Source organism: bacterium, from assembly GCA_024228115.1.
In the GTDB taxonomy this organism is placed as follows: domain Bacteria; phylum Myxococcota_A; class UBA9160; order UBA9160; family UBA6930.
This window is the reverse complement of the sequence record JAAETT010000234.1, coordinates 1-57671: the sequence shown is the minus strand read 5'-3', so window position 1 is coordinate 57671 and position 57671 is coordinate 1. Positions and strand designations below refer to the sequence as shown.

57 protein-coding genes (1 of these 57 running past the window's edge) are annotated in these 57671 nt (G+C 65.8%); 39 read left to right on the top strand and 18 right to left on the bottom strand.

Annotated features, from left to right (window positions below):
* A protein-coding gene (folE, locus tag GY937_10950; GenBank protein ID MCP5057230.1) for a GTP cyclohydrolase I FolE crosses the window boundary here: on the top strand, positions 1-282 show its end. The gene continues 306 nt to the left of window position 1, outside the view; 282 of the gene's 588 nt are visible here — the last part of the coding sequence; its start codon lies beyond the left edge, outside the window; it ends in the stop codon at positions 280-282.
* Between the two features lie 830 nt (positions 283-1112).
* Positions 1113-2663, top strand: a complete 1551-nt coding sequence (locus GY937_10945) for a sigma-70 family RNA polymerase sigma factor (GenBank protein MCP5057229.1) — start codon at positions 1113-1115, stop codon at positions 2661-2663.
* An 87-nt stretch (positions 2664-2750) separates the two neighbouring features.
* On the opposite strand, the gene GY937_10940 is transcribed toward GY937_10945, so the two are convergent.
* Positions 2751-4271, bottom strand: a complete 1521-nt coding sequence (locus tag GY937_10940; protein MCP5057228.1) for a hypothetical protein — start codon at positions 4269-4271, stop codon at positions 2751-2753.
* A 292-nt stretch (positions 4272-4563) separates the two neighbouring features.
* Between GY937_10940 and GY937_10935 the strand changes: the two genes are divergently transcribed.
* Genes GY937_10935 through rodA form a run of 5 tightly spaced genes read left to right on the top strand, consistent with a single transcriptional unit; the run spans position 4564 to position 10121 of the window.
* Positions 4564-5589 (top strand): rod shape-determining protein, encoded by a 1026-nt coding sequence (locus GY937_10935; protein MCP5057227.1) that lies wholly within the window; start codon positions 4564-4566, stop codon positions 5587-5589.
* Between the two features lie 22 nt (positions 5590-5611).
* A complete protein-coding gene (mreC, locus tag GY937_10930) occupies positions 5612-6589 on the top strand; it encodes a rod shape-determining protein MreC (GenBank protein ID MCP5057226.1) in 978 nt (325 codons plus the stop codon).
* Positions 6586-7116 carry a hypothetical protein gene (locus tag GY937_10925; protein MCP5057225.1) on the top strand — a complete coding sequence of 177 codons (531 nt, stop codon included), beginning with the start codon at positions 6586-6588 and terminating at the stop codon, positions 7114-7116. The genes mreC and GY937_10925 overlap by 4 nt, the downstream gene beginning before the upstream one ends.
* 13 nt (positions 7117-7129) lie before the next feature.
* Positions 7130-9025 (top strand): penicillin-binding protein 2, encoded by a 1896-nt coding sequence (mrdA, locus tag GY937_10920; protein ID MCP5057224.1) that lies wholly within the window; start codon positions 7130-7132, stop codon positions 9023-9025.
* Positions 9009-10121 carry a rod shape-determining protein RodA gene (rodA, locus tag GY937_10915; protein MCP5057223.1) on the top strand — a complete coding sequence of 371 codons (1113 nt, stop codon included), beginning with the start codon at positions 9009-9011 and terminating at the stop codon, positions 10119-10121. Before mrdA ends, rodA begins: the two co-directional genes overlap by 17 nt.
* 484 nt (positions 10122-10605) lie before the next feature.
* On the opposite strand, the gene trxA is transcribed toward rodA, so the two are convergent.
* The gene (trxA, locus tag GY937_10910; protein ID MCP5057222.1) at positions 10606-10935 is read right to left on the bottom strand and encodes a thioredoxin; all 330 of its coding nucleotides are present in this window, start codon (positions 10933-10935) and stop codon (positions 10606-10608) included.
* A gap of 254 nt (positions 10936-11189) precedes the next feature.
* Positions 11190-11405: a hypothetical protein gene (locus GY937_10905; protein ID MCP5057221.1), complete on the bottom strand. Its 216-nt coding sequence runs from the start codon at positions 11403-11405 to the stop codon at positions 11190-11192.
* Positions 11406-11660: 255 nt separating this feature from the next.
* On the opposite strand from GY937_10905, the gene GY937_10900 reads away from it, so the two are divergent.
* The 9 genes from GY937_10900 (at position 11661) to GY937_10860 (ending at position 19540) form a co-directional block, all read left to right on the top strand.
* Entirely contained in the window at positions 11661-12215 is a 555-nt protein-coding gene (locus GY937_10900; protein MCP5057220.1) for an SIS domain-containing protein, read from the top strand.
* Positions 12212-13189: a hypothetical protein gene (locus GY937_10895; GenBank protein MCP5057219.1), complete on the top strand. Its 978-nt coding sequence runs from the start codon at positions 12212-12214 to the stop codon at positions 13187-13189. Before GY937_10900 ends, GY937_10895 begins: the two co-directional genes overlap by 4 nt.
* Positions 13186-13731: an Appr-1-p processing protein gene (locus GY937_10890; GenBank protein MCP5057218.1), complete on the top strand. Its 546-nt coding sequence runs from the start codon at positions 13186-13188 to the stop codon at positions 13729-13731. The genes GY937_10895 and GY937_10890 overlap by 4 nt, the downstream gene beginning before the upstream one ends.
* A gap of 184 nt (positions 13732-13915) precedes the next feature.
* Positions 13916-14518, top strand: coding sequence for a cytochrome c biogenesis protein CcsA (gene ccsA, locus GY937_10885; GenBank protein MCP5057217.1), 603 nt, complete (start codon positions 13916-13918; stop codon positions 14516-14518).
* Positions 14515-15831, top strand: coding sequence for a glutamyl-tRNA reductase (locus tag GY937_10880; protein ID MCP5057216.1), 1317 nt, complete (start codon positions 14515-14517; stop codon positions 15829-15831). Before ccsA ends, GY937_10880 begins: the two co-directional genes overlap by 4 nt.
* A 34-nt stretch (positions 15832-15865) precedes the next feature.
* Complete coding sequence (gene hemC / locus GY937_10875; protein ID MCP5057215.1) at positions 15866-16798, top strand: hydroxymethylbilane synthase; 933 nt, start codon at positions 15866-15868, stop codon at positions 16796-16798.
* A complete protein-coding gene (gene cobA, locus GY937_10870; GenBank protein ID MCP5057214.1) occupies positions 16795-18393 on the top strand; it encodes a uroporphyrinogen-III C-methyltransferase in 1599 nt (532 codons plus the stop codon). Before hemC ends, cobA begins: the two co-directional genes overlap by 4 nt.
* Positions 18390-19364, top strand: coding sequence for a porphobilinogen synthase (gene hemB / locus GY937_10865; GenBank protein MCP5057213.1), 975 nt, complete (start codon positions 18390-18392; stop codon positions 19362-19364). The genes cobA and hemB overlap by 4 nt, the downstream gene beginning before the upstream one ends.
* Complete coding sequence (locus GY937_10860) at positions 19364-19540, top strand: DUF4177 domain-containing protein (GenBank protein ID MCP5057212.1); 177 nt, start codon at positions 19364-19366, stop codon at positions 19538-19540. The genes hemB and GY937_10860 overlap by 1 nt, the downstream gene beginning before the upstream one ends.
* A gap of 131 nt (positions 19541-19671) precedes the next feature.
* On the opposite strand, the gene GY937_10855 is transcribed toward GY937_10860, so the two are convergent.
* From GY937_10855 to GY937_10840, 4 genes are read right to left on the bottom strand one after another with little or no spacing between them, the layout of a single operon-like run.
* Entirely contained in the window at positions 19672-20634 is a 963-nt protein-coding gene (locus GY937_10855) for an LLM class flavin-dependent oxidoreductase (GenBank protein MCP5057211.1), read from the bottom strand.
* Positions 20631-21965 (bottom strand): ABC1 kinase family protein, encoded by a 1335-nt coding sequence (locus tag GY937_10850; GenBank protein MCP5057210.1) that lies wholly within the window; start codon positions 21963-21965, stop codon positions 20631-20633. Before GY937_10850 ends, GY937_10855 begins: the two co-directional genes overlap by 4 nt.
* 33 nt (positions 21966-21998) lie before the next feature.
* Positions 21999-23270 (bottom strand): hypothetical protein, encoded by a 1272-nt coding sequence (locus GY937_10845; GenBank protein ID MCP5057209.1) that lies wholly within the window; start codon positions 23268-23270, stop codon positions 21999-22001.
* Positions 23267-23668 (bottom strand): hypothetical protein, encoded by a 402-nt coding sequence (locus GY937_10840; GenBank protein ID MCP5057208.1) that lies wholly within the window; start codon positions 23666-23668, stop codon positions 23267-23269. Before GY937_10840 ends, GY937_10845 begins: the two co-directional genes overlap by 4 nt.
* A 52-nt stretch (positions 23669-23720) precedes the next feature.
* Between GY937_10840 and GY937_10835 the strand changes: the two genes are divergently transcribed.
* From GY937_10835 to acpP, 8 genes are all read left to right on the top strand, one after another.
* The gene (locus tag GY937_10835; protein ID MCP5057207.1) at positions 23721-24143 is read left to right on the top strand and encodes a CBS domain-containing protein; all 423 of its coding nucleotides are present in this window, start codon (positions 23721-23723) and stop codon (positions 24141-24143) included.
* A gap of 239 nt (positions 24144-24382) precedes the next feature.
* Entirely contained in the window at positions 24383-25204 is an 822-nt protein-coding gene (locus GY937_10830) for a universal stress protein (GenBank protein MCP5057206.1), read from the top strand.
* Between the two features lie 60 nt (positions 25205-25264).
* The gene (lpxD, locus tag GY937_10825) at positions 25265-26296 is read left to right on the top strand and encodes a UDP-3-O-(3-hydroxymyristoyl)glucosamine N-acyltransferase (GenBank protein ID MCP5057205.1); all 1032 of its coding nucleotides are present in this window, start codon (positions 25265-25267) and stop codon (positions 26294-26296) included.
* Complete coding sequence (locus GY937_10820) at positions 26293-27090, top strand: ribonuclease HII (GenBank protein ID MCP5057204.1); 798 nt, start codon at positions 26293-26295, stop codon at positions 27088-27090. The genes lpxD and GY937_10820 overlap by 4 nt, the downstream gene beginning before the upstream one ends.
* On the top strand, positions 27027-28079 hold the full coding sequence (locus GY937_10815) for a tRNA pseudouridine(13) synthase TruD (protein ID MCP5057203.1): 1053 nt from the start codon (positions 27027-27029) through the stop codon (positions 28077-28079). The genes GY937_10820 and GY937_10815 overlap by 64 nt, the downstream gene beginning before the upstream one ends.
* Positions 28080-28113: 34 nt before the next feature.
* The gene (gene cysK, locus GY937_10810) at positions 28114-29073 is read left to right on the top strand and encodes a cysteine synthase A (protein ID MCP5057202.1); all 960 of its coding nucleotides are present in this window, start codon (positions 28114-28116) and stop codon (positions 29071-29073) included.
* Positions 29054-29698: a TetR/AcrR family transcriptional regulator gene (locus GY937_10805; GenBank protein ID MCP5057201.1), complete on the top strand. Its 645-nt coding sequence runs from the start codon at positions 29054-29056 to the stop codon at positions 29696-29698. Before cysK ends, GY937_10805 begins: the two co-directional genes overlap by 20 nt.
* A 24-nt stretch (positions 29699-29722) precedes the next feature.
* Positions 29723-29953 (top strand): acyl carrier protein, encoded by a 231-nt coding sequence (gene acpP, locus GY937_10800; protein ID MCP5057200.1) that lies wholly within the window; start codon positions 29723-29725, stop codon positions 29951-29953.
* Here acpP and GY937_10795 read toward each other — a convergent pair.
* Positions 29950-30261, bottom strand: coding sequence for a hypothetical protein (locus GY937_10795; GenBank protein ID MCP5057199.1), 312 nt, complete (start codon positions 30259-30261; stop codon positions 29950-29952). The two genes, acpP and GY937_10795, sit on opposite strands and share 4 nt — an antisense overlap.
* A 38-nt stretch (positions 30262-30299) precedes the next feature.
* On the opposite strand from GY937_10795, the gene polA reads away from it, so the two are divergent.
* The 4 genes from polA to GY937_10775 all read left to right on the top strand — a co-directional run bounded on the left by polA (position 30300) and on the right by GY937_10775 (position 34602).
* On the top strand, positions 30300-32966 hold the full coding sequence (gene polA / locus GY937_10790) for a DNA polymerase I (protein MCP5057198.1): 2667 nt from the start codon (positions 30300-30302) through the stop codon (positions 32964-32966).
* A 70-nt stretch (positions 32967-33036) separates the two neighbouring features.
* The gene (locus GY937_10785; GenBank protein ID MCP5057197.1) at positions 33037-33666 is read left to right on the top strand and encodes a sigma-70 family RNA polymerase sigma factor; all 630 of its coding nucleotides are present in this window, start codon (positions 33037-33039) and stop codon (positions 33664-33666) included.
* Positions 33663-34154, top strand: a complete 492-nt coding sequence (locus GY937_10780; protein ID MCP5057196.1) for a hypothetical protein — start codon at positions 33663-33665, stop codon at positions 34152-34154. Before GY937_10785 ends, GY937_10780 begins: the two co-directional genes overlap by 4 nt.
* Entirely contained in the window at positions 34141-34602 is a 462-nt protein-coding gene (locus tag GY937_10775; protein MCP5057195.1) for a hypothetical protein, read from the top strand. Before GY937_10780 ends, GY937_10775 begins: the two co-directional genes overlap by 14 nt.
* 539 nt (positions 34603-35141) lie before the next feature.
* Here the strand turns inward: GY937_10775 and pdxH are convergent.
* Positions 35142-35804 (bottom strand): pyridoxamine 5'-phosphate oxidase, encoded by a 663-nt coding sequence (gene pdxH, locus GY937_10770; protein ID MCP5057194.1) that lies wholly within the window; start codon positions 35802-35804, stop codon positions 35142-35144.
* Between the two features lie 82 nt (positions 35805-35886).
* Here pdxH and GY937_10765 point away from each other — a divergent pair, with 82 nt between their 5' ends.
* From GY937_10765 to GY937_10750, 4 genes are all read left to right on the top strand, one after another.
* Positions 35887-36660, top strand: a complete 774-nt coding sequence (locus GY937_10765; GenBank protein MCP5057193.1) for a phytanoyl-CoA dioxygenase family protein — start codon at positions 35887-35889, stop codon at positions 36658-36660.
* 3 nt (positions 36661-36663) lie between these two features.
* Positions 36664-37899 carry an aspartate aminotransferase family protein gene (locus GY937_10760; protein ID MCP5057192.1) on the top strand — a complete coding sequence of 412 codons (1236 nt, stop codon included), beginning with the start codon at positions 36664-36666 and terminating at the stop codon, positions 37897-37899.
* 143 nt (positions 37900-38042) lie between these two features.
* Positions 38043-38636, top strand: coding sequence for a sigma-70 family RNA polymerase sigma factor (locus GY937_10755; protein MCP5057191.1), 594 nt, complete (start codon positions 38043-38045; stop codon positions 38634-38636).
* Positions 38633-40276 carry a hypothetical protein gene (locus GY937_10750; GenBank protein ID MCP5057190.1) on the top strand — a complete coding sequence of 548 codons (1644 nt, stop codon included), beginning with the start codon at positions 38633-38635 and terminating at the stop codon, positions 40274-40276. Before GY937_10755 ends, GY937_10750 begins: the two co-directional genes overlap by 4 nt.
* Here GY937_10750 and GY937_10745 read toward each other — a convergent pair.
* Complete coding sequence (locus GY937_10745) at positions 40270-40944, bottom strand: hypothetical protein (GenBank protein ID MCP5057189.1); 675 nt, start codon at positions 40942-40944, stop codon at positions 40270-40272. The two genes, GY937_10750 and GY937_10745, sit on opposite strands and share 7 nt — an antisense overlap.
* Before the next feature lie 203 nt (positions 40945-41147).
* On the opposite strand from GY937_10745, the gene GY937_10740 reads away from it, so the two are divergent.
* Together GY937_10740 and GY937_10735 are read left to right on the top strand one after the other, a co-directional pair.
* Positions 41148-41702 (top strand): sigma-70 family RNA polymerase sigma factor, encoded by a 555-nt coding sequence (locus GY937_10740; GenBank protein MCP5057188.1) that lies wholly within the window; start codon positions 41148-41150, stop codon positions 41700-41702.
* Positions 41699-42391 carry a DUF1109 domain-containing protein gene (locus GY937_10735; protein ID MCP5057187.1) on the top strand — a complete coding sequence of 231 codons (693 nt, stop codon included), beginning with the start codon at positions 41699-41701 and terminating at the stop codon, positions 42389-42391. Before GY937_10740 ends, GY937_10735 begins: the two co-directional genes overlap by 4 nt.
* Here the strand turns inward: GY937_10735 and GY937_10730 are convergent.
* The 5 genes from GY937_10730 to GY937_10710 all read right to left on the bottom strand — a co-directional run bounded on the left by GY937_10730 (position 42388) and on the right by GY937_10710 (position 46406).
* Positions 42388-42798 carry a hypothetical protein gene (locus tag GY937_10730; GenBank protein MCP5057186.1) on the bottom strand — a complete coding sequence of 137 codons (411 nt, stop codon included), beginning with the start codon at positions 42796-42798 and terminating at the stop codon, positions 42388-42390. The two genes, GY937_10735 and GY937_10730, sit on opposite strands and share 4 nt — an antisense overlap.
* A gap of 120 nt (positions 42799-42918) precedes the next feature.
* A complete protein-coding gene (locus GY937_10725) occupies positions 42919-43767 on the bottom strand; it encodes a DMT family transporter (protein ID MCP5057185.1) in 849 nt (282 codons plus the stop codon).
* Between the two features lie 88 nt (positions 43768-43855).
* Positions 43856-45367, bottom strand: coding sequence for a hypothetical protein (locus GY937_10720; GenBank protein MCP5057184.1), 1512 nt, complete (start codon positions 45365-45367; stop codon positions 43856-43858).
* On the bottom strand, positions 45274-45648 hold the full coding sequence (locus GY937_10715) for a DUF427 domain-containing protein (protein MCP5057183.1): 375 nt from the start codon (positions 45646-45648) through the stop codon (positions 45274-45276). Before GY937_10715 ends, GY937_10720 begins: the two co-directional genes overlap by 94 nt.
* A gap of 8 nt (positions 45649-45656) precedes the next feature.
* A complete protein-coding gene (locus tag GY937_10710) occupies positions 45657-46406 on the bottom strand; it encodes an SDR family oxidoreductase (GenBank protein ID MCP5057182.1) in 750 nt (249 codons plus the stop codon).
* A 239-nt stretch (positions 46407-46645) separates the two neighbouring features.
* Here GY937_10710 and GY937_10705 point away from each other — a divergent pair, with 239 nt between their 5' ends.
* Entirely contained in the window at positions 46646-47425 is a 780-nt protein-coding gene (locus tag GY937_10705; GenBank protein MCP5057181.1) for an alpha/beta hydrolase, read from the top strand.
* A gap of 22 nt (positions 47426-47447) precedes the next feature.
* Positions 47448-48860, top strand: coding sequence for a DUF1298 domain-containing protein (locus tag GY937_10700; GenBank protein MCP5057180.1), 1413 nt, complete (start codon positions 47448-47450; stop codon positions 48858-48860).
* 16 nt (positions 48861-48876) lie between these two features.
* Here the strand turns inward: GY937_10700 and GY937_10695 are convergent, their stop codons facing one another.
* The 3 genes from GY937_10695 to GY937_10685 form a co-directional block, all read right to left on the bottom strand.
* A complete protein-coding gene (locus GY937_10695; GenBank protein MCP5057179.1) occupies positions 48877-49923 on the bottom strand; it encodes a hypothetical protein in 1047 nt (348 codons plus the stop codon).
* 183 nt (positions 49924-50106) lie between these two features.
* The gene (locus GY937_10690) at positions 50107-51225 is read right to left on the bottom strand and encodes a hypothetical protein (protein ID MCP5057178.1); all 1119 of its coding nucleotides are present in this window, start codon (positions 51223-51225) and stop codon (positions 50107-50109) included.
* A 502-nt stretch (positions 51226-51727) separates the two neighbouring features.
* Entirely contained in the window at positions 51728-52342 is a 615-nt protein-coding gene (locus GY937_10685; protein MCP5057177.1) for a glutathione S-transferase family protein, read from the bottom strand.
* A gap of 72 nt (positions 52343-52414) precedes the next feature.
* Here GY937_10685 and GY937_10680 point away from each other — a divergent pair, with 72 nt between their 5' ends.
* The 3 genes from GY937_10680 (at position 52415) to GY937_10670 (ending at position 57536) form a co-directional block, all read left to right on the top strand.
* Positions 52415-54673: a DUF3604 domain-containing protein gene (locus GY937_10680; protein MCP5057176.1), complete on the top strand. Its 2259-nt coding sequence runs from the start codon at positions 52415-52417 to the stop codon at positions 54671-54673.
* A 29-nt stretch (positions 54674-54702) separates the two neighbouring features.
* Positions 54703-57024 carry a DUF3604 domain-containing protein gene (locus GY937_10675; GenBank protein ID MCP5057175.1) on the top strand — a complete coding sequence of 774 codons (2322 nt, stop codon included), beginning with the start codon at positions 54703-54705 and terminating at the stop codon, positions 57022-57024.
* Positions 57025-57095: 71 nt separating this feature from the next.
* Positions 57096-57536 (top strand): DoxX family protein, encoded by a 441-nt coding sequence (locus GY937_10670; GenBank protein MCP5057174.1) that lies wholly within the window; start codon positions 57096-57098, stop codon positions 57534-57536.
* Positions 57537-57671 lie beyond the last annotated feature (135 nt).

The window sequence follows — 57671 nt, the reverse complement described above, 5'->3', positions numbered from 1 at the left end:
GGGCTTTCCAAGATTCCTCGTGTGGTCGAGATGTTCGCGCGGCGCCTTCAGGTGCAGGAGCGCCTCACCATGGAGGTGGCGGAGACCCTCGAGAAGGTGCTCCAGCCAAGGGGTGTCGCGGTGGTCGCCGAGTCGATCCACCTCTGCATGATGATGCGTGGCGTGCAGCAGCAGAACACGTTCGCCATCACCAGTTCGTTGAAGGGCGTCTTCCAGACCGACCCGATGACCCGATCGGAGTTCATGGAACTGATTCGCCACCGCAAGGCGTCCTTCGCCTAGGCGCATCGGGTCGCATTCGAGAAGGGCTGCGGGCCTCGGGTCCGCGCCTGTTCGATGGTCAGGCGGGCCGCGCAGTCCTGCGATTCTGCGCAGTGCAGCCGGAAAAAGCACGAGTTCGGGGCGTGACGCGCAGAAAAAGACACATGACGCAGCGTTTCCCGACCGCTCGTTCGGGTCATCATGGCGCGTCGCGTCAGGAGGTGACTCGATCGTATCGAGGAAATGCTCTCAAGTAGCTGAGATTGCTAATGAATATTTTCTTTCCGAGAGCGTCATTTCATGCTTGGCAAACGGACTAAAGCGGAATATCCTGCAGTCCGAATGGATTAGGAATGACGGGCTCCGGCAACTCCAGCTGGAAACGGTCTTCCGAACTGCCTGATTTTTCTCACTAAATGACTCTGCTGCAACGCGTCGCGATGCAGCAGAGTGGCCAGCGTGAGGACGACTGGGACGAGCGTTGCACGAGTTTTTGTGTTGCGTCGCCTGGATCGAGCGTCACGTGGGCCTCCGAAGCGGAACGAACCCGCAACAGGTGAGAGGAAAACGGCAAGGCGGGACCACCTGTCAGCCGGGTACGGATCGGAGTTGCGAAGAGGGCGCCTCCCACCGGACCAGTGAAGCGCCCAAGAGACAGCGAGAGAACCCGAGAGCCAGCTGACTGGATCCGGGAAACCGAAGCCGGGCGCCACGCCGGCAACCAGACCAGGACAACGAAAATCGAGGCCTGCACGCGAGCAGGAGCTTCCGGAGAGCCCGGTAGCGAGAGCGCGGCGGGACTTTGAAATGCGGCGACCCTACTTCGTCGCTCCCAGACAAAGGGGTGAGGGATGACCAACGAAAACGACCTCTCCATTGAAGCGCAGCGCCGTGCAACCTGGCGGCGGATCGCGCCGGAAAACGAACTCGGTCAGGAGACCGATGCGCAGGCCGTGAAGAGCGCGAAGTCGATGACCCGCGTCGATCCGAAGCGGCTGAACACCCAGAAGGAAAGCCAGCGCTCGAGCGAGCGCGGTGCCCTCGTTTCCTACTTCAAGGACATCGCTGAGATCGCGACCCTGAAGAAGGAAGAGGAAGTGATCCTCGCCAAGGAGATCGAGGCTGCGACGCTCGCTTTTCGCGAGGGGATGGTCACGATTCCGTGGACCGCCAAGGAAGCGGTGCGGATCTGGCAGGGCCTGAAGGCCGAGAACCGCGCCACCGGCAAGATGTGCGAGTCCTTCGGCTCGGGCTCGCCCGAGGGTGTCGATCTCGGCGGCCGAATCGACCAGATCCTCGGCAAGATCGAGCTCGCGCTACGCAAGCGCGAGGCCGCAATCGAGGCCGAGAAGTCGGCTGAGGTGCTCAAGTTCGACCGGCGTGCCGCCGCGCGGCTCCTGAAGGAGGCCGATCTGTCCATGCAGCTGCTCGGGCGGATCCGCAAGGGCGTGCTCGAGCTGTACAAGGATGCGGCTCGCTGCAACCGCCGGATCGCTGCGCTGAGCTCGAACAAGCGGCCCCCCCAGAGCGAAGCCGGCAAGGCCAAGCGCAAGCAGGATCTCGTGCGCTGGAACGAGCGCGGTTCCGAGCTGGCCTACGAGGTCGGCATGGAGATCGGCGACTTCGTCGAACACATGGGGCGCGTTGAAGACGAGTGGGATCGGCTGTCGGATGTGAAGAGCGTCTTCGTGCAGCACAACCTGAAGCTCGTCGTGGCCATCGCGAAGGATTTCCGGAACATGGGGATCACCTTCCAGGATCTGATCCAGGAGGGGAACATCGGCCTCATCCGGGCCGTCGAGAAGTTCGAGTACCACCGCGGGCACAAGTTCTCGACATACGCCGTGTGGTGGATCCGCCAGGCACTGATCCGGGCCATCCAGAATCATTCTCGGACGATCCGGATCCCCAGCCATGTGCATGACACCTTGCTCAAGTACTACAGGGCGTATAACGCGCTCGAAAAGAAACTGGGCCGGGATCCGACGACCCGTGAGATCGCCAAGACGATGGACATCGAGGTGGAGCGTGCCGAGCAGCTCCAGCGAATGGTCCGCGAGCCGGTGAGCCTCGAGAAGGACGTGCCCGGCACGGACTCCAAGAAGGTCAAGGACATCGTTGCTGATCAGAACCCGATCTCGCCGGTGGCGGGGCTTGACCACGCGCGCCTCGAGCGGGCCAGCGATACGTCGATTGCCCAGCTCTGCGAGCGCGAGCGGAACATCCTGCGCTGGCGTTTCGGCCTGAAGGGCGAGCGCGAGCACACGCTCGAGGAGATCGGCGGCAAGCTGGGTCTTTCTCGCGAGCGCGTTCGCCAGCTCGAAGCCCGGGCACTGACGAAGCTTCGCAACTCGGATAGCCGCGACCGCCTGGAAGCGTTCGCATTCGAGGCGACGCTCTAGCCAGCGACCGACCGCCTTGCGGCCCTCCGGGCGTGGAATGCGCCGGGGGGCCGTTTTCGTTTGGGGGCGCCCGCTCTCCGCTTCTCGTCAGTCCAGCTGGGTGAGGTCGTAGACCAGCTCTCCAGCTTCCTGGAGCTCGTCGCGGACCCGGGCCAGCCACTCGGTCGTGGTCGCCTGGCGGCGTTCCCCGAGCAGGCGCTCACGCTCCGCGTTGGCGCCTGCTTCGAGCTGATCGTCGGTCGGGCCGGTCCGTTCCAGTAGCTGGATCAGTACGAAATTCCGGTCGCCGACTTCGTGGATGGTCGGGTCGGACGGGGACTCTGTGGTCAAGGCAAAGGCTGCACCCAACAGCTCCGGCTCCGCACCCACGCCCGGGACGAAGCCATCGGGTCGATGGCGCAAGGGATCGGGGCGGGTGATCACGATCTCTGATTCTCGCGCAGCATCGACCAGCGCTTCGCCGGCTCGCACCCGTTCGGCCAGGGTCTCGGCCTTTTCCCGTGCCGCTGCGGTCGAGGCGTCGGTGAGGGCAAGATCGCGCGCGATCTGTTCTCGCGCCTCTTCGAAGGGTGTGATCTGGGCCGCGCGCTTCTCCTCGAGCAGGATGATGTGCCTCCCGAAGCTGCTCTCGACCACATCCGAGACCTGGCCGGGCTCCAGGTTGAACGCAACGTCTTCGAATTCCTTCACCATGCGACCGCGGGAGAAGAATCCAAGATCTCCGCCGCGGGCCTGGCTGCCCGGGTCGTCGGAGAGTTCGGCAGCCACGTCGGCGAAGGCCTCACCGCCCTCGAGCCGCGCAAGGGCGGCTTCGAGCTTCTCGTCCGCCGCTGCCCCGGAAGCCTCATCTCCGTCCTCGGCCTTGCGGATCAGGATGTGGCGGGCGCGCACCTCCTCGGGCCGATCGAACTCGGAACGACGTTTTTCGTAGGCCTCCTGGAGTTGCTCCGCCTCGTTGTCGAGCAAGGCCTGGACGGCTTCCTCGGAGGCCTCGAGCCCTTCCGGCCTCTTGCTTCCGTCCAGGGTCACCATGGCAATCTTCACCTGCTCGCCCGTGTAGCGGAGCGATTCCCGCGCTTCGGCCTCGGAGACATCGACCGATTGCCAGAGCAGGCGCTGGAGCTTGCCCTGAAGGATCTCGCTCCGCAGGGCTTCTTGGAAGCGAAGCAAGCTGCCGAACTCACGCTCCGCATAGTTGCGCACGAGGTCCTGATTGAGCTTGCCCTCTTCGTCCAACACGCCGGGCAAGCTGTGGAGGTAGTTGCGTACCTCCCGATCGCTGACGACGAGGCCCATCTGCTCGGCTTCGAAGGCATACAGCCCGATCTGCAAGAGGCTGCTGGCGGCGGATTCGTCGAGGAAGGGCGCCGCGGCCTTCGGGTCATAGCCATCGCCCAGGGCCTCGCGGTATCTGGCTTCGATCCCGCGCTTCACCCGATCGACCTCTCGCAGGTCGAATGAGCGGGAGCCGACGCGCACGACGACGCCGTCCTCCTCGACCGGACCGCCGCTGCCCCCGCCGCCGAGGTACAACGTGAACACGACGGCAATCGCCCCGATCACCAGGATCATGAACCAGCGGGATCCCTCCCGGAGCGCACGGAGCATCTCTTCCCCTTGTGGCCCCGTTCCGGGACCGTCGAGTGTGAAGCCCGGCAAGGTACGAGGGGCTCCGCAGGGGGGCAATCCCAGGAGCCCGCTCGGGATTGTCCTTGCCGCCTTCCCCGGGGGCTGATAGGATGATTCATCGCCCCTCCCGGATAGGGAAAGGCGCTTTCAAACCGCGGACTTAGGCCGTGAGTTGTCGGTCTGGAAGCTCACGATCTGGACCCTGTTCCAAACCGGGTTCGAAATCTGAACACAGGCCGACCACAGGGAGAAGCTGGTGCCCTTCAAACGCATCCTGGGTTGGTTCTCGAGCGACTTGGCCATCGATCTCGGAACGGCCAACACCCTCGTCTACGCCAAGGGCAAAGGCATCGTGGTGTCCGAACCCAGTGTCGTGGCGGTGGTGAAGGATGGCCGCGGGCCGGACAAGGTCCGGGCCATCGGCGAGGAAGCGAAGAAGATGCTCGGGCGCACGCCGGGCAACATCGTCGCCATCCGTCCGATGAAAGACGGCGTCATCGCCGACTTCGACGTCACGGAGGCGATGCTGCGCCACTTCATCGAGCGTGTGCACAACCGCTCGTCGGCGCTGGTACGCCCGCGCATCGTGGTGGCGGTTCCTTCGGGCATTACATCGGTCGAGAAACGCGCCGTCCGCGAAGCGTCACTCGCTGCCGGAGCGCGCGAGGTCTATCTGATCGAGGAGCCCATGGCCGCCGCAATCGGTGCCGGGCTTCCCGTGACAGAACCGTCGGGCAACATGATCGTCGATATCGGTGGCGGCACGACGGAGGTCGCGGTGATTTCGCTCTCCGGAGTCGTGTATTCCAACTCGGCTCGCGTCGGCGGCGACAAGATGGACGAGTCCATCATCAACTACGTGAAGCGCAAGTACAACTTGCTAGTCGGTGAGCGGACCGCAGAACTGATTAAGATGAAGATCGGTACGGCCTACCCGACGGCGGATATCGACGTCATGGAAGTGAAGGGCCGGGACCTGGTCGCGGGAGTCCCGAAGACACTCGAGATCAAATCCGACGAGGTCCTCGAGGCGTTGCAAGAGCCGATTACAGCGGTGGTCGAGAGCGTGCGTGTTGCCCTCGAGCAGACGCCGCCGGAGCTCGCTGCAGATATCGTGGACAAAGGCATCGTGATGGTGGGGGGCGGTGCCTTGCTGCGAAACCTCGACGTGCTGCTACGGGAGGCCACGGGGCTCCCGGTGATGCTCGCCGAAGATCCGCTGACGGCCGTGGCGCTCGGGACAGGCCAGACGCTCGACGAGCTCAAGCTGCTGCGCGAGGTGACGATCCCGTCGTGATGCCCCCGCCCATGGGGAGGCCATGGGCGATTTTCTGCGCCGCATCCGCCTGCCCCTCCTCTTCGCGGGGCTGCTGCTCCTGACCCTCGTCCTGATGTTGCAGGATCGGGGAAGCCCCGCCCGGGGTACCGCCCCGGTGGGCCCTGAGAGCGACGGCTCGCCCTCGGCTGCGGCGCCGCCTCTGGAACCAACGGGCTCGGATCTTCCCAACTCGATCTTCGAGATCGCCGCGCCGGTGCAGAAGGCGCTGGCAAGCCCGGTGGATTGGCTGGGAGAGACCTGGGCGAACTACGTGGCCCTGGTCGATCTGCGCCTCGAGAATGACGAGTTGATGGGCCGCCTTGCGGAGCTCGAGGAAGAGAACCTCCAGTTTCGCGAAGCACTCGTTGCCAGCGGGCACCTCGACGGCATCGCCCGCATGCGGGAAGGCTTCGAGGTGCCGCTGCTTCCGGCTCAAGTCGTAGGCCAGGATGTGTCTTCCTGGTTTCACGCGATCCTCGTCGATCGCGGCCGCCGTGCGGATGTGCTCTCGGGCATGCCGATCGTTTCGGAGCACGGGCTCGTCGGGGTGGTGACGGCCACCTCGCTTCATGCCAGCCGGGCCATGTTGTTGCTCGATCGGCGCAGTGCCGCCGACGCGATCATTCAGCGCAGTCGCGCTCGAGGCATCGTGCGTGGCACCGGGAGCGGCGAGCTCGAGTTCGTCTTCATGGTTCGTGGTGACGATGTCTTGCCCGGTGACGTCGTGATCACGTCCGGCTTCGGCGGCGTGTATCCGAAGGGCGTCCGCGTCGGCCGCGTGACCGATGTGAGCACGGATCGCGCCGAACTCCTGCACAAGGCACGGGTCACGCCGGCCGTCGATTTCGGTCATCTGGAGCAGGTCTTCGTGATGCTGCGCCGCGCGCCCACGATGGATCTGCTGTTTGCTGGAGACGGGGATCTCGCCGACCCGGCCGGGGAAGAAGAGGCGGCCGCGAAGGACGCGGTGGCACCGTGAGGAATGCGGTGGCGCTGCTCCTGCTCGGGCTGCTGGCCCTGGTGGTCGAGAGCGCGTTGGCTGCCGGGATGCCCGTGCGGTTCGTCCCCCAGGCGTCTCTCCTCGCGGCAGTGGCGGCCGGGCTGGTGCTGCGTCCGGGTGAGGCCCTCGTGGTGGCTGCGGCGCTCGGGCTCGGCGCCGATGCGCTCTCAGGAACCCTGCTGGGGCAACAAGCGATGCTGCGCATCCTGGAGGTGGTTGCGACCCGTGGGATCGCTGCCCAGCTCGATCTTCGGCACGGCTTCCCCCTCGCCATCTTCGTCAGCGTCATGTCCCTGGTCGATGCGATCCTGCTCGTGCTGGGTAGTCAGTTCTTTCTGGGTCTCCACTTCCATGGGGCCGAAGTCGGGGGTGCTCTGGTACGGGCGGCCGTGACCGGGATTTGCGCCCCCTTCGTCGGCAGCCTGGCTCAGGGCCTCGTAGACCGATTGGACGAGAGTCAGGCCCGGCGGGAGATGCGGCTCGAGACAGGACGGTCTGGCCTGTGAACGGAGCTGCGTCTTGAGCACCCAACTGGCGGGGGGGCAGTTGCCGATCGAAGGAAGGCTGTACCTGGCGGCCGCCTTGATCCTTGGGGTCCTGTTCGTTTTCGTGGTCCGGCTCTTCCAGCTCCAGATCCTGGAGGGGGACGAGCTGCGCCGCCGGTCCGAGCAGAACTCGGTTCGCCAGGTTCGTTTGGAGGCACCGCGGGGAGAAGTGCTCGACAGGGAAGGCAGGGTGCTTGCCAGTACGCGTCCGGCCTATCGGCTGGAGGTCACGCCTAACGATCTTTCTGCTCGTGAACGGACATTCGCCGCTCTCGGGCAGTTGCTCGGAGCGGCCCCTGCGGAGTTGGACGAAAAGGCGGGCTCGAGCAGGGGGAGCCGGCGTTTCCGTCCTCGCGTGCTGGCGGATGATCTGGATTTCGAGATGCTCGCGCGGGTCGAGTCCCATCGGTTCGCGATGCCGGGCGTTCACACCCACGTCGAACCCCGGCGCCACTATCTCTCCGGCACCCTGGCCGCTCATCTCCTGGGGACGATCGGAGAGATCCGCGCCGATCAGCTCGAACGTGAGGCCTTCCAGGACTACCGTTCCGGCGATGTGATCGGGCAGACCGGCTTGGAGGCGCGCTTCGAGGCCCATCTCCGCGGTCGGGAAGGCGGCCGGAATGTCGTCGTAGACGTCGCTGGCCGAGAGGTGGGGGATCCGCTCCTGGAGGTGCCGGCGGTGCCCGGAGGCCGGGTGGTGTTGAGCCTGGATCGGGATCTGCAACTCGCCGCCGAGGAAGGCTTCGAAGAGGCTCCCGAGGGCGAACTCGCACGGATTGGTGCCGCCGTGGCCCTCGATGTGAACACGGGTGACGTGCTCGCGATGGTGTCGCGGCCCGCCTTCGACCCGAACTCCTTTGCCGGCGGCATCGACACGGCCACCTGGAAGGGGCTCACATCCGATGATTGGGATCCTCTTCAGAACCGCGCACTCCAGAATCACTATCCTCCGGGTTCGACGCACAAGGCCATCGTTGCGGCCGCCTTGTTGCAGGAAGGTGTGATCGGTCCGCGTACGACGGCCTACTGTCCCGGGTTCTTTCGTTTCGGTGGCCGCGTCTACCGCTGTTGGAAGCGCGCCGGGCACGGCACGGTGGATCTCATGGATGCGCTACGCGAATCCTGCGATGTGTTCTTCTACACCTACGGTGAGAAGCTCGGCATCGACCGGCTTGCCAACTACGCGAAGGCGTTTGGAATCGGCCGCACACCGGGCCTCGGCCTGGGATCCGAGGCGCCCGGGTTGGTACCGAGCAGTGCGTGGAAGCGGCGGCGTTTCGGGAAGCCCTGGTATCCGGGCGAGACCGTGTCGGCGAGCATCGGTCAGGGCTTCAATCTCTACACGCCGTTGCAGCTCGCCGTCGCTTATGCCGCTCTCGCCAATGGTGGCAAGGTGATGAAGCCACGGCTGGTCTTGCGGCTCGAGACCCAGGATGGAATCACCGTGAAGAGCTTCCCGACGGAGCAGGCTGGCGAAGTGCCCGTCACGCCGGCCCGGCTCGCCCTGGTTCGTCGCGGTCTACGCGCTGTCGTGGAGGAGCCCCATGGAACCGGTGCACGTGCGCGTGTCCCCGGTGTCGAGGTGGCGGGCAAGACGGGGACGGCACAGGTCGTTCGTCTCGATCAGGTGGAAGGCCTGAAGGAGAACGAGATCCCGATTCGGCAGCGTGATCACGGCTGGTTCGGTGCCTTCGCTCCGGCGGACGATCCGGAGATCGCCGTGGCCGTCTTCGTCGAGCATGGCCTTCACGGCAGCACGGCCGCGGCACCCATCGCTCAGCGCATCCTGGCCCGCTACTTCGAGAAGAAGAACGGTGGGCCGTTGGTGGCCGCGACCGAAGGGGGCAACGATGAATCCGGCGATTGACCGGCGTTCCCTGCAGCACTTCGACTGGGTGTTGCTCGGGCTCGTCGCATGCGTGCTGGGGATCGGCCTTGCGAATCTCTACTCGGCATCCTCGCCTGGGGTGGAGTCAGGCCTGCCGCCGGAATTTCGCCGGCAGACGCTTGCCCTGGGCGTCGCCACGATCGGAATGCTGGTGGCCCTGGTCCTCGACTACCGGCGTCTCGAACGTCTGGCGGTGCCGGTCTATGTGGGCACGCTCTTGTTGGTCGCATCCACTCTGGTGTTGGCTCCGATCACGCGGGGGAACCGCTCGTGGCTGATCTATGGCCCGCTCAGCCTCCAGCCGGCAGAACTCGCGAAGGTGGGCCTGATCCTGGCGATGGCTCGTTACTTCCACCGCAACCCGCCGAGTGAGATCCGTCGCGTCCGCGATCTCTGGGGGCCCGCCATGATTGCAGCGGGCCCGGTGGGCTTGATCGTCCTGCAACGAGACATGGGGGTTGCGGTGCTGACGATGCTGATCGCGGCCACCTACCTGTTGTTCGTTCGCATTCCTGCTCGCGCGTGGGCCGCGCTTGGTGCCGCCGGTGTCGTAGGACTCGCTGGCCTTTGGACCTACGTGTTCAAGGACTACCAGAAGGAGCGCATCCTCGATTTCCTGGATCCCTCCCGAGATCCGCTCGCCTCCGGCTACCAGCAGATCCAGTCGCGGATCGCGGTCGGTTCCGGCGAGCTCTTTGGCAAGGGATACCTCGAAGGCACCCAGACCCAACTCCAATTCCTCCCGACTCAGCATTCGGATTTCGCCTTCTCGGTGCTCGCCGAGGAATGGGGTTTCCTCGGCTCGGTCACGCTGCTTGCCGTCTATTTCTTGCTGATGATCTGGGGCCTCGTCGTCGCCAACAACTCCAAAGACAGCTTCGGCGCCATGCTCGCAATCGGAGTCGTCGGAATGCTCTTCTGGCCGGCCGTCATCAACGTCGCCATGGTTTTGGGCCTGGCCCCGGTGATCGGCGTCCCGCTCCCCCTGGTCTCCTACGGCGGCTCTCAACTGCTGGCCAACCTCGTCGCCATCGGCCTCCTCATGAACGTCTCGATGAGGCGCTACATCTTCTAACCCCTCCCCCATTTCCCAGCCAAACCTGCGGCAGGCGCCGCTTGGCTCCTCGAGACGGATCGCGGGCCGGGGGGCGGCCATCGCGGAATGGCTCGGCCGGGGCTTGGTAGGCCGCTTTCGACCTGGACACGGGTTCGCTTACGCGGCTTCGCCGCTAGCGAACTTGCACACGCCCAATAGCCGAGATGCCTGCGCTTTATTTCCGCGCTGACCGCCCCCCGCCCCACGATCGGCCGTGCAGGCAACCGGGACCGCCTCGCCGGGGCCAGGCGCAGGTCGGGCGGAAATAAAGCGCAGGCATAGGTCCCGTTCAGCGTGCGCGTAGGTTGCCCGCGGCGATAGCCGCGTAGGCAACACCCCGTCCACCTTTCTGCGCGGCCCCCCGCCCCCCGGCCGAGCCATTCCGCCCGGCCTGTGCCTGGCCCCGGCGACTCCACGCCTAGCAAGAGGAGCAAGGCGACCTCAGGAAAAAGGGTGGAGGAGGCTAGACCAGCTTCTGCGCCATTTCTTCGAAGGCGCTCTTGGGCCGGGCGCCGGTGATCTGCTCGACGACCGTTCCGCCCTTGAAGGCGAGCACGGTGGGGATGGCGCGGACGCCGTATTTTCCCGGAGTGGCCGGGTTCTCGTCGATGTTCATCTTGACGATCTTGACCTTGCCGTCGTAGGTGCCGGCCAACTCCTTGACGATCGGCGCGATGGCTCGACACGGGGCGCACCATTCGGCCCAGAAGTCGATGATGATCGGAGTGTCCGATTGGAGGACCTCCTGCTCGAAGTTGTCATCCGTGACGTCGATGATCTCGGCCATACGCAGCTTGTACTCCCTGTCGTCTTGAGCGCCCCCGCGAAGCTTACCACCGCAAGCCCGACGTCAAATCCCGGTCACCGGTGCTGGGCGGAGCGCCGCTCCGAGAGGGAGTCGAGCTCGCCGGTGACCACCGCCAGGGAACCCGCTCCAGCGCGGGCGAGGCGGGCGGCGAGCGCCATGGCCGCGTCGGGTTCTCCGATTACCACGATTGGATGGGCTGGGTCCAGCCAGGCGTCCGGGAACGGATCGTCTGTGTCTAGCTAAACAGCGTTTCGAAGGGATGGGGCCCTGAGGCCGCGGGGTAGGGGATGGACGATGGTGACCTCTCCTTCCTCCATCAGGGCCGCAGCCTCGTCGGCAGAAATCTCTCGAATGGGCGCTTCGCCGCTTCGCTCGAGCAGGCTGCCAAAGCCGTCCCGGCAGGCGGGGATGGCGAACAAGGCGATCGTCAGCAGCAGTGGAAGCGCGCGGATCACCCCGGCAGCATAGCAGTGGGGTCTGGTGCACCCGGCTGGGAGAATTGACGCCCCGAAACTGGCCCGGTATGTTCGAAACGCCCGATCTACTTGATATTGCAGGGTTTTCTTCGGTTTCTCCTGTTCCCCCTCGGTTCTCCCTGGTCAGGCTTGGTTGGGCTTGGTGCAATCGCCCCGCTGCGGGCCGTCATCGTTGCGAAAGGATCTCTGCCCGTGGGTTCTTCTTTCGATCCCGTCGCTCGGGTACGCGACAGCCTGGAGGAGAGCGCCCGCGTCAAGCGCGGCGTGGCCGCGGACCTTTCCGAGGAGATCGCCCGTGCCGGTGCCTGGGTGGCGGACGTCTTCCGCTCCGGCGGGAAGGTCCTCCTGATTGGCAATGGTGGCTCGGCGTCCGACGCTCAGCACATTGCAACGGAATGGACGGGCCGGCTCAACCGGGAGCGCCCTGCGCTGCCGGCGCTCGCGCTGACCGCCAACTCTTCGGATCTGACGGCGATCGGAAACGACTACGGTTTCGATCGTTTGTTCGCCCGGCTGATCGAAGCCCACGGCGTGGCGGGGGATATCGTCGTCGCGATTTCGACTTCGGGCAATTCACCGAACGTCCTGGCGGCGGTCGAAGAGGCGGCTCGCCGCGGAATGCAGACGATCGGCTTGCTCGGAAAGGGAGGTGGCAAGCTCGTTGGGCGGGTAGATCTGCCACTGGTCGTGCCTTCCAACGACACCCAGCGCGTGCAGGAATCCCACATCGCCATCCTTCACACGATTGCCGAGGTCGTGGACGAGATCCTCTACCCGGAGGATGCATGACGCGCCGTCTGCCGCGGATCGATCGAAGCCAGATTCGCACGTATCCGGCACGAGAGCGATTCAGCAAAGTGAAGCGCTCTCTCGAAGGTGTGCCTCACGAGCCGGGTTCGGACTTTCAGCAATTCCTGGACCGACTTCCCGGGATTCTCGGTGCGAAGGATCTGCGCGCCGCGATCGACGCCGCGGGCCGTGCCCACGCCAAGAACAAGCTGATCCTCTGGGGCTTCGGTGCCCACCTCATCAAGGTCGGTCTGGCCCCGGTGGTGGTGGACCTGATGGAGCAGGGCTTCGTTTCAGGCTTGATGATGAATGGCGCTGGCTGCGTGCACGATTTGGAACTGGCGATGATGGGCCAGACCAGCGAAGACGTGGCACCGGCCCTCGATGAGGGCAGCTTCGGCATGGCTCGGGAGACTTCCGAACGGCTGAATGGAGCGATCGAGGCCGGCCATGCCGCGGGCCTCGGTATGGGAGAGGCCGTTGGGCGGGAGATCCTGGAGGGCAAAGGTTTCCGCTACAAGGATCGCTCGGTTCTCGCGAATGCGGCCCGCCTTGGAATCCCGGTCACCATCCATGTGGCCATCGGGACCGACATTCATCACATGCACCCGAGTGCGGACGGTGCGGCGTTAGGCGCCACCAGCTACCGCGATTTCGAGACCCTGACTCGCCTGGTCGCGGCTCTCGAGGGCGGCGTACTCTTCAACATCGGCTCGGCGGTGATCCTGCCCGAGGTCTTCCTGAAGGCCCTGGCCCTGGCCCGCAATCTGGGGAACAAGGTCGAGAAGTTCACGACGGTGAACTGCGATTTCATCCGCCAATATCGCCCCAGTGTGAATGTGGTCGAGCGGCCCACCCGGCTCGGCGGTCGCGGCCTCTCGTTGATCGGTCATCACGAGATCCTGGTTCCGTTGATTGCGGCGGGGCTCATCGAAGCCCAGGCCCCGAATCAGGCGAAGGGAAAGCGGCGATGAGCGGACGGATCGCTCTCGAAGAAGGCGACATCACGGCCGCCCAGGTCGATGCAGTCGTCAACGCGGCGAACTCGGAGTTGAAGCTCGGTTCCGGTGTGGCCGGCGCAATCCGCACGAAGGGTGGCCCGACCATCCAGGCCGAGTGCGATGCCCACGGGCCGATCGAAGTGGGAGGCGCGGCGCTCACAGGTGCGGGCGACCTTCCTGCTCGCTACGTCATTCACGCAGCGGGCATGCCGCCCGGGGGCCAGGCCAGCGAAGAGAGCGTGCGCGCTGCCATGTTGGCCAGCCTCGAGCTGGCCCGCTCCCAGGCGCTGCGTACGATTGCCGTGCCCGCGATTGGCGCGGGGGTTGGTGGCGTTTCCTTGCAGCGCTCTGCCGAGATCCTGTTGGAGGAAGCTCATTCGCATCTCGACGGAGAGACGACTCTCGAGGAGATCCGATTCGTCTTGTTCGGAGAGCCCGCCTACAGGGTGTTCGAGATGGTGGACGATGCCGCCAAGGTGGCGGCCCAGATGGAGCGCATGCGCTCCCGGTCTTGATGATGGGATTGCTCTTCTACGAGCTGGCGACTGTTGCCTACCTCTTGTCCGCCTTGCTTGCGGTGCTCCGTGTCATCGTGCGGAAGGATTCCTTCGGACGCGCCGCGGTGTTTGCTCTCGCCGCAGGCGTGCTTCTTCACTCGGGGGGGGCTGGCAGCTTCATACCCTCGAGCCCAGGCCCTCGATGAACTCCCTGCCGATGGCGCTCTCGTTCATGGCCTGGGTGGGATCCCTCATCTACCTGGGGCTGCTGTTCTGGGTGCGCGGTCAGGGTCTCATCCTGGTCGTGGCACCGGCGGCCTTTCTCGGTTGCGTGTCGGGGCTGCTGTATCTCTATGCCCCCCGGCCAACCGAGGACTTGCATCCGGTCTGGTCCCACCTCCATGTGCTGCTTTCGAGTGCTGGGCTGGCGACCCTGGGAGTCGCCGCGGGCGCCGGGCTGCTCTACATCGGCCACCACCGTGCCATCAAACGCAAGCGCCGGCTGGCCCGGTCCCTGCCGCCTCTCGAGAGCCTCGATCGGGTCAATACCATTGCACTCGGCGTGGGTTTCATTTTGCTCACCCTTGGCCTGTTCACCGGGGTGTTGTGGGTCTACGAGACCGAGGGGCGGCTCTGGGAGGCGAACCTCCACGCGAAAGCGACGCTGGGTGCCTGGGTATTGTGCGGTGCCGCAACCCTGGCGCGTTTCGGCTTCGACGTGGGCGCACGACGAGTGGCCTTCCTCTCGGCTGCGGGCTTCGGACTTCTCGTCTTCGCGGTCGTCGGTGCGGGAGCGTTCTCTTGAATCTCCTGCTGCTCGGCATGAGCCATCGGACATCCTCTCTCGATCTGCGCGAACGCTACGCCGTCGGCGATCTGGGGCCGGCCAATGAGAAGCTCGTGGCAGATCCGGACATCGAGGAATGCGTGATCCTCTCGACCTGCAACCGGGTCGAAGTCCTCGTGCTGACGCGCAGCCCGGCGGCCGCCCGGCTGCGCCTCCGATCGTTCGTCGAACGCGAGCTTCCCGACGAGGTTCAGCGTCCGAGCCCCGCCGAACTCGAGTCCGCGCTCTACGAGCTGTCGGATGCCGAGGCTACCCGCCACGTCTTCCGTGTCGCCTGCTCGGTCGACTCGATGATCGTTGGCGAACCGCAGATCCTGGGGCAAGTGAAAGAAGCCTATCGGGCGGCTGTGGCCACGGGAAGCTGCGGGCCGATTCTGTCGCGCCTCTATCAGCGTGCCTTTTCCACGGCGAAGCGCGTACGCAACGAAACCCGTATCGGCGAGCGCGGCGTTTCCGTTGCCCGCGTGGCGGTGGATCTGGCCAGGCAGATCTTCGAGAGCCTGGATGACAAGGCTGCTCTCTTGATTGGCGCTGGTGAGATGATCGAGCTGGCGCTCGAACGTCTGCGATCCTCCGGGTTGCGGAGCGCACGCATCGCCAACCGCACGCCGGCACGAGCCGCGGCCCTGGCGACACGTTTCGAGGCTTCGGCCCACGGCCTGGAGGAGCTCCCGACCCTTCTCGAACAGAGCGACGTCGTGCTGACGTCGATCGGCGGCGACAGTCCGCTTCTGACTTCCGAGGTCGTGGCGGAGGCGCTTCGCGACCGCCGGCATCGGCCGCTCTTCGTGATCGATATCGGAGTTCCGCGCAACGTGGCGCCCGATGTGAACCAGCTGGATTCGGTGTATCTCTACGATCTCGACGATCTGTCCGGAATGGCCGAAGCGAATGCGGACGAGCGGCGGCGCGAAGTGGCTCGGGCGGAGAACATCGTTCTCGAGGAAGAGCAGCGCTTCGAAGGCTGGCTGACGGCTCTGGCTGCCGTGCCCACGATTCGAAGCCTCCGCACGCGGGCCGAGGCGATTCGCGCTGCTGAGTTGGAGCGCGGCCTGGCATCCCTCGAGTGGAGTGATGCCCATCTGGATGCCGTCGAGTCCATCACGCGGGCGATCATCAACAAGCTTCTTCACGCACCCCTTGCAAGGTTGCGCCAGGAAGTCGATCGGGAAGAGGGGCTGGCTCACCTGGAGGCTGCACGTGTGCTCTTCGCCCTCGATGATGGCCGGGCACCCGGTGCAGAAGCCGACCGGCGGGAGGAAGACGAATGAGGTTCGGGCGCTTCGTCGGACCGGGAGACGAGGGATGAAGCTGGTCCGCATTGCAACGCGCGGAAGTGCCCTGGCATTGGCCCAATCCGGTCATGTGGCTCGGGCGATCGAAGTGGCTCTTCGTTGCCGCACGGAGCTCGTGAAGATCCAGACCACCGGGGATCGGATCCAGGATCGCTCACTTGCAGCGATCGGTGGCAAGGGGCTGTTCATCAAGGAAGTCGAGGAGGCTCTCATCGACGGTCGCGCGGATGTCGCGGTGCATAGTGCGAAGGATCTTCCGCCGGAACAGGCACCGGGTCTCATGCTGGCCGCGTTTCCCATGCGGGCCGATGCGAGGGACGCGCTGGTCGGCCGCGATTCGGGCGCGACGGTCGAGGCGCTACCCCGTGCCAGCCGGGTGGGCACCGGCAGCGTGCGTCGCGCCAGTCAGCTTCTGGCCTATCGCCCGGATCTCGTGATCGTGCCGATCCGAGGCAACGTCGATACGCGCTTGCGCAAGCTCGAGGATGAAGACCTGGCGGCGGTGGTGTTGGCCAGCGCCGGGCTCGAGCGCCTCGGTCTCGAGGAGCGCATCGATGAACGGATCGATGAAGGGCTGATGCTCCCCGCTGTCGGCCAGGGCACGCTGGCCCTCGAATGTCGTCAGAACGAGGCTCTTGCGGACGATCTGCTCGCAATCGATCACCCCCCGACGCGGGTATCGATTACAGCGGAACGTGCATTCCTGGCTGTGCTTTCCGGGGACTGCCACGCACCGATCGCGGGCCGCGCCGAACTCCAGGCCGATGGTCGGGTGAAGCTGCGCGCTCGGGTCCTGTCACCCGATGGCCGAAATGTCGTGGCCGCCGAAGCCAGCGGTTCTGCCGCCGATGCGGAGGCGCTTGGCAGGGCGGCTGCGCGAGAGGCCCTGGGGCGAGGTGCTCTTCGCTTGATCGAAGAAGCTCGGGAAGGGTCGAAGGCGTGAACTCGCGATCCGGGAGTGCGTCCCGGGATGACGAGACCGCGTCGCGGCCGGGGCGCGTCTTCCTGGTGGGCGCGGGACCGGGTGCACCGGATCTCTTGACCCTGCGCGGCGCCGAACTCCTGGGCTCTGCGGATGTCGTCGTGTACGACGCGCTGGTGTCCCAAGAGATCCTGCGGCTCATCCCGCAGAGCGCCGAGTGCATCAACGTTGGCAAGCGAGGGCATGACGCCCCCACGCGAAGCCAGGCCGGAATCGAGGAGCTGCTGGTCGATCGGGCCCGGGCCGGCGAGCGGGTGGTTCGCCTCAAAGGCGGAGATCCCTTCGTATTCGGCCGAGGTGGCGAGGAAGTCTCCGCCTGCCGCGCCGCCGGCATCCCTTGTGAAATCGTTCCTGGTGTGACTGCTGCCGCCGCTGCACCCGCGGCGGCAGGGATTCCTCTGACCGATCGTCGCTACGCCGCGTCCTTCGCCGTCGTGACGGGCCACAACGATCCAACGAAAGTGCGGGAGGCGCTCCGCTGGGAGGAACTTGGTCGCGGCGCCGATACGCTCGTGATCCTGATGGGTGTTCGGAACCTGCGGCAGATCACGGCGCGCCTGATCGCCGGTGGCCGGGCCGCGAGCACTCCGTCAGCAGCCATTCGCTACGGCACACTTCCGGGCCAACAGGTCGTGGTGGCGCCGTTGGGCGAGCTGGCGGCGGAGATCGAGGCCGCCGGGCTCACCTCCCCGGCTGTCATCGTGGTGGGGGATGTGGTGCGGCTGCGAGCCGAGAATGGCAGTGCCGAGGATCTGCCGCTCTTTGGGCGCCGTGTCCTTCTCACGCGGCCGGCCGCTTCGGCTGCGTCCTGGGCCCTGGCGTTTCGCGACGCGGGAGCCTTGCCGGTGGTCGTGCCGATGATTCGTATCGAAAGCCTCCCGCCCTCGTCCGAGATCGATGCGGTGCTCGCAGATCTGGCAGGCTTCGATGCGTTGCTGTTCGCCAGCGCGAACGGCGCACGCCAGCTGGCCCTGCAATTGCGCGGCCGGGGGATCGCACCTCGGGACCTCGCGATCCCTGCCCATTGCGTCGGCCCCGCTACCGCGGTGGCAGCTCGGGACGAGGCGTTTTCGCTGGGGGAGTTGCCCGATGCTCGTTACGACGCCGAGGGCCTGGCGGATCACCTGATCGAGAAGGATCTGGTGGTGGGCAAGAAGCTTCTCCTCTCCCAACCCGTGCAGGGCCGGCGTGTCCTGGCCGACCGATTGCGCGAAGCCGGAGCGAGCGTCCAGGAATTGGCCATCTACCGGACGGTCCCGGAATCCTTCGACAGCCCGGAATTGGCCGCATCGTTGGCGGCGGGGGCTCTCGATGCGTTGGTCTTCGCCAGCCCTTCCGCCGTTCGGAGTTTCGCGACGGGCCTGGGAGACGACCTTGCCGAAGTGAGGGACATCGACGTGGTGGCTCTCGGAGCCGCCACCGCCGATGCCCTGCGCGAGATCGGACTTCCTGCGACCCTCGAGCCGACCAGCGCGACGGTCGATCAGTGCATCCAGGCCCTGACCCGAGCCAAGAGAGCGGCCCCCGCACACGGCCCGGAAGGAGAAAGGGAATGAGTTTTCCGAGAACCCGACCGCGACGCCTTCGCCGGAGCGAAACCCTCCGTTCGATGGTCCGTGAGACCCGCCTCTCGCGAGACGACCTGATCTTGCCGCTCTTCGTCGTCGAGGGGAGCGGCGTGCGGGAGCCGGTCGCATCGATGCCTGGCGTGTTTCGTCACTCTGTCGACCAGCTGGTGCTCGAGTGCAAGGAGACGAGGGATCTGGGCATCCCTTCGGTGATCCTCTTCGGGATCCCGACGGTCAAGGACGCTCGGGGCTCCGGGGCCGACGCGACGGATGGGATCACCCAGCGTGCCGTCGAGGCCGTCAAGAATGAGGTTCCCGATCTCTGCGTGATCACCGACGTCTGCCTGTGTGAGTACACGGACCACGGCCATTGTGGGATCGTTCAGGACGAAGAGGTGCTGAACGATCCTTCGGTGGCCCGCCTCGCCGAGACGGCATTGTCTCATGCACGCGCCGGCGCCGACATCGTCGCTCCGAGCGACATGATGGATGGGCGCGTCGCTGCCATCCGCACGATCCTGGATGACAACGGCTTCGAGCAGGTCGCGATCTTGAGCTACGCCGCCAAGTTTGCGAGCGCGTTCTACGGGCCATTCCGAGACGCAGCGGAGAGCACGCCCGCATTCGGAGATCGCCGCGCCTATCAAATGGACCCTCCCAACGGACGTGAGGCCCTTCGTGAGATGCGGCTCGATCTCGAAGAGGGGGCCGACGCCCTGATGGTCAAGCCGGCACTTCCGTATCTCGACATCCTCGCGGCCGCTGCGTGTGAATTCGACGTGCCGCTGGCCGCCTATCATGTGTCCGGGGAGTACTCAATGATCCACGCCGCCGCAGAGCGTGGCTGGATCGACGGTCCTCGGGCGATGCTCGAGGCCACGATCGCGATCAAGCGTGCCGGCGCGGATTGGATCCTCAGCTATGCGGCCAAGGACCTGGCTCGAAGGATCTCGGCCTGATGGCGCTCGAGTACAAAGTTGTCGAAACGAGCGATGTGACCTCCGAAGCCCTGGAGGAAATCCTGAACGAATGGACTCTCCAGGGCTGGACGCTCGACACGATGCAATTCGCAATGCGCGACTCTTCCAAGAGACCCGCCATGGCCTTCGTGACCTTCACGCGCACCGCGTCGTAGCGAGAAGCCGTCCTCGTCTCCGGGCGGGGACCCTCGAGACGGCTGCCGACCTTCTCGTGTGCCACTCCGCTTCTCATGGGTGACATTCGAGTCGCCGGGGCTGGGTACAGACCGGGCGGAATGGCTCGGCCCTATGCGAGCAGCTCGGCCAGGGTTTCGAGCGACGCCTCCCGCTCGTTTTCGCTCGCCCCGGGAACTTCCGTCCGGACCACGAGCAGGTCCAGGCCGAGCTGCTGCCGATACCCGCGGATTTGATCTTCGACGTGGCTTCGGGTGCCGACCAGGACGCGATCTCCGAGGGGGCCTTCGGCAGCTCGGGCGAGGGCTTTGTTCGGTCGCCGCGAAGGGACGATTCGCTGCTCGCCTTCGAGTGCCGCTCGAACGCGGGCCGCAGTGCCGTCGTCTTCGGCCACGAAAGCTGTCCGCATCACGGGCACTCTCGGCGCGCGCGGATCGGGATCGGCGTCACAATGCTCGCGCCAGAAAGCGTAGTTCTCGGCCAGCACGGGCAGGCCTTCGAGAGGCGAGGCGAGGTAGGGAAGGCCTCGGCGGGCGGCCTGCGCAAGGCCCTTGGGGCCGAATGCGGCGACGACCAGGGGAGGGTGGGGTTGTTGGGCGGGCCGCAAGCCCAGGTGCACCGCGCCGGCTCCGTAGTATTGACCGCCCTGTTCGAAGGCGGTTCCCGTCCATGCGGCAAGCATCGTGTCGAGGGCCTCGTCGAATCGGTCGCGTTTGGTCTTCGCAGCCACCCCGAAGGCCCGAAACAGCGGCGGTCGAAAGCCACGCCCCAGGCCTAACAAGACCCGCCCGCCCGAGAGCTGGTCGAGCAGCGCGACCTGGGCTGCTACGTGCAGCGGATGCTGCACCGGCAAGAGAAGAGACGTCGTCGCCAGCCGCACCCGTTTCGTGCGCGCCGCGAAAGCCGCCAATGTGATGAGCGGGGACGGCGTGGCGTTCGGGTGAAAGTGGTGTTCCGGAAGCCAGACCGAGTGGAGACCGAGCCGGTCGGCGCGTTCGACCAGACGCAGGGTGCGGGCCCAGCCAGCGGGAGTCGTTCCGGCCCCGACGGCCAGACCCAAGGAGAGAGAACTCACTTCTGCGGGGCCTTCCCGGCCACGCCAAGGGCGATGGGCATCAAGATCTTCAGGAAATCGACCTTGGCACCGAGGGCGGCATTCAGGCCCGTGAGCAGGGCGAGCACCCGCCCCACGAGCACCAGGTGGTGGGGGACGCGGACGATCGGGTTCTGGCGAATCCGCTCGGGAATTTCCTCGCGCAGCCGAGCCATCGTCTCCGGGTCCACGCGTCCATCCTGGCGGACCTCCTTGGCGACACCCAGCATCAGCTCGGCGATGTCGTGCAGGCTCTCCTCCCGGCCGTCCCGGGTCTCGAAGCCGAGCTCGATGAGAGCATGACCCATGGCCGCGGAGTCCCCCTGGAGGAGCGCCGTTGCGAAACCGAGCACCGTCTCGCGGAAGCTCGCAGGAAGCTCTTTCGCCAGGCCGAAGTCGAGGATCACGAGCCGGCCGCTCTCGACCTCGACCAGCAGGTTGCCCGGGTGTGGATCGCCATGGAAGAAGCCGCGCACGAGGATCATCTCGGCGAATACCTCGATCAACGTGCGCATCACGGCTTGCAGGTCCACGCCCGCGCTGCGGAGCGCCTCGGTGTCGGTGATCTTCCGCCCGACCATTCGCTCCATGACCAGCACGCGCCGGGTGGACCACTCCCAGTGGATGACCGGGATGGCCACGTCATCGCGTCCAACCAGGAATTCAGCAACCTTCTCGGCGTTGCGGCCCTCGTTCAGGAAGTCGAGTTCGAGGGGAACGTTCGCGCCGAGTTCGTCGACCAGTGGCATCAAATCGAAGTCGGGCTCCAGCCAGCCGACGGCGCGGAAGAGCGCGCGAAGGTTGGCCAGATCGCTGCGGACCAGGGCACCGATCTCCGGGTATTGGATCTTCACTGCGACGGGCGTTCCGTCCTGCAGCACGGCCGCATGCACCTGGGCTAGCGATGCAGCCGCCAGGGGTTCTTCCGCGAACTCGCGAAACACCTCCTCGAGCGGTCGGCCGAGTTCGTCCTCGACGAGATCACGTGCGATGTCGAAGGGATAGGCGGGCACCCGGTCCTGCAGCTGGCCGAGGATCTCCTGGTAGGGCTTCGGCAACACGTCTGCGCGTGCGCTCGCGAACTGGCAGCCCTTCAGGATCAATCCCTGGAGGTCGACCGCCAGGTCGTAGATTTCCTGGGCATTCGTCCGGTGCAGGGCGTCCCAGCGCTCGTCCATATCGCCGGGTTGAAGCCGCCGCGCCAGGAAGCGATGGCTGCGGACGCGAAGGTAGACCCGCCCGAAGGTGAGGCTGATGCGCCGAGCCCGATCGATACGCTCGCCTAGAGTGAGGGATCGGCTACGGCTGCTCAAGTGGGGCTCCGCAGGGCGCGCTGAAGGGCCAGCCTACCAGAGCTCCGGCGGCTTGCTCGGGCAGGACCACGCACCGCCGAGCTCGACATCATCGGCCTCGAGTTCCGCTCTTTCCTCGTCCGAGAGATCATCGGCCCAGGGCGGGTTGTAGGCGCATTGGATCCAGCGGGGCGCGGAGAACTCGAGGATGTAGCCGGTTCCGAAGCTCTGATAGTCGAACGTTTGACCGCTACCGCTCAGGAATCCGACCTGCCTCGGGGTTTCTTCGAGATCCCCGGCGGCCACCAACTCCTGGAGCTCGTCTGGGAACGTGCCTTCCCGATCGAGGAATCGTTGGAGGGCGTCGGTCACGGCGGGAGCCGCTTCTTCCCGGGTCGTCTGGTAGTCGAGCACGGTGAGCATCTGGCCGAGCAGCAAGGGTGCAGTAGCGAGCAACCCGCCTAGCAGGACGGCTCGCACCCTGGAAGACGACGCCTCGCCGGACTCCCGGAAAGCCCACGCGAGCGCTCCGAACAGCAGCAGCACGACGAGGGCTGCCGCAACGATGGTCGCGGCGCCCGTCCGGAACGGAAGTAAAGCGAACTGGCGCCCGAAGCCCAGCCAGCAGAGCGGCACGGCGAGGGCTGCGGCGGCCGCTAGCGCCGAACGCCCGGAGCTGCGGGGGCCACGGCTGACCACGGTCAAGCCCACGCCCACCCCCAGCCACGTCGCGGCAAGCCAGCTGCCAACCACTTCCAGGCCAAAGATCTGCACCACCGGCCATGGAGAGATAGCGAAGGGAAGTGTCGGGTTCGTGCCGGTTACATTTCGCTCGAAGGCGACGAGGCCGAGGAACACCGGTCCATAGCTGGCAACGCGGGCCCAGCCGGGCAGCTTGCTCCAAGCGGCCGCGAGCAGGGGAGCCGTGAGTGCGGCGCCTACGGCGAGGGCCAGGAGGCCAAGGGAGAGGCTCCAGCGCCAGTGGAAGAACGTCCAGGCCCGGCTCGAACCGATCCCGAAGCTCACCAACAAGCCCACGGCGAGTACCTGGGAGACGACCAACCAGCGCAGTACCGCGGACCCGGAAGTCCGGAAGAGAGCCCAGGCCAGCGCCAGGGCGATCAGCCCGAACAAGCCGAAGGCGACGGCCAGGGTGCTTGGCGCAACCTCCGAGAGGAAGCCGCTTGGCATCCACCAGCGCTGGCCGCCCAGGGAGAGATTCGGCCCGAGGCCGTGGTGGAGGAAGATGACGTAGACGAGCGAGGTGAGGCTCAACACCGGGCCGGCATGGCGGGTCCATGTGGCCCCAACGGAAGGGGCACTCATTTCTCGTTCCGGTCCTTGTCTTTGTCGGGAACGAAGCGCACCTTGGCGCTGACCTCGACCGTGGCACCATCCAGCAGCCGCCGAGCGAGTTCGACTGGATCCAGCGCCTCGAGGGTGCGGCCAAACTCCTTCGACAGGCGTTCGAGCATCTCGGTGCGGGTTCTTTCACTCTGGGCGATGAAGAATTCGAGGACGTCGCGCGGGACGGAATCGCCCAATGCCCGGCGGACGGCCTCTTCCGTCATGAAAAGGCCCGTAAAGCCCATGGACAAGCCGCGGCGCAGCAGATCGGGGAAGAAGCCCGCGGCGTCTTCGGCGGCCGTCGGGTCGAATCCGTCCGGGGTTTCATCCTCGGCGTCCCGAGCGTTCCTGTGTTTGGATGCGGATTCCGATGCCATCGACGGAGCTCGCGGTCTAGAATGCGCCCCACCTGGGGACAAGGGAGAGAGAGTGGAAGATCGCGTTCGCGACATCATGGGCCGCCAACTGGTCACCATTTCGGCGGGCGACCGCCTCTCGACCGTCGAGGATATCATGACCCTTGGTCACGTGCGCCACATGCCCGTCGTCCAGGCGGGCCAGCTCGTGGGGGTGGTCTCCGAGCGCGATCTGCTGCGGGCTTCCCTCTCGGTGCTCTCGGAACATCGAGACGATGAGCGCCGGGCCTTCATGCATATGGTGGAGATCGAGAGGGTCATGTCCACGCCGCCCATCGTGGTACAGCCGGATGCCACGATCGAGGAAGCGGCGCTGATCATGGCCGAGAGCAGGATCGGCTGCCTGCCCGTGCTGGATGGAGACCAGCTGCTGGGCATGATCACCGAGACGGACATCCTTCGCTGGGTGGCAGGGGTCGCCGGTGAGGATTCATGAGCCCCGGCCGGTCTCATCGGGCCCCGGTTGTGACCCCCGCCGGGATTTTTCAATACGATTGACAGGCCCCGCGGGGCTCTCGTACCCTCGACCCCGCCGGGACCGGAAGATCGGCCCGGACACGACACCGGAGAACCGTCCACTCATGGCCAACACCCAGCCCCGCGTGCCCCTCGGGTCGAAGGATCGGCTGCTCACCTAGAGACCGCAGAAGCGCTAGCTCCAGCGCGGAGAACTCCATGATCGAGACCATCCTGATTGCCACCGACGGCTCTGATGCCGCACACCACGCCGAGCGTTATGGCGTGGCATTGGGTTCGCGCCTGCGGGCCCGGCTTGCCGGTCTGGCAGTCATCGAGGACAAGGTGGCCCAAGGCCTGCGGGCCGATGCATTGGGTATTGCACCACCGAACCTGACTGGCATCGAAGGCTTCCTGAAGGCCCGAGCCGAAGCCGCGTGCCGGCGTCTTTCCGAGGCGGCGCGCAACAGCCAGAGCGAATGTGCGGCCGAGGCTGTGCGAGGCATCGCCGACGACCGGATCGTGGAGCGCGGGCAGGCCGTCGACATGGTCGTGATCGGACGAGACGGTGAGCACGCCGGCTGTCGCACCGGCCTGATCGGTTCAACGGCCGACGGCACGTTACGAAAGACAGGCAAGGCCGTGGTCGTGGTGCCCGCCGGTTCCGAGTTCGGCGGCCCCATCGTGCTGGCCTTCGATGGTTCTCCCGGCTCCCGGGTCGCTGCCAAGTTGGCGGTCGAACTGGCCGCGCGCCTCGAGCAGACGGTTCATGTGTTCGTGGATTCGAAGGACAAGGGCCGCGCGGCTGCGCGCTTCGACGAAGTCCGTCGGCTGCTCGGAACCCTCACGGTGCCCGTACGCGAGGCGTCCTCGACCCTTGGGCGCCCCGATGTGAAGATCGTGGATACGGCCAGGGCGGCTCGCGCCGGCTTGATCGTGATGGGCGCCTTCGGCCGCAATCGCATCAACGAGTACTTCCTGGGCAGCAATGCCAGCGCCGTCGTTCGCACCTCGCCTGTGCCGGTGCTGCTGGCCCGCTAGAGAGAACGTCCCCGCCATTCACGCTAGCCTCTCGGAAGCGAACGGGGGCGGCGAACACCGATGGGGATCGAGATCGGCGAGCTGGCAGCAAGGCTCGGCGGACGTGAAGTCGAAGGCGACGCTGCCTTCGTGGTCGAAGACGTGGCTGGCCTCGAGGACGGAGGCCCGCGTGACCTGGGCTTCCTGCGTTCGGCGTCCCACGCCGCCGCATTGGCGGAATCCTCCCTTGGCGCCGTGATCGCGCCACCGGAAGTGGAGGTCGGAGGGCGGCCTGCGATCCGTTCCCCGCTTCCGAATCTGGATTTCGCCCGGGCGACGGGTTGGCTGCGGCCTCCCGCGCGTCCGCCGGCAGGAATCCACCCGAGTGCGATCGTCGCGGCGGACGCGAAGGTCGATCCGTCCTCGGCGATCGGCGCGCTGGCCGTCGTCGAGGCTGGAGCGACGATCGGGGCCGAGACCGTGCTGGGTGCGCGCGTCGTCGTGGGAGCCGGCACCACGATCGGCCGCGGCTGTTGGCTACACGCCGGGGCCGTCGTTCGCGAAGGTTGCACGCTCGGCGATCGGGTGATCCTCCAGCCCGGCGTAGCCGTCGGCGGAGACGGCTTCGGTTACGAATTCAACGAGCGCGGCGAGCATGAGAAGGTGCCGCAGGTCGGCAACGTGGTGATCGAGGACGACGTCGAGATCGGTGCCAACAGCACGGTGGATCGCGCTCGTCTCGGGACGACCCGTATCGGCCGAGGGACCAAGATCGACAATCTGGTCATGGTCGGGCACAACGTCGAAATCGGCGAACACGGCATCCTGGTTGCGCAAACCGGGGTGGCGGGAACGGCGACGTTGGGTGATCGCGTGATCTGTATGGCCCAATCGGGGGTCGGCGGGCACATCACGATCGGCGACGGGGCATTCGTCGGCGCTCGGGGTGGGGTGATCGAGGATCTTCCGCCGGGTAGCCGCGTCTGGGGTTTTCCTTCGATTCCCGAACGTGCCTGGCACCGTTCCATGGCGGTCTTCGCAAAGCTGCCGGAGATCGTGCGCAGGCTGCGGGCGGTGGAAAAGAAGACCCGGGATGTTGGGGAGGATTCGTGAGTCGCGGCGCGCGTTCACTCACGGCCCTTCGCAAGCGGGCGCAAGCCACGGCCACTGAATCCGGCCTGCAGGAGTTGGCTGCCGAACTCGCGAACGACGCACGGACGGGGGCGCGAGCCCTTGGCGAGAGCTGCCTGCGGCGCGCTGAGAAAATCGGGCGAGAGCGGGAGCGCCTCGAGGGTCTCTATCAGTTGCGCACAACCCTCCACGCGCGAGGCGTTCGCGTGGTTGCAGGGGTTGACGAGGTCGGTGTCGGGCCCCTGGCGGGGCCGGTCGTGGCGGCGGCCGTGGTGCTCGGGGACGCACCCGACCTGCTCGGACTCAACGATTCGAAGAAGCTCACCCGCGAGAAACGCGAAACCCTCGATGCCGCCATTCGCAGCCAGGCCGTGGCGATCGGCATCTGCCAGGTGTGGACCGAGGAGATCGACGAGATCAACATCTTCCAGGCGACCTTGCGCGCGATGCAGGGTGCCGTGGCCGACCTCCCGGTTCAACCGGATCACGTCCTGGTGGACGCCCGTAGGATTCCCGGCATCGATGTCCCGCAGACGCCGATCATCGGGGGGGATGGCAAGGATGCTTCGATTGCGGCCGCCTCGATCGTCGCCAAGGTGCATCGGGATGAGATCATGCGCCGCTTCGACGCCGTGTACCCGGGCTACGGCTTCGCCCGCCACAAGGGCTACGGCACCGAAGAGCATATGGCCGCACTCCGCCACGAGGGGCCGTGCCCGATACATCGCCGGTCCTTCGGCCCCGTGCGCCAGCTCTCGTCGCCGCCTTCGTTTTGAAGGTTGCGGAGGCTCCGGAGGACTTCGTCGTGGACGAGGTCCCGCTGTATCCGCCGAGTGGCGAGGGCGAGCATACCTTCGTGCGGGTCGAGAAGCGCTTGTGCAACACCGAGCAAGTCGCCAGGGCGCTGGCGCGAGCAGCGGACGTGCGGCCGCGAGATGTCGGATACGCCGGTCGCAAGGATCGGGTGGCCATCACACGGCAATGGTTCTCGGTTCCCGGCCTGGATTCGGCGGAGGCGTTGGCACTCGAGGGCGAGGGCTGGACGGTGCTCGAGGCGGTGCCCCATCAGCACAAGCTTCGCACGGGGCAGCTCCGCGAGAATCGCTTCGAACTCGTGGTGCGCCAGCTTTCGGCGGAGGAGGTGGCGCGCGCCAGGGCCCGCCTGCCGGAGATCGCACGGGGCGGCTTTGCGAATCGCTTCGGCCCGCAACGCTTCGGTCGCGAGGGGGACAATGCCGAGCGCGGCCTCGAAATCCTGCGGTCGGGTCGCATGGGGCGGGACAAGCGTCAATCGCGTTTTCTGGTTTCCGCATTCCAGGCCCAGTTGTTCAATGACTACCTCCAGCGCCGGACGTTGCCCCTCGACCGTGTAGCTCTGGGGGAGGTCGCCTGGAAGCACGATTCCGGGGCGACCTTCCTGGTGGAGGACGAGGCACTCGAAAACGTTCGGGCGGAGGCGTTCGAGATCAGCCCGAGCGGGCCGATCGTCGGTACTCGCATGCCCAGGCCAGAAGGGCCGGCGGGAGAGGATGAGGCCAAATGGCTCTCCGGCTGGGGGCTCCCGGACCCGTTGGTTCCACCGCGTGGGCTTCGGCTGCGCGGCGGGCGACGTCCGCTGCGCGTGCGTGCATCGGATCTCAGCTGGGAGCCCGTCGCCGGCGACGCCCTTCGGCTGGTGTTTCGCCTGCCGCCTGGCAGCTATGCCACCGTCCTCATGGCCAGCGTTTTCGGGTCGACGGATGACTCGCTCCAGCAGCCGGGGTAGTCTCGGGCACTCGCGATTCCCAGGAAGGAACAGCATGAACATCGCCAACAACATCACCGAACTCATCGGACGTACGCCGCTCGTGCGTCTGAATACGGTATCGGCGGGCGTCGATGCCCAGATCGTCTGCAAGCTCGAAGGCCAGAACCCCGCAGCGAGCGTGAAGGACCGAATCGGGCTCGCGATGATCGAGGCCGCCGAACGCGACGGCGCGATCACGCCGGGCAAGACCGTGATCGTCGAGCCCACCAGCGGCAACACCGGGATCGCATTGGCGTTCGTGGCCGCGGTGAAGGGCTACTCCTGTGTTCTCGTGATGCCGGAGACGATGAGCCTGGAGCGGCGCGTCGTTCTTCGCGCATTCGGCGCAAAGCTCGTCCTGACCGAGGGCGCCAAGGGGATGCGCGGCGCCGTGGAGAAGGCGAACCAGCTCGTCGCCGAGATTCCCGACGGATTCATGCCCCAGCAGTTCATGAATCCGGCCAACCCGGAGGTCCACCGCAACACGACGGCGCTGGAGATCTGGGAGGATACGGACGGGCAAGTCGATGCCTTGATTTCCGGCGTGGGCACGGGCGGCACGATCACGGGGATCGCCCAGGCGCTGAAGGAGAAGAAAGCCTCCTTCGAGGCGATTGCCATCGAGCCCGAGGCGAGCCCCGTGCTTTCCGGTGGCTCGCCGGGCCCCCATCCGATCCAAGGCATTGGCGCCGGTTTCATCCCCGACGTTCTCGATCAATCCCTGATCGATTCCGTGATCAAGGTCAGCGCCGACGCTGCCTTCGACATGGCTCGTCGCCTGGCCTCCGAGGAAGGCATCCTCTGCGGAATCTCGTCCGGTGCGGCCGTAAGCGCGGCCCTCGAGTATGGCCGGAAGCCCGACAACCAGGGCAAGCTGGTCGTGGTCATCATTCCGAGCTTCGGCGAGCGGTATCTCAACACCAAGTTGTTCGAGCCCTATCGATACGAGGGCAGTGACGACGTCGGTGTCTGATCCGGCGTCCGGGGGAGACCGACGCACCCTGCAGCGGGGACGAATCCTCGAGGCTGCACGGGGTGTCTTCTTCCGAGACGGCTTCATGAACGCGAACCTCGACGAGGTCGCGCAGATCGCCGGTGTCGCGAAGGGGACGCTCTACCGCTACTTCGAGAACAAGGGCGATCTCTACGTCGCTCTGCTCGCGGACGGTGGTGCGATCTTCCAGGAGCGGCTCGGAGAGGCTGCTCGGACGCCTGGCTCGGCGGCGGACCAGATTCGCGAACTCGGTCGGTTCTACGTCGATCATTGGACGCGCAACCGGGAGAACTTCTGGATCTTCTGGGCCCTCGACAACCAGGAAGTGATCGGCGACCTCCCGGATGCCCTGGTGCAGGAGATCACCCGTCTCTGGCATAGTTGTCTGAAGATTCTCGCCGCCGCGATCGATCGCGGTGTCGAGAGCGGCGAGTTCGCGCCCTGTGATAGCTGGGAGGTGGCCAACATCCTGTGGACGATGGCCAACGGTGTCATCCAGACCGAGTTGGCCGCGCCACGCCGCCGCTTGCGTGATCGCCCCCTCGACCAGGTCTTCCGCGACATGGTCGAGATCTTCCTGCGCGGAATGCGCAGTGCTCCGTAGGAGGGCCCGAGGTTGAACGACGACCTGCTGGCCCGCCTGCGTGAGATCATCTGCAGTCAGTTGGGCGCCTCGCCCCAGGAGGTCGTGCCCGGGGCCCGTATCCTCGATGATCTCGGTGCCGATTCTCTCGATGTGGTCGAACTCGTCATGGCCCTCGAGGAGAGCTACGACATCATCGTCCCCGACGAGGATGCGGAATCCCTTCAGACGGTTGCGGATGTCCAGGCCTACATCACGGCCAAGACGGCCTCCTAGCGGTTCTTCAGCCCCGGTAGGACCTGCAGGTAGGCCGCGAGTCCGAGGGTCACGACGGCGCAGCCGACCGCCAGGAAGAGTCGGCCTCCGCCCAGGGCGCGGCGGGCAACCTGCTTTGCCAGTTCGAGTTCTTCCTCGCTGAGTTCCTCGGGGCCCGGCGGCAGTTGCTGGACGGCCTGGAGCAGGTCCGGAAGGGCAAGCAGCAGGGCAAAGAGGATGAACAAGCCGAACAAGTAGAGCATGCTCAGGGTGAAACTGGCGCGAAACACCGGGCGGCGAGGTCGCAGGGGAACTTGCGGGGATGCCATCGGGCCAAGGCTAGCGCCGCCTCTGCTACCGTGCCGACGTGTCCCGACTGGTCGTGATCGACGGGGCGAACTTCCTCTACCGCGCCTTCTTCGGGGTGCCGCCGCTGCGCAATGCCGACGGCTTTCCCACGAACGCGGTCTATGGGTTCGCGAACATGCTGCGCAAGGTGCTCCGCGAGGAAGCGCCCGACGGCATCGTCATCGCAATGGATCCGCCTGGGGGTTCCTTCCGGAAGGAGCTCTACGCCGAATACAAAGCGAATCGAGACGCTCAGCCCGAAGATCTTTCCGTCCAGATCCCCGTGGCTCGGGAGCTGATCGAGGCTTTTTCGATTCCGATCTTCGAGGTTCCGGGTTTCGAGGCCGATGACGTCATTGCCAGCCTGGTCGAGAACTCACCGGCCGATCTGGAGGTGGTGATCGTCTCGACGGACAAGGATCTGATGCAGCTCGTCAGCGATCGGGTCGTGCTGCTCGACACGATGAAGGACAAGCGCATCGGTCCGGCAGAGGTCGAAGCGCGTTTCGGTGTCCCACCGGCGCAACTGCTCGATGTCCGTGCCCTGGTTGGAGATCCCTCGGACAATATTCCCGGCGTGAAGGGCATCGGCGAAAAGGGCGCAGCGAAATTGATCGGGGAGTGGGGTGACCTCGAGACCCTGATCGCGAATGCCGCCAACGTCAAAGGCAAGAAAGCCAGGGAAGGCCTGGAGGGGCAGGCCGATGCGGCGCGGCTCTCGAAGCAGCTCGCGACATTGCGCACGGATGTCCCCCTGCCGGGGCAGCCGAAGGATCTCAGTGTTCCCGAGCCGGATACCGGGGCGCTGCGGGAGATGTACAAGCGTCTCGAGTTCACTCGCTTGCTCGACGATCTCGCCGGCGGAGCGCCGGAGGAACGGGCTCCGGAGATTCCGACCGACATCCTCACCACGAAGCGCGAGCTTTCAGCATGGCTGAAGGGCGGGGCCGGGCGCGGCCTGAGCCTGGCATTGGTCGGTGGCGATCTCGAGAGTGGTCTCGTCGGTGAGCCGGCGGGTCTGGCGATCGAGTGCGACGACAAGGTGGCCTATCTGCCGCCGGGCCACAGGATTCTGTTTCCGGTTTGTGAACTCAGCTGGGACGAAGCGCTCTCTGCGATCGCTGCTGCGATCACGAGCAGCAAGGGCGGCGTATGGCGGGGACGCGATACCAAACGGATCCAGACCGTCTTTGCGGAAGCCGGGAATCCGCTACCGCCTCCGGATTTCGATGTGGAACTGGCCGGCTTCCTCCTGGATCCAGCCGCTCAGCGCACGACGGCGGGCCTGGCTCAGAGCACGCTCGGCCGCAGTGTGCGCAGCTTCGAGGAGATCGCAGGCCGTGGGGCGAAGGCGATTCCGCCCTACGAACTGCCCCTCGACATCGCGGGCCCCTGGGCTGGGGAGGAAGCCGCGGCCCTGCGCGATCTGGAGATGCCGCTCCGTGAACGGCTCGCCAAGGACGAACTCGATGGCCTCTTCGAGGATGTCGAGCTTCCGCTGACCACCGTTCTCTCCGAGATGGAGCGCACGGGCGTGCGCATCGACGAGGCGAAGCTCGCAGAGCTTTCCGAGGAGTACGAGAGCGAGCTCAGCCGCATCCAGGGCCGCATCTATGCGCTGGCCGGCGAAGAGTTCACGATCGCCTCGCCGAAACAATTGCAGGTGATCTTGTTCGACAAGTTGAATCTGACGCCGATCAAGAAGACCAAGACCGGTTTTTCGACCGACGAAGGTGTGCTCGAGCAGCTTGCAAGCCAACATGATCTGCCCGTGGAGATCCTGGCCTACCGCCGGCTCGCCAAGCTGAAGAGCACCTACGTCGATGCGCTGCCTCCGCTGGTGAATGAGGGCACCGGGCGCATCCACCCGACCTTCAACCAATCAGGTGCGGCGACGGGCCGGCTTTCTTCCACCCACCCGAACGTCCAGAACATCCCGATCCGCACCGAGCAGGGCATTCGTATCCGCGAGGCGTTCATTCCGGCCGATGGCAACGTGCTCGTCTCGGCCGACTACAGCCAGGTGGAGCTGCGCGTGATGGCCCACTTCTCAGGTGATGCGAGCCTGATCGAAGCGTTCCACTCCGGCGACGACATCCACCGGCGTACGGCCGCGGAGGTGAGCGGCATCGACCCCGCCGATGTCACGTCCGAGCAGCGTGACGCCGCCAAGGCGATCAATTTCGGAATCCTCTACGGCTCGAGCGCTTTTGGTATTGCCAACCAGCTCGGCATCGCCCAGGCGGAGGCCCAGCAGACCATCGATCGCTATTTCGCCCAATACGAGGGCGTGGCTCGCTTCCTCGCGGACACCAAGGCTGCCGCCAAGCGGGACGGCTACGTGCGCACGCTTCTCGGCCGGCGCCGCTACCTCCCGGATCTCGGCTCCCGCAACCGGGCGCTGCGCATGGCGTCCGAGCGGATGGCCGTGAACACGGTCATCCAGGGCACTGCCGCCGATCTGATCAAGAAGGCCATGATCCTGGTCTCCGAATTCTTGCGGTCGGAGGCCCTGGCCGCCCGCATGATCCTGCAGGTCCACGACGAGCTGGTCTTCGATGCGCCAGCCGCCGAGGTGGAAGCCCTCAGTGAGGGCGTCAGGACCCTCATGGAGGGCGTCTACGCGCTGGAGGTGCCCCTGGTGGTGGATGTCGGCTCAGGAGAGCACTGGCGGGCCGCGCATTGAGCCGCCTTCGGCGCATCGAATACCCGGCCCCCGGAGTGCGTCGAACCCAGCGACCCATGAGGAAGCCCCTGTGACTGCCGAGTTCGCCGGACCGCCCGACGACGAGGCGATCCGGCTCGCCAAGGCCGGGGACGCCGACGCCTATCGGGTGCTCGTGGAGCGCTATCAGGGCCGGGCCTTCCGGCTTGCCCTGCGGGTGCTCCGCGACGAGGATGCAGCGCGCGACGCCGTCCAGGACGCGTTCCTCAAGGCCTGGAACGCGCTCCCGAAGTTCGAGGGCCGCTCCAGGTTCTACACCTGGTTGTACCGCCTCGTGATGAACCAATGCCTGGATGCCAAACGCCGCGACAAATCCGACCGCCACGTGGCGTGGGAGGAAGGGGGCGCCGCCGAGGCCGAGCTGGCGACGGCTCCGCCCGAGGAGGTGGACGGTGTGACCTTCGCACCCGCCGCCGCGGTCGCTCGCAAGCAGCTCAGGCAACAACTCGCCGATGCCATCGCACGCCTGCCCGAAACCGCCCGGGAAACACTCATGCTTCGTGACGTCGATGGCCTCTCCTATGCGGAGATCGCCAAGGCCCTCGAGATTCCAAAGGGGACGGTGATGAGCCGGCTCCACTACGCCCGCAAGCAGCTCCAGGGCTTCTTGCTCGAGGTCGGTGCCGCACCGGCCACGCCATCGCCGGGAGAACCCCAATGAATGCACCGCTCGATGAACGCCAGATCCAGGAGCTGGCCGCCTACCATGACGGCGAGCTCGGAATCCTGGCCCGCCTGCGGGTGCGCCGCTGGCTGTCGCGGGATCCCCAGGCGCGCGACGAACTCGACGGCTTCGCCACCCTCGGTGAGTTGCTGCGGGAGGAGGAATCCCTGGCCGCCACACCCGACCTGTGGCCCGGGATCGAACGACGCTTGCCCGCGCGCAGCGAGCCTCGGGAAGCGGCGGATCCGTCGCCCTGGCTCACGGGTTGGCTACCTGCCGGTGCCCTGGCTGCCGCTGCCGCCACGGCCCTGGTGTTGGCTGTTGGCCTGGAATGGGGCGATGCTGCGGATTCCAGCTCGGTACGCTGGCTCGATACGGGCAACCGAACCGCAGCGGTTCTCCAAGACGACAAGGAAGCCACCATCATCTGGATTCTGGATACGGATGATCAGGCTTCGAGGAGGATCGATCGTGCTGTCAGTTAGGCACCTGGATCGCCGCCAGCGGGCGCTCGTCTGGAGAAGTCTCCTGATCGGCCTGCTGCTGCTCTTTCACACGGGCCCGGCCCTGGCCGAGGGCCAGACGTTCGACTTCGTGGTGACCGTTCTTCACGCAACGCCCGACGGCGCGGTGGGCAAGGGAGCGGGACGCTACGACCGCCTCTTGCGCCGCCAGGTGCGGTACGAGGGACTGCGCGTCGTGAAGAGCAAAAAGGCCACGGTGGCTGCCCGTGAGATCGGCGCCGTGAAGCTCCCCGACGGCGATACCCTTCGTTTCCGTCCGATCGATCCGGAGGGCCCCGGTGCCCTGGTCGCGGTCGATGTGGGCTCCACCCAGGGCGATTTCCGAATGCCGAAGGGAAAACCCCTGATCTTCGGAGGCTCTGCTTGGAAGGGAGGACGGCTGGTCGTCGTGCTGGAGCTCGCAGAGTAGGCTCCCCGAGGGGACAAGCAGGAATAATGGCCGGTCACGAGTTTTTTCGAGGATTTTCTGACACGCCGGGTGGGTTGGCGCCACATAGAGGGTGAAAAGCCAAAATATCCCCTTCCCAGGGAAGCCCGGAGACGCCCTCGGCGACTCCGGGCATTTCTGCGTCTGGAGGTTTCGCGGTTTTCTGGCCTTCGGCCCCTTGGAGGCCGCTTCGCTCCTTCTGCGTAGCTTCGAGTCGCCGGGGCTGGGCACAGGCCGGGCGGAATGGCTCGGCCGGGGATCGGGTGGCCGCGTAGAGAGGTGAACGGAGTGTCGCCCTTCGCGGCTTTCGCCGCGGGCAACCTACGCGCACGTTGAACGGGACCCATGCCTGCGCTTGATTTCCGCCCGGCCTGCACCCAGCCCCGGCGAAGCGGTTCCGGTTGCCAGCACGGCCCCCCGCTCCACGATCCGCGTTGAGGAGTGAAGCGGCGCGTACGACCAGGTTGATTGTTGGGGGGGTGGTGTGGGTTTCGGCGGCGACGAGGGTTTTGGCGATGGGGTCAGGGTTGGAGGCGTTGGGGGCTCCACGGGCCGGGTTCTGGGGTGAGTCGTCGGCTCCATTCGGCACGGTCGTGAACGCGTCCGGCGCGCGAGTGCCAGAGTTCGATTCGCTCGGCGCGCAGCCGGTAGCCGCCCCAGGTCGGAGGGCGAGGGACTCGGTCGGAAGGTTCGGCGCCGCGAGGTTCGACGCCGAAGCGGTCTGCGGCGGCCTGCACGTTCGCCATCAGCTCCGCGCGCGATTCGATCGGCTCGCTTTGGTCGCTCGCCCAGGCTCCCACCTGGCTCTCCACGGGGCGGGTCGCGAAGTAGGCGTCGGATTCGGTCTCGCTCGTGAGTTCGACCGGGCCCGAGATCCGTGCCTGACGCCCGAAGTGGGTGAAGGAGAAGCAGGCGGATGCGTAGGGCAGGGCGGCCAGTGCCCGGCCCTTGGGGCTCTCTCGATGGGTGAAGAAGACGAGTGCTCCCGTCTCGGGTTCGACGGCCTGGCATAGCACCACGCGCACCTCCGGCTTCCCATCCGCCGCGCAGGTCGCGAGGGAGATACCGTGGGGGCTCGGTTGTCGGCCGTCGCTGAAGGCCTCGTTCAGCCAACCTGCGAGAAGCGGAAACGGATCGCCGGGAAGCGGGTCTCGTCCGAGCCACGCGTCGTCGGAATCGGTCATTCGGGCAGGCTAGCGGCAAATGCCGTCCGTGCGCCTCGCAGCATCGCCGCAGCTCGGCTGACGCGGTGGTACCCTGCCGCGCGTGGTTGGCCTGGACCGAGCAGAACGTGAGGGCTGGGAGCGGGACGGATTCGTCTTGCTGCGCGCCGCCGTATCGCCGGAGGTCTGCCGGGAGATGCTCGGCCGGGCCGTGCACCTGGCCCGCGAGCAGGCGCGAGGGCGCGATCTCGGCCTGCCTTTCGTGTTGCCCGAACCCGCGACCCAGGCTGCCGCGCAACGGCCCGAAGACGCGGTTGGAAAGATCTTCCGCCTGCATCCGGAAGATCCTGTCTTCGAACCCTTCTCCCGGACGCCGGCTCTTCTCGATCGGCTCGAGAGCCTTCTCGGCCCGGCCTTCGATTGCTTCCTCTCCCAGTTCATCTTCAAGAACCCGGGTGCCTTGGGTCAGCCCTGGCATCAGGATTCCTACTATTTTCCGTTCGAGCCGGATCGTCAGGTCGGCGTCTGGGTTGCGGTCACCGCGGCAACCCGCGAGAACGGGCCTTTGTGGGTTCTCCCGGGCTCCCATAGGGAGCCGGTCCACGAACACGTTCCCGATCGCCGCGAGCACAGCCAGATCGGATATGTGGAGATCGTCGATCACGATATGAGTGCGGCCACCCCGGTTTTGATGGATCCCGGCGATGTACTCTTGTTCGACAGCCACTTGATGCACCGATCGACGGACAACGGGTCCGAAGGCACTCGGGCCGCAATGGTCTATCACTACAGCCCGGCCGGAACTCTCGATGGGTCGACCGGTTTTACCCCGAACCGTTGGGTTCCCGTGCGGCGACCTGCCGCGGAGGCAGACTGAACCATGACGCTCCCCAAGCAAGGACTCGATCGCGAGGCGCTCTTCTCGCAGATGCGCGAACGCAAGACCCAGGACGCGGATTGGCATGGCGCGCGCACGTTCAGCCTGGTCTATCCGGCCGGAGACGAAGTCGATTCGATTCTTGCGGAGGCCAATGAGCTCTACCTCTACGAGAACGCGCTCAACCCGTTGCGCTTCCCGAGCCTCCGCCAGATGGAGGTCGAGGTCGTCGACGTCACCAAGGGCTTGCTGCATGCGCCAGAAGAGGCCGCGGGTTGCATGACTTCAGGTGGCACCGAGAGCATCCTGATGGCGGTCAAGTCGGCGCGGGGCCGCGCCAAGGACGAGCGCGGTGTGACCGAGCCGCAGCTCCTCGCGCCGGTGTCGGCACATCCCGCCTTCGGGAAGGCCGCTCACTATCTGGGGCTCGAGCATGTGCAGATTCCGATCGACGGGAACTACAAAGCGGATCTGCGCGAAACCGAGCGCTTGATTGGCGATCGCACAGCACTGGTCGTCGGTTCCTGCCCGAACTATCCGTTCGGGACCTCCGACCCGATTCCCGAGATGGCCGGGATGGCATCGGAGCGCGGGATATCGTTTCACACCGACGCCTGCCTCGGCGGTTTCCTGCTGCCTTTCTACGAGAAGCTCGGCGAGCCGGTGCCGCCCTTCGATTTCCGGGTGCCCGGTGTCACGACGATCTCGGCAGATGTGCACAAGTATGGTTATGCGACGAAGGGTGCTTCGATCGTGACCCATCGCGACGGCGAACATCTGAAGAAGTACCAGCGCTTCCTCTACGATCGCTGGCCCGGCGGGCTCTACCTTTCGTTTGCGATGGCCGGAGCCCGTCCTGCGGCCCCGATCGCCGCTGCCTGGGCCATCCTCCACTACCTCGGCGAAGAGGGTTACGTGAAGCTGGCCGCTCAGATCCGCGACGCCGTAAAGCAGATCCAGGCTGGCATCGCGGACATTCCCGAGCTGACGGTGGTCGGCGAACCGATCATGAGCGTGTTCGCGTTCACGGCGGCGGAAGGCTCAGGCGTCGATCCCTTCGCGGTGGGGGATGCGATGGATCAGAAAGGCTGGTGCATCGATCGCCAGCACGGCCCCGATGCGTTGCACCTGATGATCAGCCCCAAGCATCTCAGTGTGGCGGACGCGTTCCTCTCCGATCTGCGGGATGCGGTCAAGAACCACGGGCCGTCTCAGGGCAAGGAGGCTCGCTACAGCTGAGGATTCGACGGAGGGCGCTCAGGTCCTCCTGATCGACAAGGCCGATCTTCCGGTTTTGTTTGATTTCTTGAAAGATCCGCATTCCTGATTCGTAGATGGAGGTGATGGTCATTGCGCTCTCCATGCTTCAGGCTCCACTCGTCATGAGTACACGCGTCGGAAATCCTGAGACACCGGACCCCGCGGGGGTTCGCGAGGTTCTGGGCAGGGCCCAACTCGGGGATCGTTCGGCCCTCACGGAGCTGTATCGGCAATATCGCGAGGACGTCGACCGCCTGTGTGGTCGTATGCTCGGCTCACCGAGCGAGGCCGAGGATGCCCACGCGGAGGTCTTCCTGCGCGCCCAGACGGCGCTGGCGAGCTACGACCCCAAGCGGCCATTCCGCAAATGGCTGCTCGGTATCGCGTCCCATCATTGCATCGACCGGCTACGACGGCGCCAGGTGGAAGGCCGCCTCTTCAGCGCGGAGGATCTCGACCCGGATACGCACGCGGGCCGTGGTCCTTCCCCTCTGGCATCGGCCCTGGGCGAGGAGGCGCGGCAGCAGGTCTCGCTGGCCATCGACGCCCTCGAGGACCGCTACCGGGCGCCGCTCGTGCTGCGCTACTTCGCCGAACTCTCCTACCGGGAGATTGCCGAGCAACTGGAGCTACGTCCGGAGCAAGTGGGCGTGCTGTTGCATCGTTCGAAGGATCGCCTGCGCCATCAGCTCGGAAGACAGGCGGGTCGCTCATGAGCTGCCCCCCTGAGTGGAGTCTGGGAGCGTATGTCGACGGTGAGCTCCAGGATGCAGAGCGGAGCGACGCCGAAGGGCACCTGGTGGGCTGTGAGCGTTGCCGAAGGCTGGTGGTCGAGCTGCAAGCCGAGGCGCGCACCGTAGCCAACGTGTTATGCGATCGCGCTCCGGCGGAGGCTCCCGCGCGTCAGGTCACCTCCTCGGCTCGCGGGTTGGCGACGGGTTTTCCGGTCACGCTCGGCATCATTGCCTGCGGAGTGGCCGTATTTGGCTTCCTCCTCAAAAGTCGCCTGCCTTCCGGAATGGAATGGATTCGCCCTGCCCATTGGCTAGGAGCCCACGAAATGATCCTGGATGTACTCTTCACGATGCGCGACGAGGTGCCCGGAATGGTCGAGTTCGCTCTGGCGATCGCAGTGACTGCGAGTGCGGCTGCATTGATCACGTTCCTCAGCAGCGTATTGCTGCGTCGCCTCGGAGACCCCAAGGCTCTCGGTGGTGTGTTGTTGCTGGGCTTGGGGTTGGCCCTGGGCGACCCATCGCCCGCACGGGCCGCCGCTGATGTTCGTCTCGACCAGAGCGTGCATGTCGGTCCCGACGAAGTGATCGAGCGCGGCCTGCTCACTTCGGGAGAGTCGTTGATCATCGAAGGCAAGGTGGTGGGCGATGTGGTGGCGTTCTGCGAGCGCGTGGCGATTCGCGGTGTCGTTGAGGGCGATGTCTGGGTGATTTCCCGGGAGTTCGAACTCACAGGCGAGGTGAAGGGCAACCTGCACGCATTCGGTGAGCAGTCACGGATCTCCGGAAAGGTGGACGGAAGCCTGTATAACGGTTCCGATCGGGTCACCTTGGAGCCCGAGGCCACGGTGGCGCGCGACGCGTTCGTCATCTCCGACCGCTTCACCCACGAAGGAACGATCGCGCGGGACCTGACCGGGCTCGTCTCGCGGGGTGAACTCCAGGGGGCAGTGGGCCGTCACGCGGAGATCTGGTCCGAACGGCTCGAGGCGCGGGCCGGGACGACGGTTGGCGGGGATCTCACGGCCCACGTGGACGATGAGGACGATGCGCGCTTCGATCAAGCCGTCCAGGTCGCGGGCGTCAGCGAGATTCTTTCCGATGATCTGGCCCTCCAGCACCTCCGCTCCGACTACCAGAAGCCGGGTTTCTACCTCTGGCGGCTCGTCTGGTTGGCCGCAGCGTTCGGCGTTGGGTTGTTGTTGCTCCATCTCGTCCCCAGGCTCTTCGATACGGATGTCGCCTCGGCACCGGAGTTCTTTCGGGCCCTCGGTCTGGGCTTTGCGTTCGCCGTGCTCGTTCCCATCGCGTTGATCCTGCTAGCACTCAGCGTGATCGGCGTGCCGCTCGCCCTGATTGGTGCATCCATCTACGCGACGGTCTGGTACCTGGCGGTCATCCTGGTGGCGATCCTGGTCGGACGCAGTTTGACGTCGCTGGAGAGCGACTCCCTCCGGGATCAAGGGCTCGCGCTCCTGCTCGGTCTCGTCCTCGTCACGATCGCCTTCCACCTGCCTTGGATCGGCGGCCTGGTGCGCTTCGTGGGCATGTTGCTCGGGGCGGGGCTGTTGCTCGATCGTGCGCTCGTCATGTGGAACGCACGGCGAACGCCCGCCTACTGAGCGCCTGGCAGCGGTGGGATCGACGCCAGCAGCCGCTCCGTCAATCGCTCCAGGCGGGCTCGAAGCGCCGGGTCGGGTTCTTTCGGGGCGAGGGATGCCACGATCTTGGCCAGACGCCCCATCGTGCGACGCGTATCCTGTTTCTCGCCTGTCGCCACATCTTCGAAGAACTCGACGATGGCAGTACGAAGGGCGAGATCCTCGATCTCCATATAGGCGCGCCACGGCACCGCGACGAGCTTGGCTGCCCGGAAACCGGCGCTGATGAACGCGACGTCGCCACTCTCCCGCGCCAGCTCGCCCCGGTGGTTCATTTCGTAGTAGCCGATCGCGATGCTGTTCAGCGCATCGTAGTTGGACCGATCGACCGGCTCCTTCTCCAGATCGTCGCGTAGCTCCCCCGTCGGCGGATCTTCGCTACGGCTGGGTTCGAGCACGACCTCGAAGTAGTCGGGGTAGCGGGGAGCCAGATCGTCGATGACCCGATCCGTACCGGCGACCTCCCAGCCGCTGCCAGTGCCCGCGAGCCGGTACTGCATCGGGTCCGAAGGCAGTGACGCACAGCCGGCGATCGGTTTGAGTAGCGCGAAGAGGGCGATCGCGCAGATGGCGTGCGGCGCCTGGTTGCTCCACGAGGCCTGCGCCGGGTTGCTCCAAAGATCGGCCACCGGGTAGACTGGCCTCCCGGGGCGAAACCGCGCCCCTCTCCAGAACGTACTACGTCGGTATGTCGCTCGGAGTTACCTTGGGGCCGGCGCAACTGGATCTGGATCGGCCGGCGATGCTGCGGAACACCTCCTCGCTCGACCGGCATCGACCGGAGGGGGAATCTCCTCGGGAACGGATTCTGGATTTGGAGCGACGGCGGCCCATGGGCAGCGAGCAAGAAGAACGTGCCGAGCGTTGGCGAAGCTGGATGCGCGCGGCCCAGGAGGGCGACGCGGAGGCCTACCAGCGGGTCTTGACCGAATTGCTTCCCTACGTCCGCAGTGTGGTGCGGGGTCGTGTTGGCGATGATGCGGCCGTCGAAGACGTCGTCCAGGAAGTCCTGATGCGTATCCATACCGCTCGTCACACCTACCACCCGGAACGGCCGCTCCTGCCCTGGGTTCGTACCATCGCTCGCAACGCCAGCGTCGATCAAACCCGGCGCCGCGCCCGAGAACTCAGCCGCCAGGGCGAGACAGAGCCTGATGCGCTGCCGGCGGCCGTTCGTTCTGTGGAGGGTCCCATCTCACGGGGTCTCATCCGCGCCCTCGATCGGCTCCCGGCCAATCAGCGCGAGGCCGTGACGCTGTTGAAGCTCGAGGGTCTTTCGGTGCAGGAGGCAGCCGAGAAGGCCGGCATCACTCCTGGCGCCTTGAAGCTCCGGGCTCACCGGGGCTACCGCGCGTTACGCGATCTCCTGGGGAGGGAACGCCCGTGAACGAAGCAAGCAGCGAGTCCCCGAACGATGACGGCAGCGAAGAGCTGATCCGCGTGCTGGCCCGTGGGCTCGAGCCTGTTCAGCCGCTTCCGCCCTTGCGGTTCGTGGTGGGCGGGCTCCTCGGCTTGTGGGGATTGGTCGCGGCCGTAGGCGTGGTGGTGTTCGGCAGCCGGCCCGACCTCGCCGAGGCCTGGCTGGGGCAGGGTGGGGTGGCATTCGTATTCGCCGGCCTCGGACTGGCGGGCATTGCGGGGCTCGTCGCCGCCGTGGCCCTCGGTGTGCCTGGGCGAGAGCGTCTCGTGAGCTGGATGGTCCTGACTGCGGGCGCAGGCATGGTTCTCGCTGCGGCAGGTGGCAGCTTGCTCTTCCTCGAGAGCCCGATGCCCTGGCGCGGGGGAGGCTGGAGCGCCGATCTGAATTGTCTGGCGGTGGCCGTCGCGGTCGGCATTCTGCCTGCCCTCGGTGTGGTGGCCTTTGCGGGACGTGCGGCGCCGTTCCGACCGCTCGTGCTCGTGGTGGCCGCCGCTGCCAGCGCTGCCGCTCTCGGTACTGTCGTGGCTCAAGCGAGCTGTCCGATGGCCGACCTTCGCCACCTGTTGATGGGCCACGTCCTGGCACCGGCGGCCGGCGCCCTGGTGCTCTCAACGCCGCTCTTGATCGCCCTTCGCCGGATCGGGCGGAGGGGTTAGCCGCTCTTTCCCGCCAGGTACGCCGCCATCTGAGGAGCGATGATGTCGCGAAGCGCCTCGATCGCTCCGAGCGGGCGCATCAGGACGTCGAGGTTCTGGATCAGCCCGCCGGTTTCGTCGAGGCTGATCAGGTCGATTCCCTGGAGTTGCAGCTCGCCGACGTGCCCCGTGAATTCGAGGGCGAGCTCGCCGTCCTGCTGCCACTCCCGGTGGTAGGTGAAGTCTTCGATCGTGTGGACGATCAACCCGAGCAGGTGGTGTACCAGGGGGCGTCCGGCGAGCGTCTGCCAGTAGGGCGGCGCGCCCATCGAGATGTCCTCAGCCAGCACCTTTTCGAGGGAGGCCAGATCCTTTTCGGCGACGATCCGATGCCACTCGTCCAGGAACCGGCTGTTGGGCTGTGACACGTTTTTCTTCCTTCTGCTGCGCGAGATCTCGCCTGGCGAATCCAGAACGTAGTCGAATGCTGGTGTGCCCGCGTGGCCGTGGTGTGCGCATGCGGCGAGGCAGGCGTTTCCTGCCGCTCGTCAGCGCCGGACAGCCTGGGTTGTCACGCCTGCGAGAATCAGTGCGCCACCGGCGAGGGCAAGGACGGACAGCGCTTCGCCATGCACGATCCAGGAGAGGACCGCGCTCATGATCGGCTCCAGCAGCAGGATCAGGCTGAACTCCAGCGCGCGCAGCCGCTTGACCCCACGAACCATGAAGACATAGGCCAGGCCGATCTGGAAGGCGCCCAGGTAGCCGACCATCAACCAATCACCGGTTTCTGCGCCGCCGAGTGGAAAAGCAAAGGGAGCGCAGACCGCGAAGGCCAACAGGTTGCCCGTGATCACGGCTGCACCTGTCGGGTCTGGAGCCGCGCTGGCCACACTCATCCGACCCAACCAACGCAGTCCCATCAGCGTGGCGGCCCAGGTCACGCCGCTGGCTGCGCCGAGCCAGTTGCCAAGGCCCGGGTTTGGCGCCGTCGCCAGCGGAATGTCGGTGCCCAGGAAGAAGAGCACGACTCCCGCGAGCAGGGCCAACACGATCGGCAGGTCGCTCGGCTGCCGTGGTTCGGCGAGGAGCTTTGGTGCTGCGAGCAGCACGTAGAGGCTGGCCGAGCTCTGCAGGAAGATCGCGGCCGCCGCCGTTGTCTTTTTATTGGCGATCGCGTACAGGACGAGGGTTGCCCCGTAGGCAAAGCTGACCATGACGATCCGCCGGTCGGGGATCATTCGCCATTGCGGGAGGGCGATCCAGAGCACGACCGCCGCCACGAGCGATCGGAAGCCCGCGATCTGCCAACTCGAGAGCTCCACGAGCTTGATCGCCGCGCCGCCCGTGGAGAAGAGCAATGCTGCCACGGCTACCTGGATGTGTGCGGTGTTCATCGGGCCGGTTTCAACAGTTGGAACCACTCTCCTGCGTTCGAGCTCCCTGCAGACGGAGGGCCGCTCGGTCGCCTCCGAACGTCGCAGCCTATCCGCCGAGCAATGCTCTTGCCCGGCCTTCGGCGAAGCGAACGATTTCCTCCGCGAGATTTCGATCACGGATCAACGAGCCAGCTTCGAAACGGGCTTCCTCGTCGCGCATCGAGGTGAGCTGGGGGACGAAGGCACGGCGGGGGCCGTAGCTGGCCAGGTGGGTCGGGGGGAGGCGCGTGAGCCGGCCTTCGAAGCGGATGAACGCCTGGCACCTGGCCATCGCGGTTCCCGGGGCTGCCAGGGCATCCAGGAGGTCGAGGGCGACGAGCATGCGGCGGGTTTCCATGTGGTGCGCGTCGATCCAGGGCTCGAGTTCGCCCAGCAGCTCGCGATCGGTGAGGCCGGTGCGAAGGGCTTCCCTCACGGCGAGCCGTTCTTCGAGGTGATTTCGAAGGTCGGCTCTCTCTCGCACCGCCGAGGGGTCCGCCCGCAGACGATCGAATGCGGCCTCGAGCTCCCGGTCTCGGTCTTCAGGGCAGGCGATGCACCACCGATGCGCTTCGGCAAACAATCGGTAGGCGGCGGGCGCCCCTGCGCCCAACTCACGGGAGGCGGCTTCCCAGGCGGCTTCCGGCTCGTAGCGATTCGGATCGTCCAACCAGGTTGCCGCCGTGCGGATGGCAAGCGCCGATGCCCGGGCATGTTCCATCGGGTTGAGCAGGACGCCCGACAGGTGGGGCGTCAACGCAGGCTCTCGCCCGGTGTAGGGGCCCTGGTGGAGAAGCACCCGCATGGGGCCGTCTGCAACCGGCACGTTGTCCCACAGCAGGAGCGGCCGCCGGAGCGTCGCTGCTCGCGCTTCCGCGTCGGCTGCAGGTATCGTCCCACTCAACACGCTCGGGCCCGTCCAGCCGATTTCGATGCCCGGGTCGAGTTCGAGACCTAGCTGCTCGAGGTAGGGGGTCGTTGCAACGCCCTGGTACTCCGTGGGTACGAGCCACCAACAAACGTCAGGTAGTGCCTCGGCGAGTTCGTGCATGAGCGAAATCTGGGCGGCCGCGAGGGAGCCGAATTGGCTCGCGTCGTTGGGGTCCGCGAGCTGACTGGGAACATCATCGAGTTGAAGTGAGAGAAAGCGCACGCCCAGTTCGTGCAGGCTTTGGAACTTCCCGACCAGTGCGCGCCGATCGTCGGGCGAGGCGTAGCGGATCGAGAGACCCGGCGAGAGAGCAAAACCAACGCTTACGCCGTGTTCCTCGCCACGAACCACGAGCTCCTCGAACTGCCTCCGCTCGGCTTCCGGGTGGGGCTCTCGCCACTTGCCACGTTGGAAGGGATCATCCTTCGCGGCGACCACATAGCGGTTCATTCCCCAGCGGCTGAGGCGGTCGAGCCAGACCATCCGCTCGGCGTGGGACGTGGGCGGACCGTAGTAGCCCTCGACCAGGCCGCGGTGACGGAAGGGAGATCCGTTCAGTCTCCGGTCTCCACATCGACGCGGTCCGTTGAGAAGGAGACCAGATCCTTCAAGCCCAGCATCTGATCGAAGGGTGCCTCGTAGCCCCAGACAGCATTCTTACCGGCGCCGGGGTCGTTTCCGATGCTCCAGTAGCTGGCGTCGCCCTTGAATGGGCAGTGCGTGGAGTGGGAGCTCTTCCGCAGCAGATCCATCCGCACGTCGGCCTGCGGGAAGTAGAGAGCGGCGGCGTAGTTCCCTTCGAGCAGGCGCACCGCTTGTTGGCTCTCTGCGATGACTTTGCCCTGGAAGGTCGCTCGGGCGATCCCGGGCTGCGGTTCCAGCTCGAGCGTGTGCTCCGGGTATTCGTCGTAGGCCTTGCTGTGGGTCACGTTCGCTCCTAGGCGAGGGTGCCACCGTCGACACGGATCGATTCGCCATTGATGTGGGCACCATCGGCGGATGCGACCATGGCGATCACGCCAGCGACAGTCTCCGGACCGCGGGCTTCGTCGAGGGCCATGGCCCGTTGGAGCAGCGAGATGTCCGGGTCCTCCGGCAGCGCGCCTCGGCCCGTCATCGGCGTCTTGATCGAGCCGGGGCAGATCGCATTTGCGCGCAGCCCCTTCTTTCCATACTCGACGGCGAAGGTGCGCGTAACGGCCAGGATGCCGCCCTTGCTCGCACCATAGGCGGCACCGTAGGGCATCCCTGCCAACGCCGATGTCGAGGAGATGTTCACGATGTTGCCCTTGCGTTCGAGAAGGCTGGGCAGTGCCGCCTGACACAGCAGGAATGTCCCCGTGAGATTGATGCGCAGGATGCGTTCCCAGGTTTCGAGTGTCGCCGTCTCGGTCCGCTCCAGCGCCAGGATGCCTGCCACGTTGATCAGGACATCGATCCCGCCGAAGCGCGAGGTGCAGGCCGCCACGTTGGCTTCGATGTCTGCGATCTCGCCCACATCGCAACGTTGGCCCTCTGCCTGGGCGCCGAGCTCATGGCATTGCTTGACGGTGGCTTCCAATCCTTCCTGCTGGACATCGCAGAGGAAGAGCGATGCACCTTCCTGGGCCAGCCTTTCCGCCGTCGCTCGACCAATGCCAGAGGCAGCCCCCGTAATGAAGGCCACCTTTCCCTCGAATCGTTGCATCGTCGTCTCCCAGCCTCGGTGCGGTTCTGGTGGTTACCACAACCCAGCGGCCAGGCCGGAGAGGTTTCCTTCGCCGGTGGAAGCGGGTTGGGTCCATGCTGTGTCTCGGATCTGGGGCAATCTGTCAATCGGGCCGCCTCGGGCCTCCCCGAAGGCGCCATTCCTGGCCGACCCGGCTCCGCTCGCTTCCCATGGCCCTGAGCGCGTGACATCCGGCGAAAGGTTCATACCTATTCCCCATGCCCACGGATCCCCGCTGGGAGACCATCGATCCCCCTCCGCTCGGCCTCTTTGCGGTCGAGCAGGTTCGGGCGCTGCGAGATCTCGCCGCTGGCGGGGAGCGCCGGAAGGTCGCCCGCCGGGCCGTCCCCGGAGACGGACATGCGGTCCTGGTGCTTCCGGGGATGCTGGCCGGGGATTTCTCCACGGCCCCACTGCGCGGGTTCCTGCGAGACCTCTGCTACGACGCCCGGGGCTGGAAGCTCGGAATCAACCGCGGGCCCGAGCCGGAGAAGCTCCGCGCGTTGGCCGACCGGCTGGAGAGGCTTTGTGACCGACATGGACGCCGGGTCAGCCTGATCGGCTGGAGCCTCGGCGGCATCTATGCCCGTGAGCTGGCACGCGCCCATCCCGAACGCGTGCGACTGGTCATCAGCATGGGCTCTCCGTTCCGTGATATCTCCGCCACCCACGCGACGCGGCTCGTGCCTCTGCGTCGGGGAAACAAGACGCTTCACGAGAATCGCGACCTGCAAGCCTGGTTGCGTCAGCCTATCGACGTTCCCACGACCTCGATCTACAGCCGTTCGGATGGCATCGTTCATTGGCAGAGCTGCCTGGAAGAAAAAGGGCCCCAACGTGAGAATGTGGAGGTGGAGTGCAGCCATACCGGAATGGGCTTCCACCCGGCTGCGCTCGCGGTGATTGCCGATCGCCTGGGGCAGCCCGAAGGTGAGTGGCAGCCCTACGGCGCCAGGCCGCGCAACCCGGGTACGGATCCGCTCCGGCGCGCTTCCTAGCTCTTCGAGGTAGGATCTCGGGATGACGGAACGATTGGCATCTGAACCTCTTTCCGGCGAAGACCTGGGTTTCTGGTGGGGAGACCAGCCGCGCCAGCGCACGACGATGGCCATGCTGCTCCTGCTCGATCGCCGTCCACACTCGGACAGGCTACGCGCCGCAGTCGAGCGTGCCGTCGCGGCCGTTCCGAGGTTGCGGCAGCGGGTGGTCGACGCGCCCCTGGATCTGGCTCGACCGCGATGGGAGGAGGATCCGACCTTCGACCTGGATTTCCATGTGCGTCGTTATGCGCTCTCCCATGACGATGGCTCTCCGGAGCACTCCACGCTCCAGGATCTCTTTCACACGATCGGCCCGATCTACGAGCGTCCGTTCGATCGAACGCGTCCGCTCTGGGAGCTGATCGAGTTCGATGGCCCGGGCGACGGCGCCGCGATCTTCTTTCGCCTGCACCATGGTGTCGCGGACGGTGTAGGTGGGAACGCCATCCTGGCGGCGCTCACCGACGCATTCGAGGGAGAAGCCGAGGGCGGCCAGCGCCCCGTGGCTACGCCCGGCGCCTGGGACGAGACCAGTACGGCACGTCGCTTCTTCGATGCGATCGGCCACCGGATCGAAGAGGATCTGCGGCGCGCACGAGCCGTGGGCGAGATGGCATGGACCGCCATGACGAAACCGTCCTCGTGGGGCGAGGCCGCACGGGTGGTCGCAGGCCTGGCCAACGATCTCAGCTTCCCGGCGGATTCACCCCTGCAGGCGTTCGGACGTGCGCGGCATCTCTCCGGATTCGATCTGCCCTTCGAGCCGCTTCATCGCGCCAAGGCGGCGTTCGGCGGACAGATGATCGACGTGATGTTGACCGCGGTGGCCGGAGCCGTCGGTTCCTGGCACCGAGCCAACGGTCACGAAGATGTCCGCGAAGTGCTGACCCTGGTTCCGATCAATCTCCGGCCACCGGGCGACCAGGGCTTCAGCGCCGGAGTCGGGAATCGTGCAAGCGGCGTGATCGTTCAGCTCCCCCTCGGAGAAACGGATCCCACGGCCCGTTTCGACGAGATCCACGCGCGCGTGATGGAGCGCAAGGCGAACCCGGCGCTCGAGTACCTGCCGAAGCTCGCCGAAGCCGTGGCTCTCCTGCCACGCCCGCTCTTTCGTCTCCTCTCTCGCACGGGCAGCGAGGCCATCCAGCTGATCGTGACGAACATCCCCGGCATCATGCAGCCACGTTGGCTGGCAGGTGCCCGGGTCGTCGCGGGCTATCCGTTTGCACCCACCGCACCCCATTGTCCGGTAAGCATCGCCCTCTACGGCTACGACGGTAGGCTCTTCGTTGGCCTCGATTCGGATGGAACGGCCATGCCCGACCTCGCGCTCTTCGAAGACATGCTGCGCGCTTCGTTCGAAGAGGTGGTGAAGGTGGCGGCAGACCGCTGAGCGCAATAGCTCTGGCTTAGTTTGCTTCCGCCGCGGCATGCAGCAGGCGTACGGATCGAAGCCAGTCGGCCCGTGTCTCGAGCCCGGCAACGGTGGTTTCGAGCGTGCGCTCCGCGACGGCCCGTCGCCGCCGCGGATCCATGAGGTTCAACGGAATGACCTCGAGATCTGCGGCCGTCGGTTGGATCAGCAGAACCGGTGTGCCGTGTCTCTCGACGCGTCGCCGCTCCCAGCCGAGCCGACGACCGAAGCGTCGCCACGCTCGCTCCTCGAAGCGATGGATCACCCCCGTGATGCGATCCACCGGTCCCTCGTAGGAGCGACCTTCGAGCGTCGACATCGGATTCACGCAGACCACGAGATCGAGATCTCGTCCCGCTAGCAGATCCAGGTTGGAGACACTCCAGACTCCGCCGTCGATGTAGCGGCGCCCTTTCACTCGAACGGGTGCGAAGAACGCCGGGATCGCGCATGAAGCGCGGACCGCTCGCGACACGTCCGTTTCCGGTGCGTCACTGCGACCGAAGGCAACCCGTCGCCCGTTCTCGAGATCGACGGCCACCGCCCAGTATTCGCGTTCGGACCAGCCCGACGGGCAGACCAGTTCGATCAGCTCGCCGATCGTGCGGGTCGAGACGAAGCCCTCGCCGAGCAACCCGGCCACGAAGAGTTCGAGCGGAGACTTCCACGGGGGAAGCAGCGCCTCCGCAACGGCACGCGGGCTCGACAGGATCGGCCGCGGAAGGACGCCGGTGCGCGGATACAGCCGATCGGTCCATTCGCGGTCCGGGTGCTCCCGGAAGCGAGCCGCCGCGGGTGAGAGCCTGGAGAGTTCGTTTGCATCCGGCTGCTCCCCGCAGACATATCGGTACATCAGATCGCAGGGAATCCCGAGCGCAGAGAGCGCGCCGTTCACCGAGCCGGCAGAGGTTCCGATCGTCACTTCGGCTGAACCCGGATCCCATCCCGTGACGCAGCGGATCGCCTCGAGCGCGCCCGTCAGATAGGCGTTGCCGATCACGCCTCCTCCGCCCAGTACGACACCGATTCGAGGCACTCGCATGAATCGCTCCAACGCCCTCCGTTGCTGGTCGAGGAGTACCCGCGAATGGCATGTCGTGCCACCGGATCGGCCGCGCGGAAGTTGCCAGGGTTTCAGGCTGCACGTCCCGGCGGAGTCGGAAGCGTGGCATTCTGCCTCGCCTCCCGCGAGTGAGAAACGCCGTGAAGCCGGCCGGCGTGGATGCTACGCGGGATCCAGGAACTCTTTGAAGCCGTAGCGGGTGTGCGGCCCGAGATGGATCTGCTCGAGCGCGCCGATACCTTGCGCGTCGCCCTGACGCGCCTTCACGACCTGCTGGATGTGGAGGTTGTCGAGGGCCATCTCGTCCGCGTCGGCACACTTCCAGCTTTCCCCGCCCATCGCCAGCTCGCCCTTCCACATGCCGTGGCCCCACTCCGGGTGGGAGTAGCCAATGCCTTTCATGCGGAAACACAGCGAGGCTTCCAGGGAGATTTCGTGCCGCGTACCGTCGCGCTCGACGAGTGCGATCTCGCAGCCACTGGCCCGGCGGGTGCCCCGAACGAAGCGCAGCTCGTTCTCCACCGCCGTCAGCATACGGACGCCGGGGTCTTCGACGCCCGGAATCTTGTCGGGGGTGTCATAGACCGGGCAGATCATGCCGTCCCAATGCCAGGCTTCGCCGTATTCGTTCTCGAATACGCCCATGTGCGTGCAGCGATCGTTCCAGTGCAATGGCGCCCACAGGAACGAGAACTGGGGCGCCTGCGTCGGAGGCGCACCCGCAGGACTGCGGTCTCCCACTGGACGGACTCCCCACGAGCGGTCCTTCGTGCCGAACACGCGGGAGGGATCGATCGTCACCGACTGGCCGTCGTAGCGGATCTCGCCTTGCCACTGGCCGAATTGGTTGAAGCGGGTGGCGTCCATGACCGTGGCTTCTCTCACGTAGGTCTGCCGGCCCTCCTGGATGCTGGCCGTGCGCGGAATCCAGAGCAGCTCTCCCGAGATTCCGGTCTCGTTGTCATCGAGCACGACCCTGAGGCTCATCATCGGTTCGAGAATCTCGATCCGGAAGGGGCCGACCTGGAGATCCGTCGGCTCCTTCGGCGCGCGACGTGATGCGTGGAACGCGTGCTGTTCGCCGTCACGAACGATCGAGAATCCACAATCCATGATTCCAAGATTCGGATACAGCGCCGCACCGATACCGAAGTAGAACTCCGCGTCGTCCTGGTAGCCGTTGAACCAATACCGGTCATAGACATTCCGATCCGTCGTGGCCGGTCTGGCGATGGGCTCGGGTGTCTGATGGATCGGATAGTCGTCGAGTCTCGAGAGCACCTTGTCTCCTCCTGGAGGAGGTTCATGATAGCTTTCTTGTGTGTGTGGGAGCCGCTTTGCTTCTCGTGGTGGATCGCGGCGCGGGGGGCGGCCATCGCGGAATGGCTCGGCTGGGGCTTGGGAGGCCGCGTTCGACCTGGACGCGGGTTCGCTTACGCGGCTATCGCCGCTAGCGAACGAGCGCACGATCACCCTACGAGATGCCTGCGCTTTATTTCCGCGCTGGCCGCCCCCCGCGCCGCGATCGGCCGTGCTGGCAACCGGAACCGCTTCGCCGGGGCTGGGCGCAGGCCGGGCGGAAATAAAGCGCAGGCATAGGTGAAGCCCCGTCGTGCGCGTAGGTTGCCCGCGGCAATAGCCGCAAAGGGCAACACCCTGTCCACCTTTCTATGCGGTCACCCGATCCTCGGCCGAGCCATTCCGCCTGGCCTGTGCCCAGCCCCGGCGACTCGAGTGCTTCGCAGGAAAAGCGAAGCGGCTTCCTGCCTCAAGCGCCCGATGGCTAGCCGGGTACCGCCATTCCGCGTTGGACTGCGGGTCGTGCCGCGATTCGCTCCAGCCATGTGACGACGGTCGGGTGGTCGGTGATGTGGGGCATGTTCATCTGGAGGGGGATGGCGAGCCAGGGGTAGTGCATGATGTCACCGATCGAATAGTCGCGTGCGAGGTATTCGCGACCATCGGAGAGGATGTTGGCGAGGACGCCGATCAAGCGTCTGAATTCCCCATCGAAGATGTCGATCATTTCCTGGTTCTTCTCGCCCTCTTTTCGCAAAGCCGCACCGAGGCGGCCGAGGTTCGGGCCGACGCCACCGGTCTGGAAGAATGCGTATTGGATGGCTTCCATTCGCTGGGCGGAATCCTTGGAGAGGATGCGTCCGTCACCGTCGTACTTCTCTGCGAGATGCAGGAGGATCGCGCCGGACTCCCAGATCACCTGGCCATCATCTTCGAGGACCGGGATCTTGTGGTTGGGGTTCTTGGCGAGGAACCAGTCCTGCTTCTGCTCGTCTTCGGATAGCTGGACATGGCGGGTTTCATAGTCCAGGCCGAGTTCTTCCAAGGCGATCGAAGCCTTGCGGCCATTCGGTGTCTCGGCGGTGTAGAGGGTGAGCACGGTTTCTCCTTGGGCGTGGCCGCGCAGTGTAGACCAATCGCGCGTGGTAGGGTTCAGCCCACGGAGGGTCTCATGATCAAGAAGCTCGCACTCGTGGTGCTCGTTGTTCTGGTGCTGGCCGTCGGCCTCGTCTGGCTGGCCGGTCAGGGAACCTTCGGTGGCCCGGAAGAGCCTGGCGAAGTTGCCGAACGAGCGCGGCCGAGTGCGCTCGTTCGCGAGAGCGAGGCTGCCGTGGAAGCTGCGGCATCCGAGGTCGGCGTGTTCCGGCCCAAACAGATCTTGTTCGGCGATCTCCACGTTCATACCACCTTCTCGTTCGACGCCTTCACCTTCTCCCTGCCGATCATGCAGGGCGAAGGCGCGCACCCCCCGGCGGATGCCTGTGACTTCGCAAGGTACTGCTCGGCCCTCGACTTCTGGTCGATCAACGACCACGCCAACAGCATTACTCCGGACGAGTGGGCGCAAACCGTCGACAGCATCCGGCAGTGCAACGCGGTCGGCGGCGAGAAGGATACGGTGGCGTTTCTCGGCTGGGAGTGGACCCAGGTGGGAACGACGCCCGACAATCACTATGGCCACAAGAACGTGATCCTCGCGCATACCGAGGAAGGCAAGATTCCGGCGCGTCCCATCGCGGCTCTGCGTGGGGTTGCCATGCCGCCGGTACTCGGGCGCGGCTTCGCAGCGCTCGCGTTCGGTGGTCGCATGCACGATCTCGCGTGGATGTTCGCGGACGCCGAGCGCCAGGATTGGTGCGCCGATGATGTGAATACGAACGACCTGCCGGCGGATTGCATCGAGGGTGCGGCGACCCCCGCCATCCTCTACCGCAAGCTTGGCGAGTGGGGCGGCGATGCCCTCGTGATTCCCCACGGCACCACGTGGGGCATGTATACGCCGCCGGGAACCACCTGGGACAAGCAGCTCCAGGGGGACCTTCACGATCCGAAGCTCCAGGGTTTGATCGAGGTCTATTCGGGGCACGGCGATTCGGAGGTGTACCGCGATTTCCGTGCCGTCGAGATCGCGGAGGACGGGAGTCTCTCGTGCCCTGCGCCAAGCCCGGGCTACCTGCCGTCATGCTGGCATGCGGGGGAGATCGTTCGCGAGCGCTGCTTGGAAGAGGCCGCAGAACCCGACGAGTGTGAAGCCCGTGCAGTGCTGGCTCGCCAACACGCGGTCGACGCGCGCATCGGAATCATTCGAACCGTTCCGGGTTCACAGGGTTCGGATTGGTTGAACGCGGGCCAATGTCTCGATTGCGACCAGCCCTCGTTCAACTACCGCCCCGGTGGGTCCGCCCAGTACATCCTTGCCCTCGGCAATTTCGATGAGGATGAAGAGGATCCCCGGCGTTTCCGGATGGGTTTCATGGCCTCGAGCGACAACCATTTTGCCCGGCCGGGCACGGGCTACAAGGAAGTGCATCGAGCCGGCATGACCGAGAGCCTCGGCACCGGCGACCGGGCGGAATTGCTCGAGCAGGTGGGTCCCCTTGCTGCCGTGTTGGCGCCGCCGAAGGAGGAGCCGGTCGCCCACTCCCAGCCCTTCGAGCTGGAGAAACTGGGTTTCAATATTTTCGAGACCGAGCGCCAGACATCCTTCCTCTTGACCGGTGGTCTGATCGCGGCGCATTCCGAGGGGCGGGATCGGGGTGCCATCTGGGATGCCATGCAGCGCAAAGAGGTCTATGGCACGAGCGGCCCGCGTATCCTGCTCTGGTTCGACATGCTGAACGCGACCGGTGCGGGTGGTCGGGGCCTGGCGATGGGAGGCCAGGTCGAGATGGCGGAGAGCCCGATCTTCCAGGCTCGTGCGGTGGGTTCCTTCGAGCAGAAGCCTGGCTGTCCCTCCTACGCGACGAGTTCGCTCTCGCCCGAGCGCCTGGAACATGTCTGCAAGGGCGAGTGTTACAACCCGAGCGAGACGCGACGGTTGATCACGCGCATCGAAGTCGTGCGGATCCGGCCTCAAACCTCGCCCGGCGAGGAGATTGCCCAGCTGATCGACGATCCATGGAAGACCTTCGACTGCGAGCCCGATCCGGCAGGCTGCTCGGTGACTTTCAGCGATCCGGAGTTCGTCCCGGCGGGTCGGGAGACGATCTACTACGTGCGTGCGTTCGAGGAGTCGGCGCCCGGAATCAATGCCGACAACGTGCGCTGCGAGTTCGATGAAGAGGGGCGTTGTCTTGGGACGCATCTGTGTCCGAGCACCGGCGATGCCGATCCGGACTGTCTGGCTCCCCATGAGCCACGGGCCTGGTCGTCGCCTATTTTCGTCGACCCCGCTCCGCCGCCTTCGGCAGCCAAGAGCGAGGGGAGCTGAATCGCCGAGGGGCAGGAGAGCGAAGCCAGATGTCGGGTACCAGGTTGTTGGTGGGCTTCTTCGCCTTGATTCTGGGGCTCGTCGGAATCGCCATCGGGTTGGTCTACGCCGCGGGCAACGGTGCCTTCGGGAGCCATGAAGCCCCGGGTGAGATCGTCGGGGCGCATCGTGGGCCGGAGGCCGTGGCGGCAGCGGCTGCACGGGTCGCGGCGGCTGCGGACGATGTGGGTGTGCCGCGTCCGAAGCAGGTGCTGTTCGGCGACTTTCACGTCCACACCACCTACTCCTTCGACGCTTTCCTTTTCAGTCTTCCCGGGTTGATCGGCGAGGGCGCCCATCCGCCAGCGGATGCCTGCGATTTCGCTCGCCATTGCTCGGCCCTCGACTTCTTCTCGATCAATGATCACGCCGAAGGTCTCTCCCCGTTGCATTGGAAGGAGACCGTCGATTCGATCCGCCAATGCGCCGCCGTGGCCAGCGATCCGTCGAATCCGGATCTGGTTCCCTTCCTGGGCTGGGAGTGGACGCAGCAGGGATCGACTCCCGACGATCACTATGGTCACAAGAACGTGGTGCTCCAGGGGCTCGCTGACGAAGAGATCCCTGCGCGCCCGATCGCTTCGGCGCCGCCTCCTGAAGGGCCCCCGCTTCTGGCGCGAGGCTTGTTGGCGTTGCGCTATCGGCACCCCCGGATTCATGATCTCGCCGTCGATATCACCGAGAGAGCCGCGATCCCGATCTGCCCGGAAGGCGTGCCCACGCGGGAGCTGCCTGCGGACTGCACCGAGGTGGCTTCCACGCCCGCCGACCTCTTCGCGAAGCTGGATGAGTGGGGCCTGCAGTCGGTCGTGATCCCTCACGGCATGACCTGGGGGATCTATACGCCGCCCGGCACGACGTGGGACAAACAGCTCGAGGGAAATTCGCACGATCCGGAGCGCCAGACCTTGCTCGAAATCTACTCGGGCCACGGAGATTCCGACGTCTATCGGGATTTTCGCGCGGTCGAGTTCGACGAGAACGGGCAAGCGGTCTGCCCCGCACCGAGTGCCGAGTACCTGCCGACGTGTTGGCGGGCCGGAGAGATCATCCGCGAGCGCTGTCTATCGGAGGGCCTGTTGGCATCGGAGTGTGAAGAACGTGCGGCCGCGGCGCGGGTCCACGCTGCGCAGGCGGGCACCGCGGCACATCTCGCGGTTCCGGGCGCGGCAGGAAGTGATTGGCTCGATTCAGGCCAGTGTCGAGATTGCGATCAGCCCGCGTTCAACTACCGCCCGGGCGGCTCCGCTCAGTACCTGCTTTCGCTCGGGAACTTCGACGAGGACGACGACGCTCCGCGGCGATTCCGTTTCGGCTTCGTCGGGTCGAGCGACAACCACACGGCCCGAGCCGGCAGCGGCTACAAGGAGTTGGAGCGCCCGGGCATGACCGACTCGATGGGTCCGCCCTTCGGGCCGCTGGTACGGCTGCTTCGAGCCGTACCTGAGGAGGCGATTGCAGAGTCCCGTCCCGTAGGTGCCGAGGCGAATGGGCTCGCCAGCTTCCGGCTGGCAGAGACAGAGCGTCAGATGTCCTTCTTCCAGACGGGTGGGCTGGTAGCGGTTCATGCAGAGGGGCGCGATCGGGCTGCGATCTGGAATGCCGTCCAACGCAAGGAGGTATACGGCACGAGTGGTCCGCGCATCCTGCTCTGGTTCGATCTGCTCAATCCGCCGGGCTCGGCCGGAAGCACCGCGCCCATGGGGAGCGAAGTCGCCATGCGGGCGAATCCCATTTTTCAGGTGCGGGCGGTCGGGTCGTTCGAACAGCAGGAGGGCTGCCCTGAGACGTCCGTCAGGGCGCTCGGGCCCGATCGCCTGGAGCGTCTCTGCAAGAACGAGTGCTATCACCCGGGAGATGTGCGGCGGCCGATTTCGCGCATCGAGATCGTTCGGGTTCGTCCGCAACAGGATCCGACCGAGGCTCCATCCGACTTGATCGAGGATCCCTGGCGAACCTTCGAGTGCGAGGCCGACGCGGCCGGTTGCACCGTTACGTTCGAAGACGAAGCGTTCGGCCGCGCCGGCCGCGAGAGTGTCTACTACGCCCGCGCCTACGAAGCACCGGCCCTGGCCATCAACGCCGGCGGTGTACGCTGCACCTACGATGACGATGGCAACTGCATCGCCGTCAATCTCTGCAGCGCCCAGCCCGCCAGCGACGATTGCCTGGCCGAATACGAGCCCCGGGCCTGGTCGTCGCCGATCTTCCTCGATTTCACGGGTACGCGGCCCGTCGCCCCGATCGAGGCGGGCCTGGCCCTCCTCTCGCCCCAACCCTTGGGCGAAGGAGCGATGGCAGCCGCCGAATAGGGCCATTCGCGACGGGCCGCTCCGGGCGTTCGATCCTTGTGGTAGAACATGGGGCCGCAAGGAGGATCTCGATGACTGCCGGTGTGCTGCTCACCAACACGACCCCTGGGTTGATCGATCTAGGGCTCATGTTCGCGCGCGTCTTCCTCGGCGCATGCTTCGTGGTCCACGGCCTCGGGAAGCTCGGGATCGTGGGGGATGGGGATCTGGCCGGATTCGCCGATTGGCTGAAGAGCCTGGGCATGCCAGCGCCGGCCGTGCAGGCCCGGATGGCCATGGTTTCGGAGATCGTCGGTGGGGCGGCCCTGGCGACGGGCTTCATGATGCGGCCTGCCTGCCTGCTGTTGATCTTCACCATGGCCGTGGCCGGCGTGGTCGGCCACAAGGGTTCGGGTTACCTGATCACGAACGATCCGCCGGGTGCCGAGTACACCATCAATCTCGCCGCCCTCTGCTTCGTCCTGTTCTTGACGGGACCCGGAGCCATTTCTCTCGATGCGATGATCTTCTAGTCCCTTGTCACACCAAAAGCTGGGGGTAGAGTCGTCGCAGTTTCACGCGGGCTTGTTGGGTCGTGAATTGCCAGTCGACGCCCTTCGTCGTTCGGTTGCGATCGTCTTGCCAGGCTTGGACTTGGCGCGTGAGAT

Coding starts and splice junctions, on each gene's coding strand:
- GY937_10945 (MCP5057229.1), top strand. CDS start 1,113: ATGACCAACGAAAACGACCTCTCCATTGAAGCGCAGCGCCGTGCAACC.
- GY937_10940 (MCP5057228.1), bottom strand. CDS start 4,271: ATGCTCCGTGCGCTCCGGGAGGGATCCCGCTGGTTCATGATCCTGGTG.
- mreC (MCP5057226.1), top strand. CDS start 5,612: ATGGGCGATTTTCTGCGCCGCATCCGCCTGCCCCTCCTCTTCGCGGGG.
- rodA (MCP5057223.1), top strand. CDS start 9,009: ATGAATCCGGCGATTGACCGGCGTTCCCTGCAGCACTTCGACTGGGTG.
- GY937_10895 (MCP5057219.1), top strand. CDS start 12,212: ATGACGCGCCGTCTGCCGCGGATCGATCGAAGCCAGATTCGCACGTAT.
- GY937_10890 (MCP5057218.1), top strand. CDS start 13,186: ATGAGCGGACGGATCGCTCTCGAAGAAGGCGACATCACGGCCGCCCAG.
- ccsA (MCP5057217.1), top strand. CDS start 13,916: ATGAACTCCCTGCCGATGGCGCTCTCGTTCATGGCCTGGGTGGGATCC.
- hemC (MCP5057215.1), top strand. CDS start 15,866: ATGAAGCTGGTCCGCATTGCAACGCGCGGAAGTGCCCTGGCATTGGCC.
- hemB (MCP5057213.1), top strand. CDS start 18,390: ATGAGTTTTCCGAGAACCCGACCGCGACGCCTTCGCCGGAGCGAAACC.
- GY937_10860 (MCP5057212.1), top strand. CDS start 19,364: ATGGCGCTCGAGTACAAAGTTGTCGAAACGAGCGATGTGACCTCCGAA.
- GY937_10845 (MCP5057209.1), bottom strand. CDS start 23,270: ATGAGTGCCCCTTCCGTTGGGGCCACATGGACCCGCCATGCCGGCCCG.
- GY937_10840 (MCP5057208.1), bottom strand. CDS start 23,668: ATGGCATCGGAATCCGCATCCAAACACAGGAACGCTCGGGACGCCGAG.
- GY937_10830 (MCP5057206.1), top strand. CDS start 24,383: ATGATCGAGACCATCCTGATTGCCACCGACGGCTCTGATGCCGCACAC.
- lpxD (MCP5057205.1), top strand. CDS start 25,265: ATGGGGATCGAGATCGGCGAGCTGGCAGCAAGGCTCGGCGGACGTGAA.
- cysK (MCP5057202.1), top strand. CDS start 28,114: ATGAACATCGCCAACAACATCACCGAACTCATCGGACGTACGCCGCTC.
- GY937_10795 (MCP5057199.1), bottom strand. CDS start 30,261: ATGGCATCCCCGCAAGTTCCCCTGCGACCTCGCCGCCCGGTGTTTCGC.
- GY937_10780 (MCP5057196.1), top strand. CDS start 33,663: ATGAATGCACCGCTCGATGAACGCCAGATCCAGGAGCTGGCCGCCTAC.
- pdxH (MCP5057194.1), bottom strand. CDS start 35,804: ATGACCGATTCCGACGACGCGTGGCTCGGACGAGACCCGCTTCCCGGC.
- GY937_10760 (MCP5057192.1), top strand. CDS start 36,664: ATGACGCTCCCCAAGCAAGGACTCGATCGCGAGGCGCTCTTCTCGCAG.
- GY937_10755 (MCP5057191.1), top strand. CDS start 38,043: ATGAGTACACGCGTCGGAAATCCTGAGACACCGGACCCCGCGGGGGTT.
- GY937_10750 (MCP5057190.1), top strand. CDS start 38,633: ATGAGCTGCCCCCCTGAGTGGAGTCTGGGAGCGTATGTCGACGGTGAG.
- GY937_10740 (MCP5057188.1), top strand. CDS start 41,148: ATGGGCAGCGAGCAAGAAGAACGTGCCGAGCGTTGGCGAAGCTGGATG.
- GY937_10725 (MCP5057185.1), bottom strand. CDS start 43,767: ATGAACACCGCACACATCCAGGTAGCCGTGGCAGCATTGCTCTTCTCC.
- GY937_10710 (MCP5057182.1), bottom strand. CDS start 46,406: ATGCAACGATTCGAGGGAAAGGTGGCCTTCATTACGGGGGCTGCCTCT.
- GY937_10705 (MCP5057181.1), top strand. CDS start 46,646: ATGCCCACGGATCCCCGCTGGGAGACCATCGATCCCCCTCCGCTCGGC.
- GY937_10700 (MCP5057180.1), top strand. CDS start 47,448: ATGACGGAACGATTGGCATCTGAACCTCTTTCCGGCGAAGACCTGGGT.
- GY937_10695 (MCP5057179.1), bottom strand. CDS start 49,923: ATGCGAGTGCCTCGAATCGGTGTCGTACTGGGCGGAGGAGGCGTGATC.
- GY937_10680 (MCP5057176.1), top strand. CDS start 52,415: ATGATCAAGAAGCTCGCACTCGTGGTGCTCGTTGTTCTGGTGCTGGCC.
- GY937_10675 (MCP5057175.1), top strand. CDS start 54,703: ATGTCGGGTACCAGGTTGTTGGTGGGCTTCTTCGCCTTGATTCTGGGG.
- GY937_10670 (MCP5057174.1), top strand. CDS start 57,096: ATGACTGCCGGTGTGCTGCTCACCAACACGACCCCTGGGTTGATCGAT.